Origin of the sequence: Streptomyces sp. NPDC055243, from assembly GCF_044544025.1 — a bacterium.
Taxonomy (GTDB): Bacteria; Actinomycetota; Actinomycetes; order Streptomycetales; family Streptomycetaceae; genus Streptomyces.
The window spans coordinates 896615-953212 of the sequence record NZ_JBITWR010000001.1; the positions used below are offsets into that span (position 1 = coordinate 896615).

The 56598-nt window shown below is 71.5% G+C and carries 46 protein-coding genes and 2 pseudogenes (1 of these 48 running past the window's edge); 27 read left to right on the forward strand and 21 right to left on the reverse strand.

Going from position 1 to position 56598, the window contains the following annotated elements; translation table 11 throughout:
• Positions 1 to 344 precede the first annotated feature (344 nt).
• The 3 genes and pseudogenes from ACIGXX_RS03890 to ACIGXX_RS03900 form a co-directional block, all read right to left on the reverse strand.
• A pseudogene (locus tag ACIGXX_RS03890) lies at positions 345 to 903 on the reverse strand (class I SAM-dependent methyltransferase); the annotation flags it as partial.
• A gap of 74 nt (positions 904 to 977) precedes the next feature.
• Complete coding sequence (locus ACIGXX_RS03895) at positions 978 to 3686, reverse strand: discoidin domain-containing protein (protein ID WP_399972433.1); 2709 nt, start codon at positions 3684 to 3686, stop codon at positions 978 to 980.
• A 151-nt stretch (positions 3687 to 3837) separates the two neighbouring features.
• Positions 3838 to 4509 carry a GntR family transcriptional regulator gene (locus ACIGXX_RS03900; RefSeq protein ID WP_351156175.1) on the reverse strand — a complete coding sequence of 224 codons (672 nt, stop codon included), beginning with the start codon at positions 4507 to 4509 and terminating at the stop codon, positions 3838 to 3840.
• A gap of 333 nt (positions 4510 to 4842) precedes the next feature.
• Here ACIGXX_RS03900 and ACIGXX_RS03905 point away from each other — a divergent pair, with 333 nt between their 5' ends.
• The 4 genes from ACIGXX_RS03905 to ACIGXX_RS03920 all read left to right on the forward strand — a co-directional run bounded on the left by ACIGXX_RS03905 (position 4843) and on the right by ACIGXX_RS03920 (position 12378).
• Positions 4843 to 7185 (forward strand): collagenase, encoded by a 2343-nt coding sequence (locus ACIGXX_RS03905; RefSeq protein WP_399972437.1) that lies wholly within the window; start codon positions 4843 to 4845, stop codon positions 7183 to 7185.
• Positions 7186 to 7347: 162 nt separating this feature from the next.
• Entirely contained in the window at positions 7348 to 8244 is an 897-nt protein-coding gene (locus ACIGXX_RS03910; protein ID WP_361464763.1) for an alpha/beta hydrolase, read from the forward strand.
• Between the two features lie 183 nt (positions 8245 to 8427).
• Positions 8428 to 11040, forward strand: a complete 2613-nt coding sequence (locus ACIGXX_RS03915; protein ID WP_399972440.1) for a LuxR C-terminal-related transcriptional regulator — start codon at positions 8428 to 8430, stop codon at positions 11038 to 11040.
• A 75-nt stretch (positions 11041 to 11115) separates the two neighbouring features.
• On the forward strand, positions 11116 to 12378 hold the full coding sequence (locus ACIGXX_RS03920) for a helix-turn-helix domain-containing protein (RefSeq protein WP_351156164.1): 1263 nt from the start codon (positions 11116 to 11118) through the stop codon (positions 12376 to 12378).
• A gap of 117 nt (positions 12379 to 12495) precedes the next feature.
• Here ACIGXX_RS03920 and ACIGXX_RS03925 read toward each other — a convergent pair whose 3' ends face one another.
• On the reverse strand, positions 12496 to 13227 hold the full coding sequence (locus ACIGXX_RS03925; protein WP_383824144.1) for a response regulator: 732 nt from the start codon (positions 13225 to 13227) through the stop codon (positions 12496 to 12498).
• Positions 13224 to 14465, reverse strand: a complete 1242-nt coding sequence (locus tag ACIGXX_RS03930) for a sensor histidine kinase (RefSeq protein ID WP_399972445.1) — start codon at positions 14463 to 14465, stop codon at positions 13224 to 13226. The genes ACIGXX_RS03925 and ACIGXX_RS03930 overlap by 4 nt, the downstream gene beginning before the upstream one ends.
• Before the next feature lie 159 nt (positions 14466 to 14624).
• Between ACIGXX_RS03930 and ACIGXX_RS03935 the strand changes: the two genes are divergently transcribed.
• Entirely contained in the window at positions 14625 to 14960 is a 336-nt protein-coding gene (locus tag ACIGXX_RS03935) for a DUF4190 domain-containing protein (protein WP_351156159.1), read from the forward strand.
• 69 nt (positions 14961 to 15029) lie between these two features.
• Positions 15030 to 16529, forward strand: coding sequence for an alpha/beta hydrolase (locus ACIGXX_RS03940; RefSeq protein ID WP_399972448.1), 1500 nt, complete (start codon positions 15030 to 15032; stop codon positions 16527 to 16529).
• Positions 16530 to 16597: 68 nt separating this feature from the next.
• Here ACIGXX_RS03940 and ACIGXX_RS03945 read toward each other — a convergent pair whose 3' ends face one another.
• Both ACIGXX_RS03945 and ACIGXX_RS03950 read right to left on the reverse strand, forming a co-directional pair.
• Positions 16598 to 18055, reverse strand: coding sequence for a glyceraldehyde-3-phosphate dehydrogenase (locus ACIGXX_RS03945; protein ID WP_361464750.1), 1458 nt, complete (start codon positions 18053 to 18055; stop codon positions 16598 to 16600).
• Between the two features lie 93 nt (positions 18056 to 18148).
• Positions 18149 to 19108, reverse strand: a complete 960-nt coding sequence (locus tag ACIGXX_RS03950) for an SMP-30/gluconolactonase/LRE family protein (RefSeq protein WP_361464747.1) — start codon at positions 19106 to 19108, stop codon at positions 18149 to 18151.
• Positions 19109 to 19458: 350 nt separating this feature from the next.
• On the opposite strand from ACIGXX_RS03950, the gene ACIGXX_RS03955 reads away from it, so the two are divergent.
• Complete coding sequence (locus ACIGXX_RS03955; RefSeq protein ID WP_351156148.1) at positions 19459 to 20823, forward strand: FAD-dependent oxidoreductase; 1365 nt, start codon at positions 19459 to 19461, stop codon at positions 20821 to 20823.
• Here the strand turns inward: ACIGXX_RS03955 and ACIGXX_RS03960 are convergent.
• From ACIGXX_RS03960 to ACIGXX_RS03970, 3 genes are read right to left on the reverse strand one after another with little or no spacing between them, the layout of a single operon-like run.
• Positions 20820 to 21959: a CaiB/BaiF CoA-transferase family protein gene (locus ACIGXX_RS03960; RefSeq protein ID WP_361464741.1), complete on the reverse strand. Its 1140-nt coding sequence runs from the start codon at positions 21957 to 21959 to the stop codon at positions 20820 to 20822. The two genes, ACIGXX_RS03955 and ACIGXX_RS03960, sit on opposite strands and share 4 nt — an antisense overlap.
• 41 nt (positions 21960 to 22000) lie before the next feature.
• Positions 22001 to 23203 (reverse strand): acyl-CoA dehydrogenase family protein, encoded by a 1203-nt coding sequence (locus ACIGXX_RS03965; protein WP_399972455.1) that lies wholly within the window; start codon positions 23201 to 23203, stop codon positions 22001 to 22003.
• 48 nt (positions 23204 to 23251) lie between these two features.
• Positions 23252 to 24817, reverse strand: a complete 1566-nt coding sequence (locus ACIGXX_RS03970; RefSeq protein WP_399972458.1) for a class I adenylate-forming enzyme family protein — start codon at positions 24815 to 24817, stop codon at positions 23252 to 23254.
• Positions 24818 to 24987: 170 nt separating this feature from the next.
• On the opposite strand from ACIGXX_RS03970, the gene ACIGXX_RS03975 reads away from it, so the two are divergent.
• Positions 24988 to 25584 carry a TetR/AcrR family transcriptional regulator gene (locus tag ACIGXX_RS03975; protein ID WP_361464732.1) on the forward strand — a complete coding sequence of 199 codons (597 nt, stop codon included), beginning with the start codon at positions 24988 to 24990 and terminating at the stop codon, positions 25582 to 25584.
• Here the strand turns inward: ACIGXX_RS03975 and ACIGXX_RS03980 are convergent.
• A complete protein-coding gene (locus ACIGXX_RS03980) occupies positions 25551 to 26957 on the reverse strand; it encodes an MFS transporter (protein WP_399972462.1) in 1407 nt (468 codons plus the stop codon). The genes ACIGXX_RS03975 and ACIGXX_RS03980 overlap by 34 nt on opposite strands.
• Positions 26958 to 27146: 189 nt before the next feature.
• On the opposite strand from ACIGXX_RS03980, the gene ACIGXX_RS03985 reads away from it, so the two are divergent.
• From ACIGXX_RS03985 to ACIGXX_RS04020, 8 genes are all read left to right on the forward strand, one after another.
• Positions 27147 to 28361 carry a serine hydrolase domain-containing protein gene (locus ACIGXX_RS03985; protein WP_399972465.1) on the forward strand — a complete coding sequence of 405 codons (1215 nt, stop codon included), beginning with the start codon at positions 27147 to 27149 and terminating at the stop codon, positions 28359 to 28361.
• Positions 28362 to 28448: 87 nt separating this feature from the next.
• Complete coding sequence (locus ACIGXX_RS03990) at positions 28449 to 29192, forward strand: class I SAM-dependent methyltransferase (RefSeq protein ID WP_399972468.1); 744 nt, start codon at positions 28449 to 28451, stop codon at positions 29190 to 29192.
• A gap of 202 nt (positions 29193 to 29394) precedes the next feature.
• A complete protein-coding gene (locus ACIGXX_RS03995) occupies positions 29395 to 30414 on the forward strand; it encodes a FecCD family ABC transporter permease (RefSeq protein ID WP_383824450.1) in 1020 nt (339 codons plus the stop codon).
• A complete protein-coding gene (locus tag ACIGXX_RS04000; RefSeq protein WP_361464718.1) occupies positions 30415 to 31230 on the forward strand; it encodes an ABC transporter ATP-binding protein in 816 nt (271 codons plus the stop codon).
• Positions 31227 to 32234: an ABC transporter substrate-binding protein gene (locus tag ACIGXX_RS04005; RefSeq protein WP_361464715.1), complete on the forward strand. Its 1008-nt coding sequence runs from the start codon at positions 31227 to 31229 to the stop codon at positions 32232 to 32234. The genes ACIGXX_RS04000 and ACIGXX_RS04005 overlap by 4 nt, the downstream gene beginning before the upstream one ends.
• The gene (locus tag ACIGXX_RS04010) at positions 32231 to 33331 is read left to right on the forward strand and encodes a pyridoxal-phosphate dependent enzyme (RefSeq protein ID WP_399972472.1); all 1101 of its coding nucleotides are present in this window, start codon (positions 32231 to 32233) and stop codon (positions 33329 to 33331) included. Before ACIGXX_RS04005 ends, ACIGXX_RS04010 begins: the two co-directional genes overlap by 4 nt.
• Positions 33328 to 34554, forward strand: coding sequence for an ATP-grasp domain-containing protein (locus ACIGXX_RS04015; protein ID WP_399972475.1), 1227 nt, complete (start codon positions 33328 to 33330; stop codon positions 34552 to 34554). The genes ACIGXX_RS04010 and ACIGXX_RS04015 overlap by 4 nt, the downstream gene beginning before the upstream one ends.
• A complete protein-coding gene (locus ACIGXX_RS04020) occupies positions 34551 to 35780 on the forward strand; it encodes an MFS transporter (protein ID WP_399972478.1) in 1230 nt (409 codons plus the stop codon). The genes ACIGXX_RS04015 and ACIGXX_RS04020 overlap by 4 nt, the downstream gene beginning before the upstream one ends.
• Here the strand turns inward: ACIGXX_RS04020 and ACIGXX_RS04025 are convergent.
• Positions 35761 to 36228 carry a DUF1348 family protein gene (locus tag ACIGXX_RS04025; protein WP_399972481.1) on the reverse strand — a complete coding sequence of 156 codons (468 nt, stop codon included), beginning with the start codon at positions 36226 to 36228 and terminating at the stop codon, positions 35761 to 35763. The two genes, ACIGXX_RS04020 and ACIGXX_RS04025, sit on opposite strands and share 20 nt — an antisense overlap.
• A 177-nt stretch (positions 36229 to 36405) precedes the next feature.
• Between ACIGXX_RS04025 and ACIGXX_RS04030 the strand changes: the two genes are divergently transcribed.
• On the forward strand, positions 36406 to 36957 hold the full coding sequence (locus ACIGXX_RS04030) for a TetR/AcrR family transcriptional regulator (protein WP_361464705.1): 552 nt from the start codon (positions 36406 to 36408) through the stop codon (positions 36955 to 36957).
• Positions 36958 to 37018: 61 nt separating this feature from the next.
• Positions 37019 to 37447, forward strand: a complete 429-nt coding sequence (locus ACIGXX_RS04035; protein WP_361464702.1) for a nitroreductase family deazaflavin-dependent oxidoreductase — start codon at positions 37019 to 37021, stop codon at positions 37445 to 37447.
• A 1-nt stretch (position 37448) separates the two neighbouring features.
• Here ACIGXX_RS04035 and ACIGXX_RS04040 read toward each other — a convergent pair whose 3' ends face one another.
• Complete coding sequence (locus tag ACIGXX_RS04040) at positions 37449 to 38828, reverse strand: alpha-amylase family protein (RefSeq protein WP_399972486.1); 1380 nt, start codon at positions 38826 to 38828, stop codon at positions 37449 to 37451.
• Between the two features lie 411 nt (positions 38829 to 39239).
• On the opposite strand from ACIGXX_RS04040, the gene ACIGXX_RS04045 reads away from it, so the two are divergent.
• Together ACIGXX_RS04045 and ACIGXX_RS04050 are read left to right on the forward strand one after the other, a co-directional pair.
• Complete coding sequence (locus ACIGXX_RS04045; RefSeq protein WP_351156102.1) at positions 39240 to 40154, forward strand: diiron oxygenase; 915 nt, start codon at positions 39240 to 39242, stop codon at positions 40152 to 40154.
• Positions 40155 to 40177: 23 nt separating this feature from the next.
• Positions 40178 to 41719: an FAD-dependent oxidoreductase gene (locus ACIGXX_RS04050; protein WP_351156100.1), complete on the forward strand. Its 1542-nt coding sequence runs from the start codon at positions 40178 to 40180 to the stop codon at positions 41717 to 41719.
• Between the two features lie 16 nt (positions 41720 to 41735).
• Here the strand turns inward: ACIGXX_RS04050 and ACIGXX_RS04055 are convergent, their stop codons facing one another.
• Entirely contained in the window at positions 41736 to 41948 is a 213-nt protein-coding gene (locus tag ACIGXX_RS04055) for a DUF4287 domain-containing protein (protein WP_351156098.1), read from the reverse strand.
• 250 nt (positions 41949 to 42198) lie between these two features.
• Here ACIGXX_RS04055 and ACIGXX_RS04060 point away from each other — a divergent pair, with 250 nt between their 5' ends.
• From ACIGXX_RS04060 to ACIGXX_RS04075, 4 genes are all read left to right on the forward strand, one after another.
• Positions 42199 to 43854 carry an MFS transporter gene (locus ACIGXX_RS04060; RefSeq protein ID WP_399972491.1) on the forward strand — a complete coding sequence of 552 codons (1656 nt, stop codon included), beginning with the start codon at positions 42199 to 42201 and terminating at the stop codon, positions 43852 to 43854.
• Positions 43855 to 44023: 169 nt separating this feature from the next.
• Complete coding sequence (locus ACIGXX_RS04065; RefSeq protein ID WP_399972494.1) at positions 44024 to 47077, forward strand: BTAD domain-containing putative transcriptional regulator; 3054 nt, start codon at positions 44024 to 44026, stop codon at positions 47075 to 47077.
• Positions 47078 to 47405: 328 nt separating this feature from the next.
• Positions 47406 to 48071, forward strand: coding sequence for a M15 family metallopeptidase (locus tag ACIGXX_RS04070; protein ID WP_351156092.1), 666 nt, complete (start codon positions 47406 to 47408; stop codon positions 48069 to 48071).
• A 160-nt stretch (positions 48072 to 48231) separates the two neighbouring features.
• On the forward strand, positions 48232 to 48672 hold the full coding sequence (locus tag ACIGXX_RS04075; protein WP_361464692.1) for a VOC family protein: 441 nt from the start codon (positions 48232 to 48234) through the stop codon (positions 48670 to 48672).
• 13 nt (positions 48673 to 48685) lie between these two features.
• Here ACIGXX_RS04075 and ACIGXX_RS04080 read toward each other — a convergent pair whose 3' ends face one another.
• The 4 genes from ACIGXX_RS04080 to ACIGXX_RS04095 form a co-directional block, all read right to left on the reverse strand.
• A complete protein-coding gene (locus tag ACIGXX_RS04080; RefSeq protein WP_399972499.1) occupies positions 48686 to 49831 on the reverse strand; it encodes an LLM class flavin-dependent oxidoreductase in 1146 nt (381 codons plus the stop codon).
• Positions 49832 to 49872: 41 nt separating this feature from the next.
• A complete protein-coding gene (locus ACIGXX_RS04085; protein WP_366463468.1) occupies positions 49873 to 51054 on the reverse strand; it encodes an SfnB family sulfur acquisition oxidoreductase in 1182 nt (393 codons plus the stop codon).
• Between the two features lie 93 nt (positions 51055 to 51147).
• Positions 51148 to 51702 (reverse strand): NADPH-dependent FMN reductase, encoded by a 555-nt coding sequence (gene ssuE / locus ACIGXX_RS04090; RefSeq protein WP_351156084.1) that lies wholly within the window; start codon positions 51700 to 51702, stop codon positions 51148 to 51150.
• Between the two features lie 239 nt (positions 51703 to 51941).
• The gene (locus tag ACIGXX_RS04095; protein ID WP_351157927.1) at positions 51942 to 52028 is read right to left on the reverse strand and encodes a putative leader peptide; all 87 of its coding nucleotides are present in this window, start codon (positions 52026 to 52028) and stop codon (positions 51942 to 51944) included.
• A 103-nt stretch (positions 52029 to 52131) separates the two neighbouring features.
• On the opposite strand from ACIGXX_RS04095, the gene ACIGXX_RS04100 reads away from it, so the two are divergent.
• Positions 52132 to 53040, forward strand: a complete 909-nt coding sequence (locus tag ACIGXX_RS04100) for a LysR family transcriptional regulator (protein WP_351156081.1) — start codon at positions 52132 to 52134, stop codon at positions 53038 to 53040.
• A 19-nt stretch (positions 53041 to 53059) separates the two neighbouring features.
• Here ACIGXX_RS04100 and ACIGXX_RS04105 read toward each other — a convergent pair whose 3' ends face one another.
• Entirely contained in the window at positions 53060 to 53611 is a 552-nt protein-coding gene (locus ACIGXX_RS04105) for a DUF6069 family protein (protein ID WP_366463467.1), read from the reverse strand.
• Between the two features lie 95 nt (positions 53612 to 53706).
• Positions 53707 to 54084: an STAS domain-containing protein gene (locus ACIGXX_RS04110; protein ID WP_366463466.1), complete on the reverse strand. Its 378-nt coding sequence runs from the start codon at positions 54082 to 54084 to the stop codon at positions 53707 to 53709.
• Positions 54085 to 54527: 443 nt separating this feature from the next.
• Here ACIGXX_RS04110 and ACIGXX_RS04115 point away from each other — a divergent pair, with 443 nt between their 5' ends.
• Together ACIGXX_RS04115 and ACIGXX_RS04120 are read left to right on the forward strand one after the other, a co-directional pair.
• The gene (locus tag ACIGXX_RS04115; RefSeq protein ID WP_351156074.1) at positions 54528 to 55043 is read left to right on the forward strand and encodes a hypothetical protein; all 516 of its coding nucleotides are present in this window, start codon (positions 54528 to 54530) and stop codon (positions 55041 to 55043) included.
• A 193-nt stretch (positions 55044 to 55236) separates the two neighbouring features.
• Positions 55237 to 55905 (forward strand): annotated as a pseudogene (locus tag ACIGXX_RS04120) (YhjD/YihY/BrkB family envelope integrity protein); the annotation flags it as partial.
• Positions 55906 to 55958: 53 nt separating this feature from the next.
• On the opposite strand, the gene ACIGXX_RS04125 reads toward ACIGXX_RS04120, so the two are convergent.
• Positions 55959 to 56598: the 3' end of a DUF2252 domain-containing protein gene (locus ACIGXX_RS04125; protein ID WP_351156071.1), read on the reverse strand. It continues 767 nt past the right edge of the window; the window shows 640 of its 1407 coding nt (coding positions 768–1407); its start codon lies beyond the right edge, outside the window; it ends in the stop codon at positions 55959 to 55961.

The window sequence follows — 56598 nt, forward strand, 5'->3', positions numbered from 1 at the left end:
AGCACGAGGAATAGCTCCTCCGTTGCCGGGAACTGGCTCATGGCACGGTCGTCGCCCAGCTCGTGCAGATCCCGCAGGCGATCGACGATCGGCGCGCTCTCGATCGCCCCGAGCCGGATCGGTGAGCGCTTCGACGGGGCTTTCGAGCGGGCTTCGTAGGCTTCCTCACCACCTTCGAAGTCTTAGCACCCAGCCCGTTCCCAATCTGGGAACGGGCGTTTCCCACCCGGATCGACGACAGAGCCGTACGGAAGTTCTTCGGGAATCTCCACATCCCTACGCGGGATCCCCACTCTCCGGTGGCCATGTTTCAGCAGGTCAGCGAATTCCGTCGGTTGGCCGAGGACGACGGTGCTGCGGAAGGACACCAGCGGCAGGCTGACGTCGGTGATGTCCAGCCAGGTCTCGACGTCGCCGACACCCTCGACGGCGACCGTGCGGCGGGTCGCGGCACGGTTCCACTCCCGCCACGCCCGCCGGGCGGGGTCACGGGTCTCGAAGACGAGATGGCCGCCCGGCCGCAGCGCGGCATGGATTCCGTGCAGGGTGTCTTCCCACGCCTCCGGGTCGACGATCGCCTGGGCCACGTTGGCGGTCATGGTGGCGAGGTCCACCCGCATGTCCGGGAGCGCCGTCGCGTCGCCGTGGAGCCATCGCACGCGTTCGCTGCCGGGCTTGGACCGCGCGACGTCGAGGGAGGCCGCGGCCGGTTCGACGCCGCACCCGCAGCCCTCGATCCGCGAGGAGCAGGGCGAGCGTGCCCGTGCCGCAGCCGACGTCGAGCACCTGACGTGCCTTCAGCTCCGCTGCCAAGTCGGCGTACACGTCCAAGTCGCTGCGGTCGGGGTCGAGCGGATCGTAGAGCGCCGCCAGCCTGGGATGCTCGTAGGCCTCGTCTGCCACGCCCGGGAGGCTACCAACGGGAGCGGCGGGGGAGGCACCGGTTTTCGTGCCTCCCCCGCCGCTCCAGCCGTGACCTATCGGCCGACGGTCAACTCCTGGATTCCCGCGGGCTTCTTCGCGTCCTTGGAGGTGAACCTCACCCGGACGTAGCGGGCCGATCCTCCGTCCGGCGAGGCGGTGTTCCAGTGCTGCCCGTCGCGCGACGTCTGCACCGTGTGCTTCGCCGGCTTCACGTCCGTCCAGTGCGGGGTGATCTTGGAGATCCGGGAGACCTCGCCGAGGTCCGCGGTGAGAGTGGCGCGGGTGGTGTCGGGGACCCAGGCGGTGGCGGTGCTGCCGTCGAGTGCGGCGTTCGCGTACTGACCGGGCTGCTCCGAAGTCGCCTTCGCCGCATGGCACCTGGCGAGGTTGTCGGTGGGCTCCAGGTCCGGGCGGCGGGTCTTGAGGTGCGCGGGCGCGCCCTGACTGACGACCTGCTTGCCCTGCGGGGTCTCGATCTCGAAGGGCTTTCCGTGGGTGAGGCGCACCGTCGTCTCGTGCGCGCCGATGGCGATGTCGTATGTACGCCCCTGCCAGTGCTGCCCGTTGAGCTTGACGCCCTGGGACAGCTGCGGCGGCAGCATCGGGTCGAGGTGCACGCTGTTCTCACGCATCCGCTGCCCGGTCAGGCCGTTGGTGAAGACCTGGAGGAAGCCGCCCTGGCCGGTCGTGAAGTTCTGCGCCGGGGAGCCCGACAGCGGGTCGGAGGCCCCCGCCTTGTCGCCGCGCGCCTCCGAGAAGAGGTTGAACGGACCGCGCGTGAAGGGCCGGATGGAACGCTCCAGGTAGGTGTACGCGGAACAGCCGGGCTCGCCGATGGCGGCGGCGTCGATGGCGTGCACCGAGTCCGTCATGGCGGGGCCGTCGGGGTCGGTGCGGGCCGCGTAGTAGTCGAGGGTGTTGGTGGCGGCCTGCTTCGACATCGGCCACTCCAGCGGGTACATCAGGAGCACGGTGTCCGCCTGCTTGATGACCGAGCCCTGGTAGCCGTCGTACTGCTGGAAGACCTGCTTCTTCTTGTCGTAGGGGATGCGCAGCTTGTCCGCGACGGTGTGCCAGCTCGCCGGTGCGTCCTCGCCGAGGATCTTCGCGACGCGGGAGGCGGTGCGCAGGGTGGTGGCGGCGCCCGCGTTGGTGAAGACGCCGTCGTCGACGCCGTTGCTGTACTCGTCGGGCCCTGCGACGTCCTTGATGGAGTAGCTGCCGTCGGCGTTGCGCGTGGCGCGGTCGGCCCAGAACTCGGCGATCCCTCGGATCACCGGCCAGCCACGGGTGCGCAGCCACTGGGTGTCCTTGGTAGCGAGGTAGTACTGCCAGGTGGCCAGGGCGACGTCGCTCTGCAGGTGGTTCTGGGTGCGGCAGTGCGGCGGGTCGACGCTGTGGCACTCGGACGTGAGGTCGCCCTTGCTCGCGCTGGTCCAGGGGTAGAAGAGGCCGGGGTGGCCGAGCTTCTCGGCATTGGCGCGGGCGCCGTGCCGGGTGCGGTAGCGGTAGTCCACCACGGACTTGGCGAGGTCGCGGTGGGCGGCGAGCAGCGCCGGGTACATCCAGGTCTCCGCGTCCCAGAAGACGAGCCCCGCGTAGTTGTCGCTGCTCAGACCGGTGGGGGAGATGCTGTTGGCCGAGCCGGTGCGGGTGCTGGAAAGCAGCCCGTACTGCGCGGACCGCACCCACGACTGGAGTTCGCCCTGGTCCCTCTGCCGGGGCACCTCGATGTCGCTGCGCCACAGCTTGCGCCAGGCGGCGGTGTGCCCGGCGAACAGGGCGTCCCAGCCACGCCCGGCCGCACGCTGCGAGGCCGTGACAGCGGCGCGCTCGGGGGCGCGGGAGGTCAGCGCGGTGTCGACGCCGACGTACTTGGTGAGCTCATAGGTCCGGCCGGACCGGACGGGGACACCGACTGACTGCTGGGCGCTCAACTCGCGGCCGGGAGCTGAGGTTTGTTCATTTCCTGTACGCACGCCGTGCCCGGCCCGGAGTGTCGACGCGACCGTGCCTTCGGTCTTCGTGCCCTGCGTACGGAACCCCACGGCCATGGTGTGCCCTCCGGTGCGGGCGCCGCCGCCGGTGGGCGTCACGCGCCGGGCGCCGCGGCCGTCGATGCGGTCGGTGACCTTCGCGCTGCCGTTCCAGTGCGGGGTCATGCGCAGTCGTACGGCGCCGACGTGCGGGTTGGCGCGGTCCGCGAGGACGTCGTAGGTGAGGTCGGTGGCCCGGCCGTCGGCGGCCGTCCAGGTGAGCTCGGTCCGCACCAGGCCGCGGCGCAGGTCGAGGCTCTGCCGGTAGTGCGAGATCCGGGAGGCCTTAGTCGCCGAGGTGAACGTCTCGGAGTCGGGTCCGTCGGTGGACACCGTGAGAGGGGTCCAAGTGGGGATGGCGGCTGCCACCTGGCGGTTCTCGGTGGTGTCCTTGTTGTGCGCGTAGAGACCGGACACGAAGGAGCCGTCGTAGCGGGGGGTGAACAGCGGCCATCCGGTCTTGGCGTCGGAGTCGGCGTAACCGGCTCCGTTGGGCGCGACGCGCTGACCGAGATAGCCGTTGCCGACGAAGGCGTGGTACGTGTCCTTCGCGTCGAGACGGTTCGACGTCAGCGTCCAGCCGTCGGCGGGGGAGGGCGCGGGCGTCGTCGGCTCTTCGGTTCTCGGGGTCGCGATGTCGGCCGCCGCGGTGGGGGGAACGGCCGCCGCCAGCACACCCACGAGGAGGGGTGCGATGAACCGGGCCGTGCGGGGGAGGGACCTCATTGTGCTCCGTTGCGGGGTCGCCGGGGAAGGTCAGGCGACCATAAAGATGTGAACGGTCCGCGTCAATGAATCGCGCACTGTGTTGAAGAATCAAACGAACTCGCGAGTAAGGCCCGCCATTGGACCAGGTTCTCGGCGCGTGTCCTCGGCCCTAGTCCTTGTCGCCCCGCGCCCACAACGAGCGCACGTGCCCGAGATGGCGCGTCATGCACTGTTCCGCCCCTTCGGTGTCGCCCGCCACCATCAGGTCCAGGAGCTCGATGTGCTCCTGCGCCGACGGGATGAGCCGGCCGCGCTCGTCCAGCGCCGTCAGTCCGTACAGGCGGGCGCGCTTGCGCAGGTCGCCGACGGTCTCGACGAGCCGTTCGTTGCCGCCGAGCGCGAGCAGGGAGAGGTGGAACTGCCGGTCGGCCTCCAGATAGCCGATGAGGTCGTGGTCGCGGGCCGCGCGCACGATCTCGTCGGCCACGGGACGCAGCCGCTCGAGCTCCGCGCGCGACGCGGAGCGGGTGATGCGGCCGATCATGGGAACCTCGATCAGGGTGCGGATCTCGGTGTACTGGTCGAGGTCGCGCTCATTGACCTCGGTGACCCTGAAGCCCTTGTTGCGGACCGGCTCCACCAGGCCCTCGCGGGCCAGATCGAGCATCGCCTCGCGCACCGGCGTCGCGGAGATCCCGAAGTCCTCGGCGAGGACGGGCGCCGAATAGACCTCGCCGGGCCTGAGTTCACCGGATATCAGCGCCGCCCGCAGATGGTGGGCGACCTGGTCGCGCAGCCGCTCCCGGGGAGTGACGAGGGTGCGCTGTGGGAGGTGGCCCATGGTGGTGATCCCTTCGTGGCCCGCACGTCGGGGCCCGCGCGCCCGCGCCCGAGTAGATCACCAGCGTACAATGTCACGTTGTTTTCGCCCCAGGATCTGGTGCGCCCTCAGAGCACGCGGCCTGGGTGAACGGCCCGGCGCGGTAGGGGAGTTGCGAACCGTCCCGGCGTCTGAGGGGTTGTCAGTACCATTTCACATTACTACGTTACGCATCACATGGCGTGACCCTCGCTCCTCAAGGACCGCTGGCGGCCCGGCAGTTGATGCCGGGAAGCCCCTCCTCGCCATGCGCACGCACTGCTTGCCCCACCTCCCACACACCAGGAGCCTGTCGTGCACCAACCCCGAACCCTGCGCAGATCCGTGGTCGCCGCGGCGATATCCGTGACGCTGTGCGCCACGGCCGCACCCGCCGTCGGCGCGGACGCCCCCGCTCCCGACCGGCGTCCGGCCACCGCCTCGCCCGCCGCGCCGGGACCCGAGGCCCCGAGCCCGTTCGACCGGGTGGACCGTCGTGCCAGCGCCCCGAAGCCGGTCGCCCGGAAGCTCCCCGCCCCCGGCGGACTCCGCGACGGCCGCGTGCCCGGCCCCCGTACGAAGAAGACGAAGGGTGCGGCCGACGTGCCCCGCGCCACCGTCGGCAAGACGTCGGTGCCGTGCACCCTCGACGGCGTCAAGGGCCTGTCGCCCGCGGAGTTCACCGCGTTCCTCGCCGATCCGGCCGTCACGGCCGACGGCTGTCTGCGCGGTCTCATCTGGACCTGGGACCAGCGCCTCGCCCCGGTCATGTCGCGCGCCCACATCCAGGCCGTCTCGCAGCGCATCAGCCGGCTCGCCGCATCGCACGACGGCACCAACGGCAGCCACCTGCTCGAGATGTTCACGTACCTGCATGCCGTCTCGTACCAGGCGTTCTCGCACGACGAGGTCGACATCACCGACCCGTCGACCCTGGCCGCGATGCGCCAGGCCGTGGACGCCTTCGGCGCGTCCGCCCGTGCCTTCGACGTCACCCGCTCCAACGCCGAGACGCTGCGCGAGGCGCTGACCGCGGCCAGCGCGACGGGGCTTCGCCAGCATCAACTCCCGCTCGTCAAAAGGGTCCTGGCGACCATGGATGCCGCCCACCCCGACACCGCACAGGACACCAGCTGGGGCGGCGCGGCCCTCTCCGCGCTCACCCTGAACTACCTCGGGGTCTACCCCGGCAACCAGGACACCGCCTTCCGCGCCGCGGTGGCCGCCGACGCCTCCTACCGCGCCGCCTTCAAGGCCTTCGCCGGACACACTCACCTCAAGGGCAGGACCAACGCCTGGGTGGTGCGCGACGCGCTGAGCGAGTACGGCCGCATGGGCCAGATCGACGCCCTGCGCACCGAGATCGTCGCCGGGCTCGGCCCGCTCCTGGACACCACCGTGCGCAACTTCGGTGACGGCAGCGCACCGTGGGCGAAGGTCGTCACCTGGCTGATCGAGTTCGACGCCTGCAAGCCGTACAAGGTGTGCAGAGCCGACATCGAGCGCCGCCTCTTCCCGCAGACCTACGCCTACGACGCCGGCGGCCTGAAGGTCCGCACCGCACTCGACCGCGACACCGTCGACCAGCTCTACTACGCGAGCAAGCAGGTCAAGGCCCAGTTCCACCGCGTCGTCGGCACCCAGGAGCCGCTGGGCGGCGACCCCAACACCACCCTGAACACCGTCCTGTACGCCTCACGCGCCGACTACGAGAACTACCACCCGCTGCTCACCGGCATGGGCACCGACAACGGCGGCGTCTACATCGAGCGGGGCGCGACCTTCTACACCTACCAGCGGCGCGTGCCGCAGGACTCCTCGCTCACCCTCGAGGAGCTGTTCCGCCACGAGTACACGCACTACCTGAACGGCCGCTGGGCGGTGCCCGGATTCTTCGGCGAGGGGCCGTGGTACGAGGGCGACCGGACGACGGCGATGGACGAGGGCACGGCGGAGTTCTTCGACGGCGCCACCCGCGACGACGGCATCAAGGTCCGCAAGTCCCTGATCCAGGGCATCATCGACGACACCGCGGGCGGCGGGCCGCGCATGAGCGTCGACCAGCTGCTGCACGCCACCTACGACGGGGACGGCTTCCGCTTCTACGACTACGCGGGCGCGTTCTTCGAGTTCCTGTGGACCGAACGCCCCGCGCTCATCAAGGAGATGTACCGTCACCTGCGCTCCGACAACCCCGGTGCCTTCGACGCCTGGCGCGACCGCCTCGGCCGCGACGCCGGGCTGCAGAGCGCCTACGACGCGTTCCTCGACAAGCAGATCGCGCACGTCGACGACCTGTTCGTCCCCGACACCAAGTACGTCCCCGTCGACCAGCTGCGCGCCGCCACCGCCGACCAGATCCGCTCCTCGTTCGTGGCGACGACCGGCATCACGCCCGACTGCCGCTCCACCGGTGCCCCCGCGCGCCCGCGCTTCGTGTGCACCGGCCGGATCACCGCGAACCTCGGCGACGCGGCCGACCCCGACCTCGTCTTCAAGGACATGTCCGAGACCGTCGACGCCTACATCCTCGACCGCGCCGCAGGGGGCGAGAACAACCTCACCGACATGAACTGCACCTTCGGCGAGGTCGACATCTGGACCAACGGGCGCGCCGGGACATCGGACTACGCCTGCGAGGGCCCGCTGCGCGGCTGACGCGCCCGACACGCCCGACACCCCTACGACACCGGTGATTTAGCCGATGTCCGCACACCGCGGGCACCGCCACGGTGGGGACCGCCAACGAACACGGCGGTCTCCACCGGGGCGTCTCCTTCTCCTCCCGGCCGGTTCCGCCATGACCGAGAGGACCCCTCCGTGCGCCTGCACGTCTTCTCCCGCCCTGTGGTGCGGGCCGCTCTGGCCGCCGCGGTCGCCACCGCCGGCCTCCTGGGCACCGGCCTCGCGCCCGGCGCCCAGGCCGCCGCCGAGAACCCGTACGAACGAGGCCCCGCACCGACCGTCTCCAGCATCGAGGCGTCGCGCGGCTCCTACGCCGTCTCGCAGACCAGCGTCTCGTCGCTGAGCGTGTCCGGCTTCGGCGGCGGCACCGTCTACTACCCGACGTCCACCGCCGACGGCACCTTCGGCGCGGTCGTCATATCCCCGGGCTTCACCGCGTACCAGTCGAGCATCGCCTGGCTCGGCCCGCGGCTCGCCTCCCAGGGCTTCGTGGTCTTCACCATCGACACCAACACGACGCTCGACCAGCCCGACAGCCGGGGACGCCAACTCCTGGCCGCGCTCGACTACTTGACGAAGTCGAGCTCGGTGCGGGGCCGCGTGGACGCCTCACGGCTCGGCGTGATGGGGCACTCGATGGGCGGCGGCGGCACCCTGGAGGCCGCCAAGAGCCGCACCTCGCTGAAGGCGGCGATCCCGCTGACAGGATGGAACCTCGACACGACCTGGCCCGAGCTGCGGACGCCGACTCTCGTCGTCGGCGCGGACGGTGACACCGTCGCCCCTGTCTCCAGCCACTCCGAGCCCTTCTACCAGTCGCTGCCGAGCAGCCTGGACAAGGCGTACCTGGAGCTCAACGGCGCCTCCCACTTCACGCCGAACTCCTCCAACACGACGATCGCGAAGTACAGCATTTCCTGGCTGAAGCGGTTCATCGACAACGACACCCGCTACGAACAGTTCCTCTGCCCGCTGCCGAGGCCGAGCCTCACCATCGAGGAGTACCGGGGCAACTGCCCGCACACCTCCTGAGCCTGATGACCCGTCATGGGGGCCCGTCGTCCGTCGCCGGTCAGCCGGCGGCGGACGACGTGTGCCGTGCCCGAACCCGGGGACTGTGCCCGCGCACACCCGAACGCGGTGGCCGTTGGGAGCGTGCCCAGCCGCGCGGACGCGGGGCTTCCGGGCTGTGTTACGCGGAAGTAACGTGCGGGCGTGACTCTTTCGACGACCGTACCCGGCGCGCTCCGGCCCCCCGAGCTCCACGGCCGCCGCGAGGAGATCGCCGCCGTGGAATCCCTGGTGGGGCGCTTGCGGGCCGGTCGCGGCGGCGCGCTCGTGCTGGCCGCGCAGCCCGGCTTGGGCCGCACCGCACTCGTGGAGCACGCGCGGGGCATCTGTCCCCCGGTCCCGTCGGTCCAGCTGACCGCTCCCGCGGCGCTGCCACGGCAGGGCCCGCTGCTCGTCTGCGTCGACGACATCCACGCCTGGCCGTCGGCGGCCCGGTCCGCCCTCCTGGCCGACCTTCGCCGCCTGCCCGCCGAGAGACCCGTTGCCGTCCTGCTCACCGTCGCCGAACACCACGCAGGCGCAGGGGAGTTGGGTGGGCCGGTCACGCTGCGTCTGGGCCCGCTCGACGACACCGCGGCCGCCGCGCTGCTCGACCGGCTCACCCAGGGCTCGGCCGACCCGGTCGTCGGCGCCTGGCTGATCCGCGAGGCCGTGGGCAATCCGCGCCTGCTCACCGCGCTCGCCGCGGCCCTCACCCCCGACCAGCTGGCCGGACGCACCCCGCTGCCCGACCCCCTGCCCGGCGGCGAAGACCTCCTCGACGCGTACGCCGCCCGCATCGACGCCCTGCCCGCCGACGCGCGCGCCCTGTTACTGCTCGCCGCGGCAGCCGCGGAGCACGAGCCCGACGGCGCGGGCGCGGACCTCGCCCTGCTGCTGCGGGCCGGCGGCGACGCCTCCGGCCTCGCGCCCGCCGAAGCGGCCGGCGCGGTCGTGGCGGCGGGCGGGCGTATCCACTTCACCCACCCCCTCCTGCGCCGCGCGGTGCTGCGCCGAGCCCCGCTCGCCCGGCGCAGAGCCGCCCACGCCCGCCTCGCCGCGGTCTGCCGGGACAGCCTCTCGCGCCTGGTCCAACTCTCCTGCGCGGCAGGGGACCACGACGCGCGGCTCGCCGGGGACCTCGCCGAAGCCGCGATCGCACCGCACCCGCACGCCGGGCGGTCCGCCGCCCTGGCCCGCGCCGCGGCGCTCACCGCCGACCCGACGCTGCGCACCGACCGGCTCGCCGCCGCGGCTGAGGCGTCCCGTCTCGCCGGGGACCCCGTACGGGCCCGCGCCCTGCTGGCCCGCACCGCCGCCGTCCCCGCCCACGGCGGCGTCCACCGGGTGCGCGGCCTGTTGTCCCTCGCCGACGGACCGGCCGCCGACGCCAGGGAGGAGTTGATCACCGCCGCCGTGCTGCTCCCGCCCGAACCGGCCCGCCACGCCCTGATCGGCGCGGCGGAGGCGGCCTGGGCGATGGGCGACGCCGTGGCCTACCGGGAGGCGATGACACGGGTCCCCGCCTGCGCCGACGACCCGGCCCTCGAGGCGTACCGCGCCGGGATGTGCGCGGTCCTCGCGGGCCGCACCGCCGAGGGGCACGCCCTGCTGCGCGGCTGCCTGGACGACGTACCCGCGACGGGCGACGCGGCCGGGCTGCTGCGCGCCGGAGCCGCGGCCCTGGTCGTCGGCGAGGTCGAGGCCGCCTGCGGAGCGGGCGCCCGAGCGCTCGCGGCCGTACGCGCTTTTGGCCCCGAGGTCCTGCTGCCGCGCGCCCTGGAGCACCTGGCGTACGGAGAACTGCGTGCGGGCCGGCACACCAGGGCCCGGGCCCACGCCCTGGAAGGGCTCAGGGCCGCGCGGCGCACCGGGCAGCCCAACGTCGCCGTCTCGTTGCACGCCGTCCTCGCCCTCGCCGCGTCCGTGGAGGGCGACGCGGAAGCGTGTACGGCGCACGCGGCAGCCGCCGCGGCGGGCGCGGGGCCGCACGGTCTCGCCCAGGCCGCCACGCTCGCCGTCTGGGCCGTCGCCCGAGCGGATCTCGCCGCCGGGCGCCCGGGGGACGCGGCCGCCCGGCTGGCCCCGCTGGTCGCCCCGGGGCCCAGGTGCGGGCACTTCGCCGTGCGGATGCTGGCCGTCCCCTGCTTCGTGGAAGCCGCCGTCCAGGCCGGGCGTACCGCGGAGGCCCGCGACGCCACGGCGGAGTTCACCCGCTGGGCCGGGGCCACCGCCGACCGGCTCGCCCCGGCCCAACTGGCCCGCTGCCGCGCCCTGCTGGCGCCGCCGCAGCACACGGCCGCCGCGTACGAGAACGCCCTGGCGCACCACGACCGCACGCCGGGCGAGTTCGAACGCGCCCGTACGCAGCTGCTGTACGGCCAGTGGCTGCGCCGTAGGCGCCGTACCCGCGAGGCGCGCGGGCCGCTGCGGGACGCGCTGGTCGGCTTCGAGCGGTGCGGGGCGCGCGCCTGGGCGGACCGCAGCCGAGGTGAACTGCGCGCCGCGGGCGAGGCGGTGGCGGGGGAGCGGGAGCCGGGCCCCGGGCCGCTGGAGGCGCTGACCCCGCAACAGCAGCGCATCGCCCGTCATGTGGCCGAGGGGGCCACCAACCGCGAGGTGGCGGTGCGCCTGTCGGTGAGCCACCGCACCGTCGACCACCACCTGCGCAATGTGTTCGCCGCGCTGGGCGTCCGCTCCCGCGTCGAGCTGTCGCGACTGCTCGCCGGCGACGGAGGGTTGCCGGACCGTGATGAGGAGATTGCCGCACACCTCTAGGTACCGACTGGGCGGTATGCCATTCTTCGGGCGTCAGGAAGATCCGGCAGTGCGCACACTCCCCGTGGAGGCCCCATGCCACACGTTCTGCGGTCACGGGTCGGGCCCCTGCACGAAGTGCCCGCCATCAGCCCGCTCGCACCCGGCTCACGTTCGCTCCTGGACTCCGAGGCGGTCGCCGTGCTGCACCGGGCGGCCCGCGCCCTGCTCCGCGACCTGGCCACGATGACCGACCGGCTCGTCGCGGAACTGGGCGAGCAGGAGCCCGCCTACCGCGCGGACATCGAGGCCCGGCCCACCGAGGTCTGGCAGGAGGTGCACCGCTCCCTGCGGCACAGCGTCACCTCGCTCCTCCAGCCGGGGGAGACCCGGGAGGCCGCCCACCGCACGTCCATGCAGATCGCCGGGGTACGCGCCGAACGGGGCCTGCCGCTGGACGCGTTGCTGCACGCCTTCCGGCTCGGCGGCGCGATGGTGTGGCAGGGCCTGGTCGACGAGGTCTCGCGCGGCAACCCCGACGACATGCGGCTGCTCATCCATGTCGCCACGGACGTATGGAACTTCGTCGACGAGCACTGCGGTGTCGTCGCCGACGCCTACCGCCGCACCGAGCGCCGCATGGCCTGGCAGCACGAGAACCGGCTGCGGCTGCTGACGGCGGGCCTCCTGGACGGCAGCGCCCGCCTCACCGACCTGCCCACCGCCGCCGACGTCCTTGGGCTGCCCGAGGACGGGTGGTACGCCGTGATCGCCGTGGCGGGGGAGGACAGCCGCCTCACCCTGCCGACAGGGACACGGACGCTGCGCCACGCTGCGTCCGGGGTGCAGTACGCCCTGGTGCTGCTCGGCGACGCCGAGGGCGACCCGGCGGCCGAACTGTCCGCGCTCAGCGCGGGTCTGGCCCTGCCGGTCGGGGCCCGCGCCGGCATCGGCTCACCCGTGGAGGGCCTCGCCGCCGTCCCGCACGCCCGCCGCCTCGCCGACACGGCGCTGCGCGCCTGCCCCCGCAGCGGCGGCGCCGTGCTCCTGGACGAACGCCTGCCCGACGCCCTCGTCGTCTCGTCACCCGAGCTGGCGGAGGCGCTGGCCGAACGCGTCCTCGGTCCGCTGCGCTCCCTCGACCCCGCCGACCGGGAACTCCTCCTCGACACGCTCGTCGTCTGGCTGGAGAGCGACGGCTCCGCGCAGCGCGCGGGCGCCCGCCTCTACTGCCACCGCAACACCGTCCTCAACCGGCTGCGACGCGTCGAGCAGTTGACCGGCCGCAGCCTCACCAGGGTCGGCGACCTCGTGGAGATCTCGCTCGCGCTGGGGGCCCGCAGGCTGCTGGGAGGGTGAGCGTGCGACGGCGGTTGCAGCGGGTCCTACGGGTATGCCGAAATCCGGGCTCGGTGAGCAGCGGTGCCGTCCGCGCGGCACCTGAGTCGGTGGCGATCGCGCGGGCCGTGTCGCGCGTCAGCCGGTGAACCCCGGCACCACCAGACCTGATTCGTACGCGATCACCACCGCATGGGTCCGGTTCTGCGCACCGAGCTTGAGCAGCACGTTCCCGACGTGCGTCTTCACCGTCTCCAGGCTCACCATGAGCGACGCCGCGATCTCCGGGTTCGACAGGCCGGTCGCCATCAGCCGCAGCACCTCCTCCTCCCGCTCCGTCAGCGCAGCCTTCGGCAACGCCTCCGCGGAGCCCAGCGGGCGGGCGGCGACCATCCGGCGCAGGGCCGCCGGGAACAGGATCGCCTCCCCCGCCGCCACCACCCGTACCGCCTCGGCGATCTGCCGGACCGGAAGCCGCTTGAGCACGAACCCGCTGGCCCCCGCGCTGAGCGCAGCGGTGACATAGCCGTCGTTCTCGAAGGTGGTGATCATCACGACCTTCGGCGGTTGTGCCGAATCGGCGAGGAGGTGCCGGGTGGCCTCGATGCCGTTGCGGCGCGGCATCCGTACATCCATCAGCACCACGTCGGGGCGCAGCCGCCGCGCCTGCTCGACCGCCTCGACGCCGTCGGCGGCCTCGCCGACCACCGAGATCCCCGGCTGCGCCGCGAGCAAGGTGCGCAGACCGCTGCGGGTCACCTCGTCGTCGTCCGCGATCAAGAGGGTGACGGGGGCAGGGGCAGGGCTGGTGGCGGCGGGGCGGGAGCCGGCGCCCGTCATGGCGGCCGAGCCCGCGTCGGCGGCGGTCATGCCGCGACCCGTACCGGCAGCCGGACCGCGAGGCGCCAGTGCCGCGGCCCGTCCGGGCCGGCCTCGATCTCACCGTGCAGCAGCCGCACACGCTCGGCAAGGCCGGGCAGGCCGTGCCCTGACGTCCGGAAGACACCCGCGCCCGAACGCGTGCCCGCGCCCGCCCCACTGACCACGCCATTGACCACACCGAGCTCAAGGCAGTCCGGCAGGGCCGCCACCCGGACCCCGATCGGACCGCCCGCCCCGTGCCGCAACGCGTTCGTCAGCCCTTCCTGGAGAATCCGGTACGCGGCCCGGGAGAGCGTCCCCTGCACCTGCGCCAACTCGCCCGACAGCTCCACCTCAAGGACCGCGCCCGCGTGCCGCAACCGGTCGAGCAGCTCGGGCAGGTCGGCCAGGGTCCGGGTCGGTGCCGTCTCCGCCTTCTCCTCGCGCAGTACGCCCAGCACGTAATCCAGGTCCTCAAGGGCGGCCCTGGACGACTCCTCGATGCTGCGCAGCGCGGCCCGTGCCGCCACCGGGTCGGCGGACAGCACCTCGCCCGCGACCGCCGCCTGGATCGTGGTCGCGGTCAGCGTGTGCCCGATCGAGTCGTGCAACTCGTGGGCCAGCCTGTTGCGTTCGGCGAGGCGCTGCTCCCGCTCGGCCATCAGCGCGAGCCGCTCGGCCGACGAAGGACCCAGGAGCCCGGGCGCCAGCCGCCGCAGCACACTCGTCACCACCACGCACACGACCGCCGCGAGCAGCAGACAGCAGAGCGCCACCACCCAGCTCCGCCATCCGCCGTCGGACCGCAGCGACCGGCCGGACAGACTCAGCCCGGCTTCGGCACCGAGCCAGCCTCCGGGGAGGGCGATCCCCGTCAGGACCAGCACGCCGCTCGTCAGCGCCCCCGTCCACCCCAGCGCCACGTGCAGCAGCAGCCAGAGGGGAGTTCGCCAACGGTCGGCGCCGGACGGCACGGCGGCAGGGGTCGGCAAGGACACCCTCAGAAGTTGGCGGGCGAACGAGACCAGTGCCCGCCGCGAGGTGCGGGCAAGGCCGACCGAGCCGATCAGTGCCGCCCAGACCAGGAGGACCAGGACGGCCTGCACTCCATAGGGAGCGGATGGCCATGCCAACGTCGGCAGCACGGCGAACGGCAGCAGCGGAAGGCTCGCCAACGCGCCGCAATAGGCGAACAGCATGCCCGAATACGTGGAGCCGCGCAGCAGCGGCCGGAGTCCCCTGATCATTGTCGCCCCAGTATGACCGGGCAGTTCAGCGATGGCCTCCCCCGATCGAGGGAGCACCTTCTCCCGCCTTTCCGCGATGCGCATCCGCGATGCCGGAAGCCAGGATCGTGCCCTGAACCTTTGACCGGAGGACGTTTGATGAACACGCAAGGAATAGAGATGCCACCGCATCACACGGCATCGGCCAACGGCTTGGCCGGGGCCGCCCTGGTGCTCGGCGTCATCGGCTTGAGTACGTCGGTCTTCTTCATCGGCGGTCTGTTCGGCGGCATCGGTCTGATTCTGGGCATCGTCGCCCTGACGACGGCCAAGCGGACCGGTATCGGCCGGGGCAAGGCTCTCACCGGCGTGGTGACGTCGGCGATCGCGATCGCGGTGTCCGTCCTGGTCACCGTCTTCTTCGTCTGGTACGCCAACAAGACGCAGGAGTGCTACCAGCCCGACAGCTTCCAGCAGTACAAGCAGTGCGTCCACCAGCAGCTCACCGGGAATTGACCGGCGTCGGGCGACTTCTCCTCAGCAAGGACGAGCATCACTGTGCGAAACACGCGAATTGCGTCTCTCATGGTCGTCGGTACCGCGGCGACTCTCCTTACGGCATTTACACCCGCCACGACCTCTTCCATGTCTGGGGCATCCGCGGCCAAGGACCCTCTGCGGCAATACACCCAACAGGCACCACGGTGGCAGCGCTGCGACGCGAAGAACCCCGCCACCTATCAGTGCGCGACACTCAAGGTGCCGCTGAACTACAGCGATCCCGGAGGCAAGAAGACGGACATCGCGATATCCCGGCTCAAGGCAAGCAGCCCGAAGGAACGACGCGGCATTCTGTTGCTCAACCCCGGCGGTCCTGGCGGGCCGGGCCTGGATCTGCCCGTCAGCGAAGTAGCGGACTTCTCTAGGGAAGTGACGAGACAGTACGACCTCATCGGGTTCGACCCGAGGGGTGTCGGTCGGAGCTCGCCCGTCAGCTGCGGACTGACCGCCGACGAACAGGACCTGGAGCGCCCGTACAAGAGTGAGTCCTTCGCGAAGGACGTGGAGTGGGCCCGCACGGTGGCCGACAAGTGCCGGGCCAAGGAGGGTGACAGGCTGCGCCACCTCACCACCCGCAACACCGCCCGCGACATGGACGTCATCCGTGCCGTGCTGGGAGAGAAGAAGATCTCCTACGTGGGGTTCTCCTACGGCACCTACCTCGGCGCCGTCTACACGCAGATGTTCCCCCGGCGAACCGACCGGTTCGTGCTGGACAGTGCGGTCGGCCCCGCGCGGTACGGGCGGGGCATGTTCCGGGCGATGGCGGAGCGGGCCGGGCCCGCCTTCACGCGATGGACCCAATGGACTGCCCGGCGACACGCGACGTATGAACTGGGCCGCACCCCGGCCGAGGTCCGCAAGACGTTCTGGGACCTCGTCGCCCAGGCCGACCGCAAACCCATCGACTTCGGTGGGACGCTCTTCACCGGTGACGCCATCCGCGCTCAGCGCGCCACGTTCTCCCGCGTTGAGAAGGCCGCCACATGGATCGCCGAACTGAAGACGGCGGCCGAGGGCAAGAAGCCGGCTCCGTCCGGCACGCCCGAGCAGGTCCCGGGCCCCCGCCGGCCGACGTCATCCCGTGACGTCCCATCGGACAACGAAACCGCGAGTGCCTGGGCCGTCCTCTGCGCCGACACCCGCACGTCGTGGCCGCGCGACCCCGAGCAGTACCGCCGCGACGCGATCCGCGACAAGGCCCGGTACCCGCTGTCCGGCGACTTCGAGTCCAACATCAAGCCGTGTGCCTTCTGGAAGCCTGGCAGCGAACCCAGGACAACAGTGGCCAACGAGGTCCGTGCGCTCATCCTGCAGAACGAGTGGGACCCTCAAACGCCCCCGGCCGGAGGCCAGTCCATGCACCGGGCCCTGCGCGGATCCCGGATGGTCACGGTCGCCGGCGGAGAGGGCCACATCGTCAACGGCACCAACTCCTGCGCGGACAAGAGCGCCACGGTCTACCTGACCACGGGCAGGCTCCCGGCCAAGGACCTGACCTGCCGAGCGCCTGCCGGGCAGTAGGCGTAAACCCGCACGCTTCCTGGGTGGGGCCTTCCACCGACGGAAGGCCCCACCTCACGGAGCCCGGATCAGACCACCGGCACCGGCACCGGCACCGGGTACGTCGGGTACTCGACCCCGGAGATGTGCTGGACGACGCGGATGACCTGGCACGAGTAGCCGAACTCGTTGTCGTACCAGAGGTAGAGGATCGCGTTGTCGCCGTCGACCTTGGTCGCGCCGGCGTCGACGATCGACGAGTGGCGCGAGCCGACGAAGTCCATGGAGACGGCGTCCGGAGCGGTCGTGAAGTCGATCTGGCGCTTCAGCGGCGAGTGCAGCGAGATGTCGCGGAGGTGGTCGAGGACCTCCTCGCGGGTGGTCTCGCGGCCCAGGCGCAGGCTCAGGATGGCGATCGAGACGTCCGGGACGGGGACGCGGATCGAGCTGCCGGTGATCGGCGCCTTCAGGTCGGGCAGCGCCTTGGCGACGGCCGAGGCCGCACCGGTCTCCGTGATCACCATGTTCAGCGGCGCGGAGCGGCCGCGGCGGTCGGCCTTGTGGAAGTTGTCCAGGAGGTTCTGGTCGTTCGTGAACGAGTGGACGGTCTCCACGTGGCCGCGCAGCACGCCGTACTCGTCGGCCATGGCCTTCAGGGGCGGGACGATCGCGTTCGTGGTGCAGGAGGCGCAGGACAGGATCTGCTCGTCCGGCTTGATCGTGTCGTGGTTGACGCCGTGCACGATGTTCGGGACGTCGCCCTTGCCCGGCGCGGTCAGGACGACCTTGTCGACACCGGGGCGCAGGTGCTTGGAGAGCCCCTCGCGGTCGCGCCACTTGCCGGTGTTGTCGATGAGGATGGCGTCCTTGATGCCGTACGCCGTGTAGTCGACCTCGGAGGGGTCGTTGGCGTAGATCACCTTGATCTCGTTGCCGTTGGCGATGATCGTGCTGTTCGCCTCGTCGACGGTGATCGTGCCCTGGAACTGGCCGTGGATGGAGTCACGGCGCAGCAGCGAGGCGCGCTTGACGATGTCCTGCTCGCCGCCCTGACGGACGACGACGGCGCGCAGGCGCAGTCCGTTGCCGGAGCCGGCCTTCTCGATGAGCAGGCGGGCGACGAGGCGGCCGATGCGGCCGAAGCCGTAGAGGACGACGTCGCGTCCCTCGCGGCTCTCGATCTTGTTGGCGCCCGTCGCGCCGGCGACGGCCTCGGCGGTGAACTCCGCCACCGACAGACCGCGGCCGTCGGTCCTGTACGCCTCGGCGAGCAGGCCGACGTCGATCTGGGACGGACCGAGATCGAGCGTGGTGAGCGTCTGCAGGAACGGCAGCGTCTCGGTGACGGAGAGCTCCGCACCGGCGATCTGGCGGGCGAATCGGTGGGTCTTGAGGAGGCTGACCACCGACTTGTTCACCAAGGAGCGGCTGTGGAGCAGGACGGTGACGTCCCGCTCCCGGTGCAGCTTCCCGATGATCGGGATCATCGACTCCGCGATCTCCTCGCGGTTCTTCCAGTTGGTGAACGAGTCGTCATTGACAGTCACAGGTTTATCTTTCGAGCTAGGCGGCGCTCATATGCTAACCCGGAGCCACTTTGATCTTTCAATCGGTGCCGCCCAGCCCGCCTCAGGGAGGATTCAAAGACGGACGGCGACGGCGTTGAACGTCGTCCCGGGCTCCTGCGGGCTGGTGAACCGGGCGTTGACGAGGTAGAGGCGATCGCCCCAGCGGGCCGCTGTGGTGGGGACGTCGAAGCGGGGATCGGTGATCGTGCGGCGCAGCGTGGCGGTGCCGGCCCTGGTGTCGAGGTCGAACACACTGATGAGGTTCAGCCGGTTCTGTACGACATACAGCGTGCGGCCGATGCGCAGCAGGCCGTCGCCGTTGACCACGTTCGCCGCGCCGACCAGGGTGATCTCGGTGGCGTGCCCGGTTTTGAGGTGTACGCGGTAGAGCTTGCCCGGTGAGCTGCTGACGACGATCAGCCCTCGGCCGTCCGGGGTGTCGACGATGCCGTTCGCGTTGATCACGTCCGGCGTCTGCACCCAGTCCCCGCCGAGCCTCAGGGTGCGCACCTCGCCCTTGCGGCCGCGCGGGACGCCGTACAGGGCGTTGTCGCGCGAGTCGGTGAACCAGGCGCGGTCGCCGAGGAGGGCGACGTCGTTGATGAAGTGGCCCGCCGCCTCCGTCAGTTGGTACGTGGCCACCAGCTTGCCGCTGCGGGTGTCGATGACCCGCGCCACTCCGGTGTTCCCGGCGACGTAGAGCAGGCCGTCGTCGTCCAGCTTCAGGCCGACCGCGACCGTGCCTGCGGCGCCCTCGTAGAAGACCTCGCCCCGGCCGGTGCGCAGGTCGGTGCGGTAGACGGCGCCGTTGGCGCGCGAGCCCATGTAGGCGTACGGCTTTCTGCCGATGGCGATCCCCTCGGGAAGGAAGCCGTCGGGGAGCGGGAACTCGGTCGGCCAGGTGGCGCCCTGTGCGGCGGTGGCGGCGCCGGCCGTTGCGGTGCCGGTCGCCACCGCGAGGGCCGCGACGGCGGCGCCGCCGATGATGGTGCGCCGGGACGGCTGGGTGTGATTCCGGTGACTACGGGTCATGGTTCCGGGCCTCCGTGAAGAGAGGGGGGAAGAGAGGGGAGAGGAGCGGGGGCGGGAGTCTGCGAACTCTGCGACGGGCTCGGCCCCAACTCGCGGGCGAGCCAGGTGAGTTGACAACGCGGCGTCACCCGCCGGAGTTCCCTCGCGTCCCGCCCGCATCGCCACGCGCCTTTCGGAGCGACAGCGCCTCGTGGGCCTGCGCGTCCGCCTCGCGCGGGTCAAACCCTGCCTACGCGACCCCATAAGTCGGCCTTATGGGTCCATAGATCCAGCCCGGGTACTAACTTAGGATTGCCTTAGTTTAGGCTTCCCGACGAGCCCCCTGTCTTCGCTCGAAGGGAAACCTGATCATGTCTCGCCCTCTGCGGGTAGCTGTTGTCGGAGCCGGTCCGGCCGGCATCTACGCCGCCGACGCGCTGCTGAAATCCGCAGTGGCGGTCGAGCCCGGTGTGTCGATCGACCTCTTCGAGCGGATGCCCGCGCCCTTCGGCCTCATCCGCTACGGCGTCGCCCCCGACCACCCCCGGATCAAGGGCATAGTCACGGCCCTGCACCAGGTCCTCGACAAGCCGCAGATCCGCTTCTTCGGCAACGTCGACTACCCGAACGACATCGACCTGGACGACCTGCGCAGCTTCTACGACGCGGTGATCTTCTCGACCGGCGCGACGGCCGACCGGGCCCTCGACATCCCCGGCATCGAGCTGGACGGCTCGCACGGCGCCGCGGACTTCGTCTCCTGGTACGACGGGCACCCGGACGTGCCGCGCACCTGGCCGCTCGACGCGGAGAAGGTCGCCGTGCTCGGCGTCGGCAACGTGGCGCTCGACGTGGCCCGCATCCTGGCCAAGACCGCGGAAGAGCTCCTGCCGACCGAGATCCCGCCGAACGTCCACGAGGGCCTCAAGGCCAACAAGACGCGTGAGGTCCACGTCTTCGGCCGCCGTGGCCCCGCGCAGGCCAAGTTCAGCCCGCTCGAGCTGCGGGAGCTCGACCACTCCCCGAACATCGAGGTCATCGTCGACCCCGAGGACATCGACTACGACGACGGCTCGATCGCGACCCGGCGCGGCAACAAGCAGGCCGACATGGTGGCGAAGACGCTGGAGAACTGGGCGATCCGCGACGTCGGCGACCGCCCGCACAAGCTGTTCCTACACTTCTTCGAGTCGCCGACCGAGATCCTCGGCGAGGACGGCAAGGTCGTCGGTCTGCGCACCGAGCGCACCGCCCTCGACGGCACGGGCAACGTCAAGGGAACCGGCGAGTTCAAGGACTGGGACCTCGGCTCCGTCTACCGCGCCGTGGGCTACCTCTCCGACGAGCTGCCCAAGCTGCCCTGGGACGTCGCGTCGGGCACGGTGCCGGACAAGGGCGGCCGGGTCATCGAGGAGACCGGCGAGCACCTCCAGTCGACGTACGTCACCGGCTGGATCCGCCGCGGTCCCGTCGGCCTGATCGGCCACACCAAGGGCGACGCCAACGAGACGGTCGCCAGTCTCCTGGACGACCACGCGAACGCCCGTCTGCACACGCCCACGGCCCCCGAGCCTGCGGCCGTGGACACCTTCCTCGGCGAGCGGAACGTCCGCTTCACCACCTGGGAGGGCTGGTACCGCCTCGACGCCGCGGAGAAGGCACTCGGCGAGGCGGAGGAGCGCGAGCGCGTGAAGATCGTCGAGCGCGAGGACATGCTCAAGGCGAGCGGCGCCTAAGAGGTCCCGAGTTCCCCCAGTACGTCCTGTGTGTGCTCGCCCAGCCGGGGGGCCACCCGGCGGAAGGTCTCCAGACCGGCGCCGAAGATGACGGGGAACCGTGCCTGCGGCCCGGCACCGGGCGCGTGTGACTCCTCGAAGAGTTCGCGTGCCCGGGCCTGTGGGTCCGCCAGGAGCTCGGCGGGGTCGGTGAACACGGGGGCCCAGGGCGCGTCGAGCGCGGTGAGGCGCTCGTGCCACCAGGCGTGGTCACGGGCCGCGAAGACCTGCGACAACAGGTCGTGGACCTCCTGCTTGGCCGCCGTGCGGGCGGCGCGACGGTCGTAGGCGGGGGTGTCCAGGACCGGGAACTCGGCGGCGAGGCCGGTGCGCAGGCGGAGCCAGAACTTGTCCTCGAAGGTCGCGAGGGACAGCAGCTTGCCGTCCGCCGTCGTGAAGATGTCGTTGTCCCCTTGGACCAGACCGGCGTCCAAGGGGTCCTCGACGTCGAGCAGCGGCAGGGCGAACAGCGAGCACCAGGCGGTGATCGACTCGCTGAGCGACACATCGATGTGCTGGCCCTCGCCGCCTCCCGCCAGGGCGGCCGCCAGTGCGAGGGCGGCGTGCATGGCCCCTGCCATGTCACCGATGCGGACCCCGGGCCGGGTGACCCGCCCGTCGAGCCGGCCGGGCACGGCGAAGAACCCGGACAGGCCGAGGAAGTTGAGCTCGTGGCCGGGCCTGCCGGCGTAGGGGCCGCTCTGGCCGAAGCCGCTGAGCGAGCACAGTGTGATGCGTGGGTTGGCCGAGCGCAGCACGTCGTGGCCGAGGCCGAGCCGGTCGAGTGTCCCGGGGCGGAAGCTCTCCACCACCGCGTCGGCCGTGCCGACCAGACGCAGGAACGTCTCCCGGTCGTCCGCGGCGCGCAGGTCGAGCGTGACGGACCGCTTGTTGCGGTTGAGGGCGGCGAACAGGGCGGGGGCCAGGCGGACCGGATCGCCCCCGGTCGTCGGATCCTCGATCTTGATCACATCAGCGCCGAGGTCTGCCAGCAGGGACGTGGCGTACGGGCCCGGCAGCAGCCGGGAGAGATCCAGGACGCGCTTGCCCGCCAGCGCGGACCAGGTCGGCTCCGCCGAGGGGTTGGGGGACCGCATGGTGCACACCTTCCGGGGGGCGGGAACAGGGGACGGGCGGGTCAGACCTGGAACGCCAGGAGCTTGGCGATGCCGTTGCGCTGGATCTCGGAGGTCCCGGTGAGGATGCGGAACATGCGGATCTTGCGGAACAGGAACTCGATCTCGTTGCCCTGGGTGAGGCCTTCCTTGCCGTGGATCTGGACGGCCTCGTCGAGGATCCGGAAGGCGGACTCGGCGACGAAGAGCTTGCACATGAACGCCTCGGCGTGCGCGTCTCCGCCCTTGTCCAGTGCCGCGAGCGCCGCGTACGTCATGGAGCGGGCCGCGTAGAACTCCGTGGCCATGTCCGCGACCTTGTGCTGGATGGCCTGCAGCGCGAGCAGGGGCTTGCCGCCCGCGACCTTGCGGTGGCGGGTGCGGTCCAGGGTCAGGTCGATGGCGCGGCGGGTGGCGCCGATGACGGTGGGGCAGTGCAGCAGCCGGTTGGTGGTGACGCGGCCGAGCGCGATGCGCATGCCCTTGCCCTCCTCGCCCAGGAGGTTGGCGGCGGGGACGTGGCAGTCGTCCAGGACGATGTCGCTCTCGATGTGCTCGCCGGACATCGGCGTCGCGCCGTCCTCGACACGGCATCCGGGGCTGTCGAGATCGACGAGGAAGGCGGAGAACCGCGGCTTGTCGCCTTCTTGTTCGCCGGTTCCGGCCATGCGGGCCACGACGATGGCGAAGTCGGCGAACGGTCCGGCCGACGAGAACACCTTGTGGCCGGTCAGCCGGTAGCCCTCGCCGTCGGCGTCACGGACGGCCGTGGTGCGCATGGAGCGGACGTCGGAGCCCGCGTCGGTCTCCGTGAGGGAGAAGCAGCAGGCGCGCTCGCCGCGGACCAGGGGCAGCAGGTACTTGGCGAGCTGGTGGTCGGCGGCGTGCTTGAGGATGTCACCCGCGCGCAGCGGACCGCCCATGTCGCCCAGGACGCTGTGGGCGAGGACCCGGCCACTGGCCCCGATCTCCTCCTTGAGCGCGGCGAGTTGGGTGAAGGTGAGGTTCTGGCCGCCGTACTCCTCGGGCAGGTGGATGCCGTAGAAGCCGAGCTCGCGGCTGCGGCGCCAGATGGGTTCGAGGTCGGCGCGCGTCAGGCGGCTCTCGTGGGTGAGGCCGCGCTCGCGTTCATGGTCGGCGAGTTCGCCGTCCAGGTAGTCGCGCAGCCGGTCGACGAGGTCGGCCAGGTAGGGGTCGTCGTAGGTGGGGCGCAGGGAGAAGGTCATGTCCGGTCGTTCCTCGTTCAGGGGGAGGGGGCTGGGTGCGCGGATGGATCAGTTCACGCGTCGGACGGCGTCGGCCCAGAACGGTTCGCGCACGGCCTTGCGGTCGAGCTTTCCGTTGCGGTTGTGGGGGAGTTCGGCGACGAAGTCCACGGAGCGCGGCTTCTTGAGCCGGTCCAGGCGCTCGGCGCAGAAGGCGATGAGCTGCTCCGCGGTGACTCCGGCGTCGGGCTTTGCCACGACGACGGCCTTGACGGCCTCGCCCCACGTCTCGTCCGGCACGCCGATCACGCAGGCTTCGCGGACGGCGGGGTGGTCGTAGAGGGCGGACTCGACCTCGGTGCAGTAGATGTTGAACCCGCCGGAAATGATCATGTCCTTCTTGCGGTCGACGAGGAAGAGATAGCCGTCCTCGCGCATCCACGCCAGGTCACCGGTGTGCACCCAGCCGTCGCGGAAGGTCTCGGCCGACAGCTGCGGCTCCTGCCAGTACTCCCGTACGCAGTCCGGCCCGCGCACGATGACCTCGCCGATCTCGCGCGGCGCGCGCTCGCGGCCGCTCTCGTCGACGACCCGGATCTCGGTGTCGTACGAGGCCCTGCCGCAGGACTGCAGGAGCTCCGGGTCCTCCTTGACCGCGTGGGCGATCTCCTCGCTGCTCAGTCCGGCGACCACGCTGGTCGTCTCGCCCAGGCCGTACCCCTGGGCGACGACCGGTCCGAAGAACTCCACGGCGTCGCGCAGGCGCTGCGGCGAGATGGGCGCACCGCCGATGCGCACACTGGTCAGCGACGACAGGTTCCGCGCCGACGCGCCGGGATGGGCGAGCACCATGTTGAGCATGGCGGGCACGAGGAACGTCGCGGTGATGCGCTCCTTCTCCACCGCATCGACGAACGCCTCGGGGCTCCAGGTGGGCAGGACATGCGTCGTCGAGCCGCCGAACACCCCGGCGAGCAGGCCCATGCCGGTGGCGTGGGTGATGGGGCCGCAGGCGAGATAGCGGGTGCCGGGCCGCGGGCGGGACTCGTCGCTCATCAGCTGCTTGCGCATGTTCGCAAGCCGGTTGCCGACCGTCTGCACGGCGGCCTTGAGGGCGCCGGTGGAGCCGGAGGTGAAGTTCAGGACGCAAGGGGTGTGCTCGTCGACGTCGACGGCGACCGGCTCCTGGCTGCCTTCGGCGAGGAGCGTCTCGTAGGCGACGGCCGGTGTTCCTTCCTGGGACGGACCGTCGAGCGGGACCGGCAGGCAGTCGGTGCCGGCCGCGGCGATGGCGGCGAGCGCGTCCTCGCGGTGGGCCGCGTCGAAGACGAGGGCGCGTACGGGGGCGTAGCGCAGGATGTGCGCGATCTCCCCGCGGCCCAGGCGGGCGTTGACCGGGGCGCGCATCAACCCCGCCTTGTAGAGGGCGAATTCGACCTCCACCAGCTCGCCCCGGTTCCAGGCGAGCGAGGCCACGGCGTCGCCGGGGCGCAGGCCGCGGGCGAGCAGCGCGGAGGCCAGCCGGTCGGTGGCGGTGTCCAGCTGGTCGAAGGTCCACGAGCGGTCACCGCAGACAAGGGCCGTCGCCTGGGGCCAGTAGCGGGCGCTGCGGGTCAGATAGGTGCCGAGGTTCATCACGGTTCTCCGGAGCAGAGGAGCAGAGGAGCAGAACAGGGGAGCGGGCAGCACGAAGCATGCAAATAAACATGATGCTCAATAACGGACAGCTTGTTCAGTAACCTCTGAACTGTCAAGGGTCTTCTAGACTGGGGCCGCAATCACGACTGCGGGCGAGGAGGGCTTACATGGCCGAGGACAGGCGGACACGACGTTCGCGACGGGCTCTGGGCTCGGCGTTGGTGGAACTGGTCCTCGAGCGCGGGTTCACCGCGCTGACCGTGGAGGACATCACCGAGCGCGCCGACGTGGCACGCGCGACCTTCTACGCGCACTTCAAGGACAAGGAAGGCCTGTTCGCGCGCGTGACGTCCGACCTGCTCGACGAGCTCGGCGAGAGGCTGCGCCCGACCATCGCCGACAGCGCCGTCGGTTTCACCGGCAAGCCGGTCCTGGAGATGCTGCGGCACGCCCGCGAGGAGCGTGATCTGTACCGGATCGTGCTGCGCGGCGAGGGGGACGGCAAGCCGCTGCAGATGTTCGTGGACACCTGCGCGCGGGCCACCGCCGAGGAGTTCCGCGCCCGTGCCGACCGCAACGGCGTCGAACCGCGCATCGACGCCGACCTCCTCGCCCGCGTCTGGGTGGGCGAACAGATCGCCGTGCTGCGCTGGTGGGCCGAGCAGGAGGCGCCGCCGATGCCCGCCGAGGAGGTCGTGCGCCAGCTGCTCGACCTGGCCCTGCACGGCCGCTACTGGGCCAGCGGCTTCGACGCGCCGGCCTGAGCGGGCCCGTCGGGGGTGAGGCCGAGGCGCCGCGCGTCCCGGTCCGGCCGTATGTGCAGCAGTGCCGTGAGGCCGGACAGGAGCATGACCGCCGCGGCGAGCAGGAACGAGGCGGTGTAGCCCGCGCTCTGTGAGTCCGCGGTGTCCAGCAGGTGGCCGGTGAGAACGGGGGCGATGAGTCCGGGCAGCGTCCCCGTCGCGGCCACGATGCCGAAGAGGGCTCCGCGTTGATGGGTGGGGACGACGGCGGCCGTCGTCATGTAGTGCAGGGGGAAGACGATGGCGTGCCCCCCGAACGCCACGCCGATCACGAGGACTTGGAGCCATCCGTCCCCCACGAACGAGAGGCTCGCCATGGCGAGCCCGGCGACGACGACGGCGATCCCCTGCGGCGCGCCCGTCGCCCAGCGGCTGGAAACGCCCCGCCGGTTCAGCGCGTCGGCGAACGGTGAGACCGCCAGGAGCAGGACGAAGCTGAAGGCGGAGATGCCGCTGATGACCGTCGCCGCGCCACCCGGTGTCATGTCGAGCTGGGTCCTGAAGTACGCCGGCAGCCACGCGTGACTGAGCGCCAGCGCCCATGACGCGCCGAAGGCACCCGCGATGCTCCCCAGGACCGTGCCGTTCAGGAGGAGTTTCCGGTACGGGAGCCGGAGTTCGCGCGGCTGCGCGGCGCTCGTGCCGCCGGAGCCGCCGGAGCCGCCCGAACCGCCCGTGCCGGAGTCGCCGGGGTGCGGGCGCGACTGCCCGAACGGCCCGTCGTGCCCGACCCGCCACCAGATGAGACTCCAGGTCAGGCTGGTCACCGCGAGCGCCGCGAACGCCGAGCGCCATCCGAAGGCCGTGATGAGCCAGGTGACGACGGGCGCCGCGACGAGGGTGCCGAGTGCGGCGCCGCTGATCTGCAGCGCCGACGGCAGCCCGCGCCGGTCGTAGGGGAACCACTTGTACAGCGCGTGCATGGACATCGAGGCGGCGGGCCCCTCGGCCGCGCCGAGGAGCACCCGCCCCGCGATCAGCGTCGGCACCGCCGCCACGACCAGCACGGGCAGTTGGGCCACCGCCCACAGCAGGGCCATGGTGAACAGCAGGGCCCGGCTGGAGACGCGCGCCGAGACGAACCCGACGACGAGCCCGGACAGGCTGAACAGGATCGAGAACGAGCTGGAGATCAATCCGTACGTGCTGTTGCTGATGTCCAGCTCATCCATGATCGGGACGGCCGCGAGCCCCAGAACGGACTTGTCGGCGTAGTTGATCAGCATGAACGTGACGATCATCGCGGTGATCAGCCAGGCGCGCCGCCGGTCGAACTCGGGTGACGCCGGGCTGTCTTCGAGGGGCGGCAGGGGTGAGGTGTGCGGGATGGCCATGGGGACTCCTGCGGTCGGGGGAGCAGGGGCGGGTGTGGCGAGAGGGCATGCGGAGGAGAGGCACGCGGAGGCCCGGAGTTCGAGGTCGCGGCAGTGTCACCGTAATGAACAGTCTGTATGTTAACGATTAGAGTGAAGTGAATCTATGGCTTGATGATGCCGACTTGATGCTGCTGACAGGAGCGATCCATGACGCGACCCATGACGCGATCCATGACCGAGACCGCACCACTGAGTGACCTCATGTGGACCCGCGGATACACGGACCCCGACTGGGTCCGGCGCTACACGACCGCGGGCCGCGAGATCTCACCCAGCCGACGGGTGTGGCGGGGCGCAGGGCCCTCCTCCGCCCTCCCCGCCAGGCCGCACGACCTGGACGCCCTGGAGATGTCCGCTCCGGACGGGTCCACGCTCAAGCTCCCGGAGCTGTTCGCGGCCGCCCGGACCGACGCCCTCGTGGTGCTGCACCGCGGCTCCGTCGTCTATGAGCGACACCTCGATGGGACGGAGCCGCACACGCCCCACTTCAACGCCTCGGCCGCCAAGTCCTACCTGGGCCTGGTGGCGGCGATGCTCGCGCACGAGGGACTCCTGGACCGCACGGCCCTGGCCTCGCACTACGTCCCCGAGCTGGCGGGAACGGCCTTCGGCGAGGCCACGGTCGACCACCTGCTCCACATGGGCACGCACATGAGCTACGCGGGCCGACGCTTCGACAAGGCCATCGAGGCACAGCGCTACTTCGCCGTCGTCGGACACCAACTCAGGCCCTACGGCTACAACGGCCCCACCAGCATCCGCGAGCACTTGGCCACCGCACGGGCCACCGGCGCACCGGGCACCGAGTTCCGCTACGAGAACGGCAACGTCGAAGCCCTCGCCGAAGTCCTCCGTCGGATCACCGGGATCAGCACCTCCGCCCTGCTCGGCGAACTGATCTGGTCCCACCTGGGCGCGGAGGAAGACGCGTACTACATCCTCGACGGCGAAGGCGTCGAAGCGGCGTGCGGCGGATTCAGCGCCACGGCCCGCGACGTGGCCAGGCTCGGCGAGATGCTCCGCCGCGGTGGCACGGTCGGGGAGCGGCAGGTGGTGCCGGAGGCCGTCGCCACCACCATCGCCAGCGGGGTTCCCGACGGCTATCCCCGGCGCGTCCGCTTCCCGGCCGCGCCCCCCGACTCGCCCGCCACGTTCTCGTACCACGACCTGTGGTGGATCCTGAACGACCCCTACGACTCCTACATGGCCAGCGGAATCCACGGCCAGCGCCTGTTCGTCTCACCCCGACTGGATCTCGTCGTCGTCCACTTCGGATCCCAGGTCATGTCCCCCTCCGTGCCACCGGCCCCGCTCGTCCAGGCCTTCCTTCAGATCGGCACCCACCTCACCTCCGGGAACTGAGCGGGAACCAGAAGAGAGCCGCGGCCGACCACTGGTGAGCACGTCCCGAACGACGCGGACGGCTCACTGGATCGAGGTCGCGGCAGCATGCACTGGTACGAGGACGACGGATTCTGGTCCGACTTCTCCGAGACGATGTTCTCCGAGCGGCGGCGTGCGGAGACGGCGGACGTCGTCGCCCACTCGCCGCTGCTCGGGTTCCCGGCGGGCAGCCGCGTCCTGGACCTGTGCTGCGGGCCGGGCCTGTACCTGGTGCCGCTGGTGCGCCGCGGCTACACGGTCACCGGAGTGGACCTCAGCGCCGAGCTACTGAAGCGCGCCCGCGCCGTGTGCGACGACGCCGCGGTCGATGTGCGCCTGATCCGGGCGGACATGCTCACCCACGTCGAGCCGGACGCGTACGACGTGGTGCTCAACGTCTTCACCTCCTTCGGCTACTTCGACGACCCGCGGGACAACTTCCAGGTGCTGCGCAACGCCCATGACTCGCTGGCGCCGGGCGGGCAGCTGCTCATCGACGTGATGGACAAAGAGGTGCTCGCCGGCTGGATCGGCCGCCCCCAGATCGTCGAACTCGACGGCGCGTACGTGGTGCAGCGCGACACCGTCCTGGACAGCTGGACCCGGCTGCGGACCGACTGGACGCTCGTGCGCGACGGGGTCGCGCGCGAGGCCTCGATCACCTCCTTCCTCTACAGTGCGGCCGAGCTGCGCGCCCTCTTCGAAGAGGCGGGCTTCACCGACGTGGAGTGCTTCGGCGGCTTCGACGGCGCGCCCTACGACCACCGGTCGCGGCGCCTGATCGTGCGAGGAACCAAGCCCGGTCGGTGACCGGGCAGTTCATGAATCGCCGGGAACTCGGCGGCGACGCCCGCCGACTAACTGGATCGTGCCGCACCGCGCGGGAGCGGCGCGCCGCTGTGAACTGCCCGATGGGTGAAGGGACTTCATGACCGAGGCCACAACCGGGGCCGCCTCCCCGAAGACAGCCCCCTACGAGCCGACGGCCGGCAAGGCGGGCCGCGGGCGGCTCGTGACCACGCTGACGGTGCTCTCCGTGACGCTGGTGATCTCCGTGCTCGCCGGGATCGCGCTCGGGCCGACCGTCGTGCCGCTCGGGGACGTCGTACGGTTCCTGACCGCCGCCCTCACCGGCGGCAGCATCGGCGCCGACGAGGTGAGCGGCTACTCCATCGTCTGGCACGTGCGCACCCCGCGCGTGCTGCTCGCCGCCGTGGTCGGGGCCGGGCTCGCCGTCGTCGGCGTCGCCATCCAGGCGCTGGTGCGCAACGCCCTCGCGGACCCGTTCGTCCTCGGCATCTCCTCCGGCGCCTCGGTCGGCGCCACCGCGGTCGTCGTCTTCGGGGTCTTCGCCTCTCTGGGTGTCTACGCCCTGTCCGCCGCCGCGTTCCTCGGGGCGCTCGGCGCCACCGTCCTGGTGTATCTGGCCGCGCGGGGGCCGCTGGGCCTGACGCCGTTGCGGCTCGTGCTCACCGGGGTCGCGCTGGCGTACGGGTTCCAGGCGCTGATGAGCGTCCTCGTCTTCCTCTCCCCGAACGGCCAGGCCGCCCGCACGGTGCTGTTCTGGCTCCTGGGCAGTCTCGGCTCGGCGTCCTGGGAGTCGCTGCCGCTGGCGGCCGGCGCCGTCCTGGTGACGGTCGTGGTGCTGCTGCGCCAGAGCCGCTCGCTCGACGTCCTCTCGCTGGGGGACGAGACCGCGGCCAGCCTGGGGGTGGACGCGGAGGCGCTGCGCCGCCGCCTGTTCCTCCTCACGGCGGCGGTCACCGGGTTGATCGTCGCGGTCAGCGGCGCGATCGGCTTCGTCGGGCTCGTCCTGCCCCATGTCGTGCGCATCCTCGTCGGCTCGACGCACCGCCGGGTCCTTGCCGTCGCACCGCTCGCCGGGGCCTGCTTCCTGGTCTGGGTCGACCTCGTCGCCCGTACCGCGTTCGCCCCCGAGGAACTGCCGCTCGGGGTGATCACCGCGCTGATCGGCGTACCGGTGTTCATCGTGCTGATGCGCCGCCGCGGCTATCTGTTCGGAGGGCGGTAGATGACCCTCGTACTGCGCGAGCTCACGGTTGAGGCGGCGGGGCGCGCCCTGGTCGACCGGTTGAACATCGAGGTGGCGGCCGGGCGGATCGTCGGGCTCGTCGGCCCGAACGGGAGCGGCAAGTCCACCGCGCTGCGCTGCGTCTACCGGGCGCTGAAACCGACGTCGGGCGCCGTGCTCCTGGACGGCGACGACCTGACCTCCCTCAAGCTGCGCGACAGCGCCCGCTCCATCGCCGCGCTCACCCAGGAGAGCCACACCGAACTCGACTTCACCGTCGAAGAGGTCGTGGCGCTCGGCCGCGCCCCGCACGCACGCGGCAACCAGCCCCTCACCGCACGCGAACACGCCCTGTGCCGCCAGGCGATGGACCGTCTCGACGTCACCCACCTCGCGGACCGCAGTGTGCTCACCCTCTCCGGCGGCGAGCGGCAGCGCGTGCTCGTGGCGCGCGCCCTCGTCCAGGAACCCCGCGTCCTGGTCCTCGACGAGCCCACCAACCACCTGGACATCCGCCACCAGGTCGAGCTCCTCTCCTTCCTGCGAGGATCGGGCCTCACCGTGCTCACCGCCCTGCACGACCTCAACCTGGCGGCCGCCGCCTGCGACAGCATCGCCGTCCTCAGCGCCGGCTCCCTGGTCGCCACGGGCAGCCCGGCGGAGGTCCTGAACCCCGAGCTGATCCGCAAGGTGTTCGGCGTCGACGTCACCGTCGTGCACCACCCGCGCACCCAGGCGCCCCAACTCGTCTACGACCTCGCCCCCACCGGCACACCGGCACCCGCCGACGCCCTGTCAGAAGGACCGCACTCATGATCCGACCACCGCTGCCCCGCGCCCTGGCAGCCGCCGCCCTCCTCACGACCGGGCTCCTGACCACCGGCTGCGGCGCCGAGGTCGAGCCGACGGCGAAGAACAAGGCGGAGACGGTCACCGTCTCCAACTGCGGCAAGGACGTCACCTACACCCGTCCCGAGCGCCCGGTGGCCTACGACGTCAGCGGCGCCGAGAAGATGTTCTCCCTCGGCCTCGCCGACCGCATGCGCGGCTACGTCATGAACAAGCTCGGTGACCCTTCCATCAAGGGCTCGCCCTGGCGCGCGGACTACGCCGACGTGGAGCGCCTGGGCACCGAGCGCATCACCCGGGAGATCGTCGTCGACGCCAAGGCCGACTTCGTCCTCGCCGGATGGAACTCCGGCTTCAGCGAGGAACGCGGCATCACCCCCGCCCTTCTGAAGAAGGTCGGGTCCGCCAGCTATCTGCACACCGAGACGTGCTGGGACTACGGCGACAAGAGCGTCGACGTCACCCCGCTGGAGGCGCTCTACACGGACCTGGACAACCTGGGCCGGATCTTCGGCGTGCAGAAGCGGGCCGAGAAGGTCGTCACCGACCTCAAGGGCCGCGTCACCGCCCTGAAGAAGACCTGGCCCGAGAAGGGCGATCCGGCCAAGGTCTTCGTCTACGACTCGGGCACCGACCAGCCCTTCACCGCGGGACGCCACGCCGCGCCGAACGACATCATCAAGGCCGCCGGTGGCACGAATGTCTTCGACGGCCTCGACAAGGGCTGGACGACGGTGGGTTGGGAGCCCGTGATCAAGGCGAAGCCCGAGGTCATCGTCATCATCGACTACGCGGACCAGCCCGCCAAGGAGAAGATCGCCTACCTGAAGTCGCTCTCCAGCCTGCAGTCGGTCCCGGCCGTGAAGGAGAGCCGCTTCTTCGTCATGTCCTACGGCGACGCCGTCAGCGGCCCGCGCAACGTCAAGGGCGCAGAGGATCTGGGCGGCTACCTCCGGTCGGTGGGGCGATGACCTCCTTGATCCCCTCGCCGCCTTTGCGTACGGCAGAAGCCCCCGTGGTCACCGTCCACGGGCACATCACCGACGCGATGAAAGCCCCCGACCTGCTGCGGCTCTCCGACAACGTCGTGCTCGCACGCTTCGAGACGATGAAGGTGTACGCGGCGCTCGGCGCCGTGCGCACCCTCCTGGAGCACGGCACCGTGCGGCCCGGCCAGACCCTCGTCGACAGCTCGAGCGGCATCTACGCGCTGGCCCTCGCCATGGCCTGCCACCGCTACGGCCTCGGCTGCCACATCGTCGCCTCCACCACCGTCGACACCGCGATGCGCGCCCAGCTGGAGATCCTCGGCGCCACCGTGGACCAGATGCCGCCTTCGGACAGCCTGCGGCTCGACCAGGAGCGGCGGGTGCGCCGCGTGCGCCAACTGCTCGCGGAACGCACCGACCTGCACTGGATGCGCCAGTACCACGACGGTGTCCACTACGCCGGCTACCAGGAGTTCGCGGACCTGGTCGACGCCGCGCTGCCCGACGCCCCGCTGACCGTGGTCGGAGCCGTCGGCACCGGCGCCTCCACCGGCGGACTGGTCCAGCCGCTGCGCCAACGCGGCCGGAAAGTAAGGCTGTTGGGGCTACAGCCCTTCGGCAGCGTCACCTTCGGCAGCGAGGGCTTCAGCGACCCGGAGGCGATCATCGCCGGGATCGGCAGCTCGATCCCCTTCGACAACGTGCGCCACGACCTGTACGACACCCTCCACTGGGTCGACTTCCGGCATGCCATGGCGGGAGCCGTCGACCTGCTGCGCGCGCACGCGGTGTTCGCGGGCCTGTCCACCGGGGCGGCGCACCTCGTCACGGCCTGGGAAGCGGCCCGCAACCCGGACCGGACGCACCTGGTGATCGGCGCCGACACGGGACACCGCTACACCGAACGGGTGTTCTCCCGTCACCAGGAGGCGCTCGACCCGCGCGCCCTCAAGCCGCACCAGATCACGGACCTGGCCGACCTCGCGCTGCCGTGGTCGGCGATGGAGTGGAACCGGCGCAGCTACGACGTACGCATGAACAAGCACGACAAGCACGACAAGGAAGGGAAGGCGTCGTGACCATCGCCGCCCTGGAAGCACTCACCTTCGGCCTCGGACGCCTTGTGGAGGCGGCCGGTACCGCCGGCCACCGGCTCTGCCTGCTCACGGGCGACCGCGCCGTCTACCGGCACGAACTGGAGCGTCTGGAACCGGGAGCGCTCGACATCGTCGACGTCGACACCCGCGACGCGGCAGCCTCCGCCGTGGCCCTGGCCGCCGTGCCCGGTCTGAAGGGGCTCATCAACTCGACCGACACCTGGAGCGTGCCGGGCGCGGACCTCGCCGCCGAACTCGGCCTGCCCGGACCCGACCCGGCCGCGGTCCGTCTGCTGCGGGACAAGTCCCGCGTACGCAACCTCCTCCACGCACAGGGCCTGAGCCGCGGCCCCGCCCTCACGATCCCGGCCGACCCCGCGGCGGCCGACGAGGTGCTCCAGAAGATCGGCCTGCCGGTGGTCCTCAAGGACTCCGCGGGCACCTCCTCCCGCAACGTCTGGCTGGTGCGCGACGAACGGCAGCTGCATGCCGCTCTCCGGGAAGCGGCCCACCGCTCCTTCTCCGGGCGGCTGTTCGCGGAGCCCTTCTTCGCCGGTCCCGTCTACAGCGCGGAGACGCTCGGCTGGGCGGGGGAGACGAAGCTCCTGGGCGTGCTCAGCCGCCAGATGTCCCCCGAGCCGTCCGTCCGCGAGGAGGCCGCCGCCTTCCCCGTCGCCCTGCCGGAACCGGAGTTCGCCCTGATCCAGGACTGGGTGGGACGCGTCCTGAAGACCGCGGGCCATGACGCGGGCTTCGCGCACGTCGAGTTCGTCCTCACCACCGACGGCCCTGAGCTCGTCGAGATCAACCGGCGCATCGGCGGGGCGCTCGTCGGCGAGGCACTGTGCCGCGCCCTGCGCACCAACGTGTACGACGCGATGGTCTCCGTGGCGCTCGGCCTGCGCCCCGCCCTCCTCGACGCACCGGCGGCCACGGGCCCCGCCACGGGATTCGTCCTCGTCTACCCCGACCGTCCCGGCACCCTCACCGGATGGACCGGCGTGGAAGGCCTCGCCGCCTTCCCCGGCTCGCCCGAGTGGTACCCCACCGCGGCCCCCGGTGACCGCCTGGCGCACGTGAGCGACCAGCGCGGCTGCACCGGGATCGTCCTGGCCGAGGGCGCGACCGCGGAACTCGCCCTGCACCGCGCGCTCAGCGCGGCCGGGAGCATACGGCCGCTCGTCGCCGCCGACGCCCCACAGTGACGCTCCTCGGCAAGCCGCGCGGGCGCCTGCGATCGGGCCTCGCGCGGCTCACCGGGCCGCAGCGGTTCCTGCTGGCCGGGTCGTTCCTGATCCCGCTCGGCAGCTTCGCCGTGCTGCCCTTCATGTCGGTGCTGCTCCATCAGCGGCTCGGCATGGGGCTCGGCACGGTCGGCGTCGTGCTGGCCGTCGCCTCGCTGGTGCAGTTCTCCGGAGGCGTGGTGGGCGGCGCGATCGCCGAGCGCATCGGGCTGCGGCGCACGATGCTGCTCGCCCTGGTGATCCGCACGGCGGGCTTCGCCTGCTTCCTGCCCGGCCTTCACCATCCGGCGGCAGCCGTCTTCGCCCTCTTCCTCGTCTCGGTCGGCGCCGCGCTCTACCTGCCCGCGAACAAGGCGTACTTGATACACGAGGTACATGAGGTCGATGAGGAACAGCGCCCCTTGCTGCTGTCCGCGAGCAGCTCCGCGCTGAACGCGGGCATCGCCCTGGGGCCGCTCGCGGCGGCGCCGTTCGTCCTCGGCGCATCGGCCGGACTCTTCACCGCGGTCACCGCGCTGTTCGCGGCGATCACGGTGGGCCATGTGCTGCTGCCGGGGGAGGGCCCCGGCCACGGGCGGGCCGTCGGGGCCGGACAGGAAGGCCGACCTGCCCACCGGGAACGGGTGTTCACGGGTATCGCCGTACTGCCCTTCGCGACCACCGTCCTGAGCCTGTACGTCTTCATGTTCTTCCAGCACTACCTCGCGCTGTACGCGGTGCCCCGCACCTCGACGACGTACTACGGCCTGGTCCTCGCGTTCTACGCCCTTCTGCTCGTCGTCGCCCAGCCCCTCCTCGCGGACTGGATCACGCGCCTGCCCTACACCCGGGCCCTGGGGGTCGGCTTCGGCGCGATGGCCGTCGGCATGGCCACGCTCGCCGTCGGCAACCACGCCGCGATCCTGGCCGGGGCCCTGCTCGTCTGCGTCGGCGAGATCGTCCTCTTCTTCAAGAACGACCTCGAGGCCCTGGCCCGGTCGCCCCGCGCACCCGCCGTCGTGTTCGGCCACCAGCGGCTGGCGGCCGGAATCGGCGCCTTCGCCAGCGGAGTCGCCGGGGGCGAGGGCTACCAGCTGGCCGAGCGCGGCGGCAGCGCAGGGCTGTTCTGGGTCGCGGTCGCCGCGCAGTGCGCCCTTCTGCCGCTGCTCCTGAGGTGCTGGTCCGCTCTCACAGGCCGAGGTCGCTGAGGCCGGGGTGGTCGTCCGGGCGGCGGCCGAGCGGCCAGTGGTACTTGCGGTCGGACTCCTGGATGGGCAGGTCGTTGATGCACGCGTGACGGACACGCATCAGGCCGTCGTCGTCGAACTCCCAGTTCTCGTTGCCGTATGAGCGGTACCAATGCCCGGAGTCGTCGTGCCACTCGTAGGCGAAGCGCACCGCGATGCGGTTGCCGTCGTGCGCCCACAGTTCCTTGATCAGGCGGTAGTCCAGCTCCCGGACCCACTTGCGGGACAGGAAGGCGACGATCGCCTCGCGCCCCGTGACGAACTCCGCGCGGTTTCGCCAGCGGGAGTCCTCGGTGTAGGCGAGGGCCACCTTCTCGGGGTCGCGGGAGTTCCAGCCGTCCTCGGCGAGGCGGACCTTCTCGGCCGCGGTCTCCAGGGTGAACGGCGGGGCAGGCGGGCGTGCGGTCATGGCTCTCTCCTGAACGCTGGAACGCTGGTACGCCACCACGAGAACGGTCGTTCTCCGGTGTGGGACCCACGATAGGAGAACGCTCGTTCTCGCGCAATGATGCGGGAGCGCTCAGGGCCGTAGTAAGGTCAGAGAACGCCCGTTCTCAGCTTGCCGCCCTCGCCCCCTGGAGCTCTCATGGACCGCGCCGAAGCGGAGGTCAGACTCCTCGACGCCGCCGAGAGGCTCTTCTACGAGCGCGGTATCCAGGCCGTGGGCATGGACCAGGTGCGTGCGGCCTCGGGCGTCTCGCTCAAGCGGCTGTATCAGGTCTACCCCTCGAAGTCGGAACTGGTCCTCGCCTGCCTGGAGCGCCGCGACTTGCGCTGGCGCACCCGGCTCGCCGAGTACGTGGAGAGCGGGCCGGACGGGGTGGAGCGCGTCCTCGCGGTCTACGACTGGCTCTACGAGTGGTTCTCGGAGCCGGACTTCCGGGGCTGCGCCTTCATCAACTCGTTCGGCGAACTCGGTTCCGTCGACCCGGCGGTGGCCGACATCGTCCGCGCGCACAAGAGCGCCTTCCACGACTACATGGCAGGACTTGTGGCCGACGCGGGCGCGTCGGGGCAGACTGTCGGCCCGTTGGTCCTGCTCGCGGAGGGGGCCATGACGACGGCCGCGACAACAGGTTCACCCGAACCGGCGCGCCAAGCCCGGCTGGGCGCCGCCCAGTTGCTGGCGGCGCGCTGACCGCCGGTCACGGACCGCCGGTCGCTCCACAGGAAGGCAGAAAGAAGCGGGAAGAAGACTGATGGCGAAGACGTATCGCATCGGTTTCGGCACGCGCCTGATCAACGGCGTGTTCCGGACGATGACCCGGTTCGGGATCGGTAAGGGCTACCGGTACATCCTGACCGTGCGCGGCAGGAAGTCGGGCCGCATGTACTCCACCCCGGTCGACGTGATGTCGGACGGGGGCGAGCGCTGGGTCGTCGGCGCCTACGGGGTGAGCAACTGGGTGCGCAACGCCCGCGCGGCCGGGCAGGTCGAGCTCAGCAGGGGCGGCACGTCGCAGACCGTGCGCGTGGTCGAGCTCGGCCCCCAGGAGAGTGTCCCCGTCCTTCGTCAGTACTGGCGTGAAGTGCCCGTCACCCGCGCCTACTTCGACGTGACGGCCGACTCGACGGACGAGGAGTTCGCCGCCGAGTCGGTACGTCATCCGGTGTTCCGCCTGGTCTAGGTCAGCCGGCCTTCGCCCCCGTGTGCAGCGCCAGGGCGCCGCGCGCGGGCAGGGTGGTCTCGATCTTCCCGTCGTCCCCGATGGTGACCGTGTTGCCGTCGCAGCTGTCCGCGGATGCCTTGGCGACGTTGCAGTACGTGCCGCCGGGCAGGGAGGTCGAGAACGTCCGGGTCAGCTCGCCGTCGCCGTTGTTGAGGGCGACGAAGCCCTTGGCGCCGCGGCCGAAGGCGAGGGCGCTGCCGCCGTTGTCCCACCAGTCGGTCAGCTCCGCGCCGCCCACCTCGTTGCGGAACCCGACCAGGCCGGTGATCGCCTGCTGGGTGTGCGTGTTCGTCCAGCCGTCCGCGCCGCTGGGCGGTCCCGCGTCCTTGTCGGACCACTCGTAGCCGGAGTACACGTTCGGCGAGCCGTAGGGGGACGCGAGCATGAAGACGTTGGCCAGGGCGTAGGTCGCGCCGTCCTTGTAGGTGAGCGTCGAGCCGTTGCGCTCGGTGTCCCAGTTGTCGACGAACGTACGGGCCGAGCCGCTGCCCAGCTTGCCGTCCGCCACCGACTTCAACTGCGCGATGTCGCCGCCCTGGAAGGCGCTCTTGAGGTGCCCGCCGTAGCGGAACTCGTCGACGTCCCCGATGCCGGTGTACTCGTCGGGCTGGACGGCCTCCCCGCCCCCGTGGATGACCTCCGACACCCAGAATCCGGGGTCGCTCATCTTGCTCTTGATGGCGGCGATGTCGTCGGCGGCCATGTGCTTGGCGGCATCGATGCGCAGGCCGTCCACGCCCAGGGACCGCAGGTCGTCGAGGTACGCGGCGATCTTGCCGCGCACCGCGTCGCTGCCCGTGTCGAGGTCGGCCAGGCCCACCAGTTCGCAGTTCTGGACGTTGTCACGGTTGGTGTAGTCGTTGATACTCGTGCGGCAGGTGTGGAAGTCCGCGTCCTGGAAGTAGCCGGGGTAGTCGTACTTGCCGTACTGCGTGCCGCCGGTGCCCGTGCCCGCGCCGGCCGCCATGTGGTTGATGACCGCGTCCGCGATGACCTTGACGCCCGCCTCGTGACAGGCGTCGACCATGCTCTTGAAGGCGGCGCGGTCGCCGAGGCGCCCGGCGAGCTTGTAGCTGACGGGCTGGTACGAGGTCCACCACTGGTCGCCCTGGATGTGCTCGGAGGCGGGTGACACCTGGACGTAGCCGTAGCCCGCCGGGCCGAGCTCATCGGTACAGGCCTTGCCCACGTCCGCGAACTGCCGCTCGAACATGGTGGCGGTGACGGTCCTGTCGCCGGGCGGTGTCGCCTGCGACTGCGAGGGCGCGAACGTCGCGAGTCCGGCCGCAGCCAGGACCCCGGCCGACGTGGCGCCGAGCAGGCGGTGACGGTGCTGCATGGTGCGGCTCCTTCGAGACCGGGCACAGCAGTGCCCAAAGAAGGGCAGCCACTCGTGGGGGGAGGCTGCCGTGGGGGGATTCCGATGCGGAGCCTGCCGCCCACGCATGTACGCGTCAATACTTTCTGCAAGATATTTCAACTACCGCTGTCAGGTGCGGGTGTTGGTGTCCATTGCGACGGATGTGGCCGCGATCTCGACGCCTGGATGGCTTGGCTGTACGGCGCGACCTGCGGGGAGTCCTGCTGCAAGAAGTTGCGTGAATTCAGTTCTTACTCAGGGGTAGGCTCGCCCGCTCTCCTTGTTATACGGTCCGTCTAACAAGCGGGCCGCGGCGCGTTGCGGGACGGCGCCCGGTCCGTTGCCTGAGCGAACAAGAGAACGTACGCATCAGAGTCAAGGAGCCGCAGCATGGCAAGCAGCACTGTTCGGCCGACAGCGCAGGACCACCCCGAAGAGGACGACGTGGCCAGGCGACTGCTCGACTCGGCCGCCGTGTTGGCCTACGACCCGGCCACCGAAGTGGACTGGGAGACCCCCCTCGACAAGGACTTTCACGGCGCGAGCCCGGAATGGTGCTCCCTGTACGGCACGGCGTACTGGCAGGAGCTCACCGATGCGCAGCGCAAGGAACTGACGCGGCAGGAAGCCGCGTCGGTGGCCAGCACGGGCATCTGGTTCGAGATGATCCTCCAGCAAATGGTGCTGCGCGACGTCTACATGAAGAACCCCGCCAGTGCCGAAGTGCAGTGGGCGCTCACCGAGATCGCCGAGGAGTGCCGGCACTCGATCATGTTCGCCCGCGGCGCCGAGAAGCTGGGCGCGCCCGCCTACCGGCCCAAGCGGTTCGCGATGGAACTGGGCCGGGCGTTCAAGACGGTGGCCTTCGGCGAGGCGGCGTACGCCGCGATCCTCGTGGCCGAAGAAGTGCTCGACGTCATGCAGCGCGACTGGATGCGCGACGAGCGCGTCGTGCCCTTCGTCCGCACGATCAACAACATCCATGTCGTCGAGGAATCGCGGCACATGAAGTTCGCCCGCGACCAGACGAGCAAGCGCCTTGCCGGGGCGGGCCGACTGCGCCGCCAGATCAACGCGTTCGTCGTCGCGATCGCGTCGTACTACATCGTCACCAGCATGGTGAACCCCAAGGTGTACGCGAACGCCGGGCTCGACGAGAAGCGCGCCCTCGCCGAGGCGAAGGCCAACGAACACCACAAGTCCATGATGCGCTCCAGCTGTTCGGGCCTGATGGAGTTCCTGGCCTCCGCCCGCCTGCTGACCAGGCCCGCGCTGGCCTTCTACAAGCGCGCCCACCTCATCTGAGCCGAACGAGTCGAGCCGACGCCATGACCTACGCCATCACCCAGACCTGCTGCAGCGACGCCACGTGCGTCGCCGTCTGCCCGGTCAACTGCATCCACCCGACGCCGCAGGAGCGGGCGTTCGGCAGCACGGAGATGCTGCACATCGACCCCACGACCTGCATAGGCTGCGGCGCCTGCGCCGACGCCTGCCCGGTCGAGGCGATCTTCCCGGTGGACAGCCTGCCCGTCGCGCAGCAGGAGTACGCGACGATCAACGCGGCGTACTACGCGGACCAGGCGCCCGAACCGGCCCCGGAGGGGCCGAACTTCCACGCCTGGGACGAGCCGACCTTCCCGCGCGTCCTGCCGTCGGACTTCGCGCCGCTGAAGGTCGCCGTCGTCGGCACCGGACCCGCCGGGATGTACGCGGTCCAGGACCTGCTCCTGCACACCAGCGCCGAAGTGACCCTGATCGACCGGCTGCCGGTCACCGGTGGCCTCGTACGCTTCGGCGTGGCACCGGACCACCCCGCCACCAGGAAGGTCGGCGACACCTTCGCACGCTTCCACACCCATCCGCGGGTGCGGATGCACCTGGGGCTCGACGTGGGCGCCGACGTCACCGCGCAGGAGCTTGCCGCACACCACGACGCGGTCATCTACGCCGTGGGCGCATCGGCCGACCGCACCCTGGCCGTCCCGGGCGAGGAACTGCCCGGCTCCATCTCCGCGCGGGCCTTCGTCGCCTGGTACAACGGCCACCCGGATGTGGCGCCGGACGCGATCGACCTGTCCGCCGAGCGCGTGGTCGTCGTCGGCAACGGCAATGTCGCCCTCGACGTCGCCCGAATCCTGCTCGCCGACCCCGACGGCCTCGCCCGCACCGACATCGCCGAGCACGCGCTGGCGGCGCTGCGGGCCGGCAAGGTGCGCGAAGTGGTCCTGCTTGGACGCAGGGGCCCCGAGGACGCCGCGTACACCAGGTCCGAACTGCTCGCCCTCAAGCACGTCCCGGGCCTCGACCTGGTCGTCGACGACCACGACCCCCGGACCGCCCCGGCCATCGACGAGACCGATCCGCAGGCCGATCCCCAGGGCAGGGCGGCCCTCCTGCGAGGCGTCACGCGCGCCCGCGTCGACTGGGCGCAGCCGCCCGCACCCGGGCGGCGCATCGTGCTCCGCTTCCACTCCGCCCCGGTGGAGATGGTCGGCGACGCGGCCGTCGAAGGCGTGCGCGTCGTGGAGGGGACGGGGGAGCGGACCATACGGGCGGACATGGTGCTGCGCGCGATCGGCTACCGCGGGGTGCCGGTCGCCGGACTGCCCTTCGACGAGACCACCGGCACCGTGCCCCACGAGGGCGGCCGGGTGGCCGGACAGCCCGGCACCTACGTCGTGGGCTGGATCAAGCGGGGCCCCAGCGGCGGCATCGGCGCCAACCGCACCTGCGCCGCCGAGACGGTCACCACGCTCCTGGCCGACGCGGTCGCCGGCGCCCTGCCCGCACCCCGCTCCGCGCCCAAGGCCTTCCACCGGCTCGCCCGGCGGCGCAACCGCGCGGGGAGCCCCACGCCGAGCCGGTAGCGGCGGCAGCGGCGGCTCAGTCCGTGCGGGTCTCGGCCAAGGTGTGCGCGACCAGGGCGTTGGCGTGTCCGTGCCCCAGGCCGTGCTCGGTCTTGAGCCAGCCGACCAGTTCCATGTGCTTGGTCAGCGGCGAGGAACGGATGAGGTCCTTCCACTCCCCGACAGGGCGCCCGTACTTCTTCTCGATCGAAGGGAAGTAGCTGGCAGGGCCCTTGGTGGCTTCGGTCATGGTGACGCCGTCCCGTCTTTCGGAGTGTTGTTACCAGTAGGACGGGTGGGGCCCGGTGAAGTCATCGGCCGGCCGGGGTGGCGTGGGTCACATGCCGTCCCGGCCGGAGTCTTCTCAGGTGGTGCCCGGCCCGGCTGCCAGGGGCCGAAGCCCCCCTCTCGCGAACGATTGGCGGGGCCGCGAGGACGGGCTTAGCCTGGGGAGCAGTGGACGCCCCTGTTCACTGCATGGCCGACACGCCGGCAATCCCATGACGGGCTCTCGGACGACACCCTCAGAGCCTGCCGCCTCCCCGAAGCGGGGCAGCGGCAGCGGTATCGCACTCCTTGTCATCGCCTCGTGTCAGCTGATGGTGGTCCTCGACATCACCATCGTGAACATCGCCCTCCCCCACATCCAGACCTCGCTCGGCTTCTCCACCGAGACGCTGTCCTGGGTGATCAACGCCTACACACTGACCTTCGGCGGCCTGCTCCTGCTCGGCGGGCGGCTCGGCGACATCCTCGGACGCCGCAGAGTGTTCATGTTCGGCGTCCTGCTCTTCGTCTTCGCCTCGCTGCTCGGCGGACTCTCCCAGGAATCCTGGCAGTTGCTCGCCGCGCGCTCCCTGCAGGGCGTCGGCGGCGCCATCGCCTCGCCCACCGCCCTCTCGCTGATCACCACGACCTTCCGCGAAGGACCCGAGCGCAACCGGGCGTTCGGTGTGTTCGCGGCGGTCTCGGCCGGCGGCAGCGCGATCGGCCTGCTCGCGGGCGGGCTGCTCGTGGAGTGGCTCGACTGGCGCTGGGTGCTGTACGTGAACATCCCCATCGGCCTGCTCATCGCCCTCGCCACACCCCGCTACATCCGCGAGTCCGAGCGCCACCCCGGGCACTTCGACATCCTCGGCGCGCTCACCTCCACGGCGGGCATGGTGCTGCTCGTCTACGGCTTCATCCGCGCCTCCGAGGACGGCTGGAGCGACAGCCTGACCATCGCTTCCTTCGGGGCGGCCGTCGTGCTCCTCGGCCTGTTCCTCGCCGTCGAGCGCCGCTCGAAGCAGCCCATCACGCCCCTGTGGATGTTCCGCGACCGCAACCGCGCCGGTGTCTACGGGATGATGCTGTGCCTGGCCGCGGCCATGTTCGGGATGTTCTTCTTCCTGACGCTCTTCGTACAGAACATCCTGAACTTCAGCCCGCTGCGAGCCGGTCTCGCCTTCCTGCCGGTGAGCGCGATCATCGCGGTCGGCGCGGGACTCGCCTCCCAGCTGCTGCCCAAGTGGGGGCCCAAACCCTTCATGGTGGTGGGCGCGACGCTGGCCGCCGTGGGGCTCGGCTGGCTGACGCTGACCGACGTCGACAGCACGTACACGGGAAGCCTGCTCGGCCCCATCCTTGTCTTCGGCTTCGGCATGGGCATGCAGTTCGTGTCCCTGACGCTGATGGCGGTCTCGGGGGTGCGGCCGCAGGACGCCGGAGCGGCCTCGGGAATCCTCAACGCCACCCAGCAGGTGGGCGGTTCGCTCGGCCTGTCCGTCCTGGTCACCGTCTTCGGCACGGCAAGCCGCAACGAAGCCAGCGACCAGGTGCCCCGCTTCCTGGCGGAGGCGACCCCGGCCCAGCGGCTGGAGTTCCGCAGGACGGGCGAGCTGCCGGGGCGCTGGGGCGACCAGGTCCTCGCCTCGGGCATCTCGAGTTCCTTCATCGCCGCCGCCGTCTTCGCCGTCGTCGCCGCGCTGATCGCCCTGATCATCATCCAGGTGCGGCCCGCCGACCTGGAGCGGCTGCAGGGCAACGGCGCCGCTCCGCCCGCGCCGGCCGGGCAGACGCATGCCGTCGACGCGCCGGAGCCGAGTGCGGACGCGCCCGACCCGGGTTCGGACGATGGTCCTCCGCCCCGCGACGGCCCTCCTGCGCGCAGCTGAATCCGCCCGTCGAGTGCGCTCCTTCCGGAGTGCTCGACGCCCGGTTCCCGGGTGGCCTGATTCCCTTGGTGTGCAGGCGAGTTGAGAATGGGCAGACGTAGTATGACCAGCCGATCGGGAGCGCGAGGGCGGTGGGGGCGGCGCGGGGCAAGGACCCATGGAGACGTGCGTGAACACGGACACCGACTACCGCTTGCTGGGCCCGGTCGAGGCGTGGCGCGCGGGCCGCAGACTCGCCCTGGGCGGCCCCAAGCCCCGCGCACTGCTCGCCGCGCTGCTCCTGGAGCCGGGGCGCGTGGTGTCCGTCGACGCGCTGATCGACGCCATCTGGGGCGAGAGGCCGCCGGACACGGCACGCTCCCTGATCCAGTCGTACGTCTCCGCGCTGCGCCGCGCGCTGTCCGCCGACGCCATCGAGACCCGGCCGCCCGGCTATCTGATCCACACCGACGCCACCCTCGTCGACCGCACCGAGTTCGATCGCCTCGCCGTACAGGGCAGGCAGGCCGCGGCCGACGGCGATCACGCCGCGGCGGCCCGGCTGCTGGGGGACGCCCTCTCCCTGTGGCGCGGCCCCGCGCTCGGCGGAATCGGCGAGACGCTGCGGGCCATGGCCGACCAGCTGGAGGAGGCGCGGCAGGCGGCCCTGGAGGAGCGCATCGCCGCCGAGCTGGCGCAGACGGGCCGCGAGAGGGAGCTGGTGGCCGAGCTCACCGCACTGGTCGCCACGCACCCCACCCGTGAACGGCTGCGCGGCCAACTCATGCTCGCCCTCTACCGACTGGGGCGCCAGGCCGACGCGCTCGCGGTGTACGTGGAGGGCCGCAACGTACTCGCCGAAGAGCTCGGCATCGACCCCAGCCCCGACCTCCGACGGATGTACGAGGCGATCCTGCGGGCCGACGAAGGACTGCTGCCCTCCACGAGCGACGCACCCGACCCCAGGAATCCCGCCGTCGTCCCGGTGGCGGCCCTCCTGCCGCCCACCATCGGCGACTTCACCGGCCGCGACACCCAGCTCGCCGACGTACGCGCCGCACTGTCGGGGCCCCGCGACGCCATGCCGGTCGTCGTCCTTTCCGGGCCCGGCGGCGTCGGCAAGTCCACCCTCGGCGTCCGCGCCGCCCACCAGGTCGCCGACGCCTACCCCGACGGGCAGCTGTACGCCGAGCTGCGGGGCGCCGCCGATCCCGTGGCACCCGGCGAAGTGCTCGGACGGCTCCTGTACGCCCTGGGGGCCGACCCGCCCGACGGGGACGCCGAGCGGCGCGACCTCTTCCGCAGCCTGGTCGCGGGGCGCCGCGTCCTGCTCGTGCTCGACGACGCGGCCAGCGAGTCCCAGGTGCGCCCGCTGCTCCCCGGGAGCGCCACCTGCGGGGTCCTGATCACCGCGCGGGCCCGCCTCGGCGCCCTGCCCTGCACCCACCGCGCCGATCTCGACGTCCTCGACACGGAGCCGGGCACCGAACTCCTCGGCCGCGTCGCGGGACAGGAGCGCGTCAGGGCCGAGCCGGACGCCGCCCGGCGCATCGTCGAACTGTGCGGCGGACTCCCGCTCGCCATCCGCATCGCCGGAGCCCGCCTCGCCACCCGCAGGCACTGGACCGCGCGCATGCTCGCCGACCGGCTCGCCGACGAACACCACCGCCTGGACGAACTCGCCGTGGGGGACCTGGAGGTGCGGGCAGGCCTCGGCATGAGCTACCGCGCCCTGGACGCCCCCGCCCGCACCGCCCTGCGCCGCCTGGGCCTGCTCGCCGCCCCCGACGTGGCCGCGTGGGTGGTCACCGCGCTGCTCGACGTGCCCGAAGCCGAGGCGGACCGTGTCGTGGAACAGCTCATCGACGCCCAGCTCCTGCACTGCACCGGTGTCGACCGCGCGGGCCAGCCCCGCTACCGGCCGCACGACCTCGTGCGCGTGTACGCCGCCGAACGCGCCGACGCCGAGGACCCGCCCGCCGAACGGGCCGCCGCCGTCGGCCGCGCCCTGGGCGCCTGGCTCTGGCTGACCGGCCGCGCCGCCTCCGCGACACCGTCCGGCGCCGTCGAACTGCACCGCGGGCTCCTGGACTCCAGCGGCACCGGCGGGTCCGCCGCCGTCGCCCTGCGCCGCCTCGTGCGGCCCGTCGGACCCGAGGCCACCCAGCGGGCCCTCGCCGACCCGGCAGCCTGGTTCGAGGCCGAGGCCGACGCGATAGCCGCCGCCGTCGAGCGCGCGGCAGCCCTCGACCTGCACACCCTCTCCTGCGAGGCGGCGGCCGCCCTGTGCTCGTCCGCGTACACCGTAGGCAACCGCTTCGAAGCCTGGTGGCGCACGCACGACGCGGCCCTGGCCGCCGCCCGCCGCGCCGAGGACCGAGCGGGCGAGGCCCTGCTGCTCATCGGCCTTGGCCAACTCCGCTACGAACAGGACCGGTTCCCCGAGTCCCAGGGCTACTTCACACAGGCGGCCGGGCTCTGCGCCGAACTGGGCGACGTACGCGGCCGGGCCGCCGCCTTCGCCGGGCTCGGCAGCGCCCTGCGGGAAGCGGGCCGGCTGCGCGCCGCGCAGGAGACCCTCGTCCGCGCCGTCGACGGCTTCCGCCGGCTCGGCGACGACCCGGGCATCGGCCTCTCCTGCCGGTACGCCGGGTCCGTCCAGCTCGAACTCGGCGACTTCGCGTCGTCGCGCGCCTTCCTCGACGAGTCGCTGCGGGCCTACCGCAGGCTCGGCAGCCGGCGCGGCGAATCCCTCACGCTGCGCTCGCTCGGCCTGGTGCACCGCGCGCTCGGCGAGTACGCGGCGGCGGAGGAGCTCTCCGGTCGCGCGGTGGACCTCCTGAGCACCCTGGGCGACCCGCTCATGCTCGCCTACGCCATGCAGGCACGGGCCAAGTCCCGCATCAGACTGGGCCGGTCGGCCGAGGCCGCGCCCGAGATCCGGCACGTGCTCGACGTCTGCCGCGGCCAGCGCGACCGCTTCGGCGAGGCCCTCGGCCTGCGCACCCTCGGCGAGTGCGAGCTCGCCGCGGGCCGCATCGACACCGCCGAACAGCACCTGACCGCGGCCGCCGCCCTCTGGAACGACCTGGAGCTGCCGCTGCCCCGCGCCCGCACCCTGCGCGATCTCGCCGCGGCGCGGGAGGCCGCGGGGGACCGGGCGGGGGCGGGCGCGCTGCGCGCCGAGGCGCGGGACGTCTTCACGGCGTACGAGGCACGCGAACGGAACGAGCCGGGGCTCTGACCCCCCCCGTACCGGCGCCCTGCGGTCCGCTTCTCGCGGACTTGCAGAGAAATTGCAGCGGCCTGCGTCACGCTCTGGTTGTCGGCGGGTGAACACGCCCCCGGCAACGGGGGATCGCAGGAAACAACGGGGGACTCAGCGGAATTCATCGGGGGAAGCACGGGGGAAGGCCACTGATGCCTCGTACGGCCCACACCACCGACACCGTCGGTCGTGTGGGCCGCTCGGCGCGTAGAGCCCCTGCCAGGGCACGGAGGGGACTCCGGGGGCGGGCGGGCAGCCCGTCCCCGGAGCTGTGCCCGCCACCGTCGCCATGAAGGGGCCAAACATGTCGTCGATCATCCTCATGAACGACCCCAGAGTCGTCGGCATCCCGGTCGACGACTGCGGCGAAGCCCTCGTCGACCTGCGCCAACTGCCCTTCGTGGACGTCGACGACCGCCTGGCCGATCCCGACGGGGCCTACGCCCAGCTGCGGGAGGGCGTCGCCTGGCGGCTGGCCCGCGCCGCCCGGCTGCTGCCCGAGGGACTGCGCCTCCTGGTCACCGAGGGATACCGGCCGCTGGCCCTGCAGATCCAGTACTTCGAGGAGTACGCCGCCGAGCTCAGGCAGGCCAACCCCGACTGGTCGGACGCGCACCTGCACCGGCAGACGAGCCGCTCCCTCTCGCCGCCCGAAGTGGGCCCGCACGTCGCGGGCGCCGCGGTCGACCTCACGCTGTGCACCGCCTCCGGCACCGAACTCGACCTGGGCACCCCGGTGAACGCTAGCCCCGAGGAGAGCGAGGGCGCCTGCTACATGGACTGCGACCGCATCACCCCGACCGCCCGCCGCAACCGCCGCACCCTCACCGCGGCCCTGGCCACGGCAGGCCTGGTCAACTACCCCACGGAGTGGTGGCACTGGTCCTACGGCGACCGCTACTGGGCCCTTGCGACCCAGGCCCCCGCCGCGCGGTACGGCCCGATGACGCTCGACGCACCGGCGACCTGAGCCTCCCCGGTCGCTGGTACATCCGGATGAATGTCACCTGAGGCGCGATCCAGATTCCTTGGAGTTGGGAGGTCTGCACATGTCGAGAACGTGCCACCGACTCCGTCCCAGGGACAGAAGCGGCCACCACCGGCCGCGCGAGGATGAAGGAGAAGCGAGCATGGCCATTCAGCGGATGGACAACGTCGGCATCGTCGTCGAGGACTTGGATGCCGCCATCGCGTTCTTCGTGGAACTCGGTATGGAGCTGGAGGGCAGGGCGGAGGTCGGGGGCCTCGTCGCCGACCAGTGCACCGGACTGGACGGCGTCCGCTGCGACATCGCGATGGTTAGGACCCCGGACGGTCACAGCAGGCTCGAACTGGCGAGGTACCGCAGCCCCGCGGCGATCAGCGCCGGGCCGCGCGACAAGCCGCACAACATCCTGGGCACGCACCGCGTCATGTTCGCCGTCGACGACCTCAAGGACACCGTCGCCCGCCTGCGCCCGCACGGCGCCGAACTGGTCGGCGAGATCGCCCGGTTCGAGGACAGTTATCTGCTCTGCTACGTCCGGGGTCCGGAGGGCATCATCGTTGGTCTCGCCGAGCAACTGGGCTGAGTGTCGTATCCGCTCACGAGGCGAACGGCACCGCCGCCGGTGTCTCGTCGAGTGACGACGCCACGGGGTGGTGCCACAGGCCTCGCGCCGCGAGTTGCGGGAGTACGCCCTCGCCGAACCAGTACGCCTCCTCCACGTGCGGGTAGCCCGAGAGGACGAACTCGTCGATGCCCAGGGCGTGGTACTCCGCGATGCGGTCGGCGATCTCGGTGTGGGAGCCGACCAGGGCCGTGCCCGCGCCGCCGCGCAGGAGGCCGATGCCCGCCCACAGGTTCGGGTGGATCTCCAGGCGGTCGGTGGAGCCCCCGTGCAGGGCCAGCATGCGTTTTTGGCCCTCGGAGCCCGAGCGGGCCAGACCCTGTTGCACCTCGCTGATCACGGACGGGTCGGTGCCCGACAGGAGGCGGTCGGCCTGGGACCAGGCCTCCTCGGCCGTGTCGCGGGCGATGACGTGCAGGCGGATGCCGAAGCGGACCTCGCGGCCCTCGGCCCTGGCCAGTGTGCGGATCCAGCCGATCTTCTCGGCGACCTGCGCCGGCGGTTCGCCCCAGGTGAGGTACACGTCGCTGTGCCGGGCCGCGACCGGGCCCGCCGCCCTCGACGAACCGCCGAAGTAGACCGGTGGGATGGGGGAGGGGAGGCGGGTGAGGCGGGCCTGCTCCACCCGTTCGTGTTCGCCGTGGAAGTCGACGGTCTCGCCGCGCCACAGGGAGCGGACGATGTGCAGGAACTCGTTGCAGCGGGCGTAGCGGTCGTCCTTGCCGAGGAAATCCCCGTACGCGCGCTGCTCGTGGTCCTCGCCGCCCGTGACGATGTTGAGGAGCAGGCGTCCGCCGGAGTGCCGTTGGTAGGTCGCCGCCATCTGGGCGGCGAGGGTCGGCGTGACGAGGCCGGGGCGGAAGGCCACCAGGAACTTCAGCCGCTCGGTCGACTCGACCAGCATCGCCGTGGTCAGCCAGGCGTCCTCGCACCAGGCGCCGGTGGGGGTGAGCGCTCCCTCGAAGCCCAACTGCTCCGCTGTACGGGCCACTTGGGTGAGGTAGGCGAGGCTGGCGGGGCGGTCGCCCCCGGCGGCGCCGGTGGGTACTCCGTGGCCGCCGCCGACGATGTGGCGGCTGTCGCCGTTGGTGGGCAGGAACCAGTGGAAGGTCAGGGGCATGGGTGGGAACGTCCTTCGTGATCGTGACGTCGAGACCGGTCTCAGGCCAGGCCGTTGCGGGGCGGCGGAGTGTCGTTGAGCTCCCAGCCGCCCAGGTACCGGAGCTTGAGGCGGCGCGGGTCGTGCAGGGTGTGGGTGCGGGCGTTGCGCCAGTGCCGGTGCAGATTGAGGTCGCGGTCCGCGGCGCGGGTGCCGATGAGTTCGAAGACGCCGCTGGAGACGGCCAGGGCCACCGCGTCCGACTGGGCGCGTGCGGCGGCCACCGCCGCCGACGCCTCGGCGGCGCTCCGCTCGGTCGGTTCGGCGCGGGCGGCGTCCAGGGCGTCACCGGCCTCGCGCAGCAGGGCGCGCGCGGAGCGCACCTTCAGGGCGAGTTCGCCGAAGCCGTCGATGACGGCTCCCTCGTCGGCGGCCCGCTCCACGCCCGCCTCCAGGCGGGGGCGGGCCAGCGAGTGGATGAGCCGCCTGCCCTCACGCAGGGCGCCGACGGCGATGCCCGTGTCGATGGCCGCGTGCAGATACTGGCCGAAGGCGCCGAACACCTCGTCCTTCTCGAAGATCGGGTACACCGGCACGATGTGCTCGGCGGGCACCCGCACCTGGTCGAAGCGCACGGTGCCGCTGCCGGTGGTGCGCTGGCCCATGCCGTTCCAGTCGTCCTCGACGCGCACACCGGGGTGGTCGGCCGGCACCCAGGCCGCGTGGGTGCGTCCCTCCTCGTCGTTGGCGTACGCGGGAATCCAGTGCGCGAACAGCGATCCGGTCGCGTAGAACTTGGTGCCGTCCAGGACGCGGCCGCCGTCGGGGTGCCGCTCGAAGCCGATGGCGAACTCACGGGCCGTACGGGTGCCGCGTTCGGAGAGCGCGTTGCCGAAGTGCCGCCCCGCGAGGACCTCGCGGTAGAAGAAGGCGCGCTGTTCCTCGGTTCCCGCGTGGGCCAGGACGTTGACGAAGAAGTAGTGGTTCTGCGGGATCTGGCCGATGCTCGCGTCACCGGCCGTCAGCTCCGTGAACACCTCGCCGAGACTGCGGGCACTCAGCTCGGGCCCGCCGTGCGAGCGGGGGATCGAGAGCGTGAAGAGCCCGGCTTCGGTGAGCTCGCGCACCTCGTCGTACGGCAGATCGCGCTCGGCGTCGCGTCGCGCGTCGTCGGCGGCCAGACGCTCGGCGATCTGCCGCGCGATCGCGATGGCCTCCGCGTCGGATGCGGGGATGCGGGGCATGGGGCGGACCTTTCGGAGTGCTGGGGCGGGGTGCGGGGGAGGACGTGGGGGCCGGATCGCCCTGATCGGCGCGGAAGGGAAAGCCGATTACCGCTAGGCCGCCGCGAGCCGCGTCGGCTCCGCGAGCACCTCGCGGAAGCGGTCGACGACCGGGGTGAGACCGGCGTCCGCGTCCGGCGTGAGGCTCACCGTCCCGTCGTCGGCGGCCGTGATGTGGCGGTCAAGGACGAACCAGCCCTGGGCGACCTCGGCGCCGAGCGAGGTGAGGACGGGCCGCAGCGCGTAGTCGACGGCAAGGACATGGGCGGGGGAGCCGCCGGTGGCCAGCGGCAGGACGGGCTTGCCGCGCAGCGCGTACTGCGGAAGGAGGTCGAGAAAGGTCTTGAGGACCCCCGAGTACGCCGCCTTGTAGACGGGCGTGCCGACCACGAGCGCGTCGGCGTTCTCGACCAGGGCGACGGCATCGGCGACGGCCGGGTGCGAGGTGTCCGCGGAGAGCAGCGCGTCGGCGGGCAGCGTGCGGACATCCAGCGTCTGCACGCGATGACCCTGTGCGGCAAGGCCGCGGCCCAGGTGCTGGACCAGACGCGCGGTGCGGGACGAGCCGGGGGCGGAGGCGCTGCCGGTGAGCGTGAGAACGGTGGCCATGGCGGAAGTCCTTCGGGTACGCGGCCGCAGGGGCCGGTGGAGCGAGGCGGTTGGCAAGGGCGAAGGGAGGCAGGCGCGCAGACCCTGCGGAAACGCGCGATCGCGAAGGGCGCGGCGCTGCTTCGATCCGAGCGGGGTGCTCCGTCAGAACATCGCGCGGGCCGTCAACGGGCCCGGCGGGAAGCGGAGTTCAGGCGCGCGAGAGGCGCACGAGAAGTGGTGGAGTGCCCGGCGGGTGCTCAGTGGCAGCGGCGACAGCAGGCGCTGCACACCCGCGCGAGGTCGACGTACCGTCGCCGCGTGAGGTGGGGTCGCACTGCGTTCATGTCCTCGATTCAAGCAGCTGCCCCCACGGGCGTCGAGTCGGTAATCACTAAGCCCTGATAGGGTTTCCCTCCCACAGCGGGGGTTCGGTGAAAGGCGCGCGGGATGCGGACAGAGCAGCTCGAGTACATCGAGGCCGTCACCAGGCTCGGCTCACTGCGTCGCGCCGCGGGTGAACTCCACCTCTCGCAGCCCGCGTTGAGCGAGACCGTGCGGAACCTGGAGCGGGAGCTCGGCGTCTCGCTCCTGGACCGGCACCGCTCCGGGGCGAAGGTCAGCGACGAGGGCCGCGAGCTGTTGCCGCACATCATCGGCGTACTGGAATCGGTCGACCGGTTGCGCAGGGCGGCGCACGACCAGCACCAGTCGAGCCGCGTGGTGCGCGTCGGCACGGTGAACGCGGCCACCGCCCCGCTCCTGGTCCCCGCCGTGCGCGCCTTTCGGGAGACCCACCCCGCGACGCAGGTGGAGATGGTCGGCTCGCAGCAGGACGACATCCACCGGGGCCTGCGCGAGGGCCGCTTCGACCTGGGCCTGGTCAACTACCTGGACGGCGACGACACCCCGCCCGACTTCGACACCACCGAGCTGCTGCGCGGCAGGCCCGTCGTCTGCCTGCACCCGGAGAGCCCGCTGGCCCGGCTCGCCGCCGTGTCGCCCGCCGACCTCGCGACGGAGCCGTTCATCGCGATGCGCGCCGGCTACGTGATGCACCGCTACGCCCACCGCCTCCTCGGCGGCTCCCCGCCGTCCTTCGCGTACTCCACGGACGGCGCGGAACTGGGCAAGCTGATGGTGGCCGAAGGCCTCGGAGCCGCGCTCCTGCCCGACTTCAGCGTCATCGGCGACCCGCTGGAGCGGGCCGGAATGATCACGCACCGCCCGCTCACCGACGAGACCACCCGCGTCCTGGTCGTCCTCCAGCGCCGCCGCAGCGAGTCCTTCCCGCGCGCCGTACGGGAGTTGTACGCGGCGTTCGTGACCAGGGCCGCGGAGCTCAGGGAACGTCCGTGAGGCGCGGGGGAGCCGCGCCCTACCGCCCCTGACCGCCGCGCAGGGCCCCGCGCGCCACCGCTGACAGCAGCGAGCCGATGGCCACGCCGATGGCCAAGTAGACGGCCGCCGTGCCGATCTGGGCCTCGAGCGACGCGGAGAAGGTGAAGGGCAGCAGCACCATCACGACGGTCGCCAGCGTGACGATCCAGACGAAGAACCGGTCGGCCTGGGGCGTGCCGAGCACCAGCAGATGCAGCAGGAGCGTCGCCGCCAGGGCGGCCAGCGCGGCACTGCCGGCCAGCAGCCCGGTCGAGGCGTCGCCCATCGCGCCGTCACCTTCGGGCGCGAAGACCGGAATACCGAGCACGCCCCGTACGAGCAGCAGTCCGACGACGGCGGTGAGGGCGGCGACCAGCGCGGTGACCAGGCCGCCGACCCACAGCCGGCCGGCATCGACGCCGCGCCGCGGGGGCGGCTGCTGGTGCCCGTACTCGGAAGGCTGTCCGTAGCCGGACGGCCCGCCGTAGCCCTGCGGCGACCCGTGGTCGTACCCCGACTCGTAGCCGTAGGGCTGACGTGATGGCTCCATGTGGCCTTACCCCTCCTCGCGGGACCCGTTCCTTCCGATCGTCCCGGCGTGCGGCCACACCACCAGCGGACAGCCGCCACACGAGTGGGGCCCGGTCAGCCGGCTTCCGTGTCGGGCCGGTCCAGGGCGTCCGCGAGACGCGGTACGGGGGCGAAGACCGGGTAGAGGCCCGTCACCCGCAGGATCTGCAGGGTCAGTGGATGGGCGCAGACCAGTTGCAGCTGTCCGCTGTGCTCCAGGATGCGTCGCCGGGCCCGGCACAGCAGACGTAACCCCGAGCAGTCGAAGAACTCGACATGACTGAGATCGATGATCGCGGTGAGGGCGGGCCGTGCCGTGTGGGCGTCCAAGGCCGGAGCCATGTCGAGCGCGGCGCTGACGTCGATCTCGCCGTGGAACTCCAGTACCAGGTGGCCTTGTGTGCGGTAGGTGTGCAGGTGCCCGGCGGAGGCGGGCGGGGAGCCGTCGATCATGGTGGCATCCTCGGTGTGGACGAGGCCTGACATGTGCCGAGAAAGGGAGGGGAACAGGCTCACCGGGGACCAGGGTGATCGTGCGCGGCGAACCGAGGGGGCCAGGCCGCGACACAGCCGCTTGCCGGGCCGCGCCAGCGGTCCGCGCATCCCTCATCTGCCCTGGTGGGGCAGGGAGGCGAGAGGCTTCCATCATGGACCCATCGGGCTGCGTTCGGCACATGTCCGGGGCAACTCGCTGATATTGCCGTGAAGTTGGTGGGCCCTGGGCAAGGGGCAATGGCGCCAATCGGCCTGGACCGCGCGGGGGAGCCGCCGTAGCGTCGAAGCCACGCCCTGGACCCCGGCGACCTCGGTGGACGCGCACCTGCTCCGGGCGGGCACGACCTGCCCGCGGACGGTGCGCATGCTGTTCTCTGTTTCCACGGCGTGGGGAGACGTCGATGGGACGGACCGTGCGCATGGCGAGGCTGCCCCGCATCACCACACGGCACCAGGACACCGCGGGGGCCGCCGAGCGGGACGGGCACCTGACGGCCCTCGCCCTGGAAGCCGGGCGGGCGGGGGACTCCGTGGACGTCCTGGGCGAAGTGGCCGCGGCCGTTCTCACGGCATCCGGCGCATCGAGGGCACTGGCGCACCGCATGAGCGACGCGGCCCGCGTCGCGGCGCACTACGTCATCGGACACAGCAGCGCGGAGCGCATCCGTCTGCTCATCAGCGTGCACGAGGCACGGATCACGCTGGCGGTGACCGACTACGACGGGAAGAGCCCGGGGCCGCCCGCCTGGCTGCCGGTGTCCCGCCACGACACCCTCGAACTCGCGGGACTGCGCCCCGGCGTCGACCCGCTGCTCGCCACCCCGCGGGCGGACGGCCTGCAACTGCACCGCACCCCGGACGGACACCTGCGCCTGGCCCTCTGCGCCGCCTGGCACACGGCCTCCGCACCACCCTGAACCCGGGCCGCCGCACACGGTCACCGGCGCACGTCACCCGCGGCGGGCGACGTGCCACGCGCCGCCGGATCGGAAGGTGTCCGGCAGGAGCGAGCTCCTGCTACGAGAGGACACCGTCATGCCGATCGCCGGTGCGGCACGGCCGCTGGCGGGGCGCATCGTCCAGCAGCTCGTGCGCGTCACCCTCCTCGACATGTCGACCCGCCTCGCGGCGCAGGCGTTCCTGGCCGCGCTGCCGATGCTCATCGCGGTGGCCTCGTTCAGCCCGCAGGCCGTCCGGCAGGAACTGCTTCGCTCGCTGCGCACCCTGCTCGGTTCGAGCGGGCCCGTGGTGGCGCGGGCCGAGGAAGCGACCGCGGGCGGGGACACCGTGCTGCACAGCTGGGGCGCGGCGGGCGTGCTGGTCGCACTGCTCTCCGCGACGGCCTTCACCCGCGCCCTGCAGCGCATGTGCGAACGCTCCTGGGACCTGCCACGCCCCGGTGTGCGGCTCGTCGCCTGGCGCTGGGCGGTCTGGCTCCTCGTATGGATCGCGATGCTCATCGTGCAGGGCGTGCTGCACCGGGCGTTCGGAGCCGGCCCCGTCCTGGGCATCCCCCTGCAACTGGCGGCGTCGGTCCTGATGTGGTGGTGGACCCAGCACCTGCTGCTCGTCGGCCGGGTGCCCTGGCTGCCCCTGCTGCCGGGAGCCGTCCTCACGGGCACGGGAGTGGTCTCCTTCTGCACGCTCTCGGGGCTGTGGCTGCCCCGCGCGCTACGACTGAGCGAGGAGCGCTACGGGGCACTCGGCTCGGTGTTCACCGTGCTGTCCTGGCTGATCCTGTTCTTCACCGTCGTCGTGTTCGGCGTCGCCGTCGGCCGGCTGCTCGCCCAGGAGGAGTTCCTGCGCCGACGGCTCGGCGGGCGCACGGAGCCTCACTCCGCCGCCGCTGCGGTCACCCGGCCCTCCCGCACCGCCGCCGCCAGCGCCCGGTGGTCGCGCTCGTTCTGGTCGGCGTACGACTCGGCGAATCGTGCCAGGGCCCGGTCGAAGGAATCGGAGCCGCCCAGATAGGCGGCGACGGCGATCCGGTCGCCGGAGCGCGCATGCGCGCGGGCCAGGGTCGCACCGCACATCCGGCCGAACAGCCGCATCACGTCCGGGGTCATCAGCTCGGCCTGCGGGATGGCCTTCCAGTCCCGCAACTGCCGCAGATAGAAGTCGCGTTCGCGGCCGTCGAGCCCTTCGACCCGCTCCCAGCCCAGGAACATGTCGCTGGTCGCCTGCATCAGGCGCTGGCCGGCGACGACCCGTTCCCCCTGGTTGAGGTGGCTGCTCGCGCCCGCGAACTCCGCCAGCACCGACGCCTGCGCCTCCTTCGCCTGGAGCATGAGCGGATCGCTGTCGTCACGGCCCAGCAGCAGGATGATCCAGCAGCGGGTCCCCACGCTGCCCACCCCGACCACCTTCCGGGCCATGTCGACCACGCGGTACTGGGCCAGCAGCGCCCGGCGGTCGGCGGGGAGCGTCAGCGCGTACCGGTCGACCAGCTCGCGCAGCTGGTCCTCGAGCTGC

Bases quoted from the DNA above. Each gene is read 5' to 3' on its own strand.
- ACIGXX_RS04055 (WP_351156098.1), bottom strand. From the start codon at position 41,948: ATGACCGAAGCCACCAAGGGCCCTGCCAGCTACTTCCCTTCGATCGAG.
- ACIGXX_RS04095 (WP_351157927.1), bottom strand. From the start codon at position 52,028: ATGAACGCAGTGCGACCCCACCTCACGCGGCGACGGTACGTCGACCTC.
- ACIGXX_RS03955 (WP_351156148.1), top strand. From the start codon at position 19,459: ATGTCTCGCCCTCTGCGGGTAGCTGTTGTCGGAGCCGGTCCGGCCGGC.
- ACIGXX_RS04060 (WP_399972491.1), top strand. From the start codon at position 42,199: ATGACGGGCTCTCGGACGACACCCTCAGAGCCTGCCGCCTCCCCGAAG.
- ACIGXX_RS04085 (WP_366463468.1), bottom strand. From the start codon at position 51,054: ATGCCCCGCATCCCCGCATCCGACGCGGAGGCCATCGCGATCGCGCGG.
- ACIGXX_RS04045 (WP_351156102.1), top strand. From the start codon at position 39,240: ATGGCAAGCAGCACTGTTCGGCCGACAGCGCAGGACCACCCCGAAGAG.
- ACIGXX_RS03975 (WP_361464732.1), top strand. From the start codon at position 24,988: ATGGCCGAGGACAGGCGGACACGACGTTCGCGACGGGCTCTGGGCTCG.
- ACIGXX_RS03940 (WP_399972448.1), top strand. From the start codon at position 15,030: ATGGTCGTCGGTACCGCGGCGACTCTCCTTACGGCATTTACACCCGCC.
- ACIGXX_RS04000 (WP_361464718.1), top strand. From the start codon at position 30,415: ATGACCCTCGTACTGCGCGAGCTCACGGTTGAGGCGGCGGGGCGCGCC.
- ACIGXX_RS04030 (WP_361464705.1), top strand. From the start codon at position 36,406: ATGGACCGCGCCGAAGCGGAGGTCAGACTCCTCGACGCCGCCGAGAGG.
- ACIGXX_RS04035 (WP_361464702.1), top strand. From the start codon at position 37,019: ATGGCGAAGACGTATCGCATCGGTTTCGGCACGCGCCTGATCAACGGC.
- ACIGXX_RS04075 (WP_361464692.1), top strand. From the start codon at position 48,232: ATGGCCATTCAGCGGATGGACAACGTCGGCATCGTCGTCGAGGACTTG.
- ACIGXX_RS04115 (WP_351156074.1), top strand. From the start codon at position 54,528: ATGGGACGGACCGTGCGCATGGCGAGGCTGCCCCGCATCACCACACGG.
- ACIGXX_RS03925 (WP_383824144.1), bottom strand. From the start codon at position 13,227: ATGACCGCCGCCGACGCGGGCTCGGCCGCCATGACGGGCGCCGGCTCC.
- ACIGXX_RS04105 (WP_366463467.1), bottom strand. From the start codon at position 53,611: ATGGAGCCATCACGTCAGCCCTACGGCTACGAGTCGGGGTACGACCAC.
- ACIGXX_RS04110 (WP_366463466.1), bottom strand. From the start codon at position 54,084: ATGATCGACGGCTCCCCGCCCGCCTCCGCCGGGCACCTGCACACCTAC.
- ACIGXX_RS03895 (WP_399972433.1), bottom strand. From the start codon at position 3,686: ATGAGGTCCCTCCCCCGCACGGCCCGGTTCATCGCACCCCTCCTCGTG.
- ACIGXX_RS03920 (WP_351156164.1), top strand. From the start codon at position 11,116: ATGCCACACGTTCTGCGGTCACGGGTCGGGCCCCTGCACGAAGTGCCC.
- ACIGXX_RS03965 (WP_399972455.1), bottom strand. From the start codon at position 23,203: ATGACCTTCTCCCTGCGCCCCACCTACGACGACCCCTACCTGGCCGAC.
- ACIGXX_RS03950 (WP_361464747.1), bottom strand. From the start codon at position 19,108: ATGACCCGTAGTCACCGGAATCACACCCAGCCGTCCCGGCGCACCATC.
- ACIGXX_RS03980 (WP_399972462.1), bottom strand. From the start codon at position 26,957: ATGGCCATCCCGCACACCTCACCCCTGCCGCCCCTCGAAGACAGCCCG.
- ACIGXX_RS03985 (WP_399972465.1), top strand. From the start codon at position 27,147: ATGACGCGACCCATGACGCGATCCATGACCGAGACCGCACCACTGAGT.
- ACIGXX_RS03930 (WP_399972445.1), bottom strand. From the start codon at position 14,465: ATGATCAGGGGACTCCGGCCGCTGCTGCGCGGCTCCACGTATTCGGGC.
- ACIGXX_RS04080 (WP_399972499.1), bottom strand. From the start codon at position 49,831: ATGCCCCTGACCTTCCACTGGTTCCTGCCCACCAACGGCGACAGCCGC.
- ACIGXX_RS04040 (WP_399972486.1), bottom strand. From the start codon at position 38,828: ATGCAGCACCGTCACCGCCTGCTCGGCGCCACGTCGGCCGGGGTCCTG.
- ACIGXX_RS04050 (WP_351156100.1), top strand. From the start codon at position 40,178: ATGACCTACGCCATCACCCAGACCTGCTGCAGCGACGCCACGTGCGTC.
- ACIGXX_RS03935 (WP_351156159.1), top strand. From the start codon at position 14,625: ATGCCACCGCATCACACGGCATCGGCCAACGGCTTGGCCGGGGCCGCC.
- ACIGXX_RS04100 (WP_351156081.1), top strand. From the start codon at position 52,132: ATGCGGACAGAGCAGCTCGAGTACATCGAGGCCGTCACCAGGCTCGGC.
- ACIGXX_RS03970 (WP_399972458.1), bottom strand. From the start codon at position 24,817: ATGAACCTCGGCACCTATCTGACCCGCAGCGCCCGCTACTGGCCCCAG.
- ACIGXX_RS04010 (WP_399972472.1), top strand. From the start codon at position 32,231: ATGACCTCCTTGATCCCCTCGCCGCCTTTGCGTACGGCAGAAGCCCCC.
- ACIGXX_RS03960 (WP_361464741.1), bottom strand. From the start codon at position 21,959: ATGCGGTCCCCCAACCCCTCGGCGGAGCCGACCTGGTCCGCGCTGGCG.
- ACIGXX_RS04070 (WP_351156092.1), top strand. From the start codon at position 47,406: ATGTCGTCGATCATCCTCATGAACGACCCCAGAGTCGTCGGCATCCCG.
- ACIGXX_RS04025 (WP_399972481.1), bottom strand. From the start codon at position 36,228: ATGACCGCACGCCCGCCTGCCCCGCCGTTCACCCTGGAGACCGCGGCC.
- ssuE (WP_351156084.1), bottom strand. From the start codon at position 51,702: ATGGCCACCGTTCTCACGCTCACCGGCAGCGCCTCCGCCCCCGGCTCG.
- ACIGXX_RS04005 (WP_361464715.1), top strand. From the start codon at position 31,227: ATGATCCGACCACCGCTGCCCCGCGCCCTGGCAGCCGCCGCCCTCCTC.
- ACIGXX_RS03990 (WP_399972468.1), top strand. From the start codon at position 28,449: ATGCACTGGTACGAGGACGACGGATTCTGGTCCGACTTCTCCGAGACG.
- ACIGXX_RS03900 (WP_351156175.1), bottom strand. From the start codon at position 4,509: ATGGGCCACCTCCCACAGCGCACCCTCGTCACTCCCCGGGAGCGGCTG.